Annotated in this window: 44 protein-coding genes; 17 read left to right on the top strand and 27 right to left on the bottom strand. The window is 58.1% G+C overall.

Annotated elements, in window-relative coordinates; translation table 11 throughout:
* Window positions 1–166: helix-turn-helix domain-containing protein (locus KP699_RS11630; RefSeq protein ID WP_215762733.1), on the bottom strand; the 166-nt coding region annotated here is incomplete at its 3' end.
* A 23-nt stretch (window positions 167–189) separates the two neighbouring features.
* Between KP699_RS11630 and KP699_RS11625 the strand changes: the two genes are divergently transcribed.
* On the top strand, window positions 190–771 hold the full coding sequence (locus tag KP699_RS11625) for a hypothetical protein (protein ID WP_252347006.1): 582 nt from the start codon (window positions 190–192) through the stop codon (window positions 769–771).
* A 91-nt stretch (window positions 772–862) separates the two neighbouring features.
* Here KP699_RS11625 and KP699_RS11620 read toward each other — a convergent pair whose 3' ends face one another.
* From KP699_RS11620 to budA, 6 genes are all read right to left on the bottom strand, one after another.
* Window positions 863–1,450 carry an LUD domain-containing protein gene (locus KP699_RS11620; RefSeq protein WP_077930459.1) on the bottom strand — a complete coding sequence of 196 codons (588 nt, stop codon included), beginning with the start codon at window positions 1,448–1,450 and terminating at the stop codon, window positions 863–865.
* Window positions 1,450–2,859: a lactate utilization protein B gene (locus KP699_RS11615; protein WP_077930460.1), complete on the bottom strand. Its 1,410-nt coding sequence runs from the start codon at window positions 2,857–2,859 to the stop codon at window positions 1,450–1,452. The genes KP699_RS11620 and KP699_RS11615 overlap by 1 nt, the downstream gene beginning before the upstream one ends.
* Window positions 2,856–3,599 (bottom strand): (Fe-S)-binding protein, encoded by a 744-nt coding sequence (locus tag KP699_RS11610; protein ID WP_025828180.1) that lies wholly within the window; start codon window positions 3,597–3,599, stop codon window positions 2,856–2,858. The genes KP699_RS11615 and KP699_RS11610 overlap by 4 nt, the downstream gene beginning before the upstream one ends.
* 27 nt (window positions 3,600–3,626) lie before the next feature.
* Entirely contained in the window at window positions 3,627–5,324 is a 1,698-nt protein-coding gene (locus KP699_RS11605) for a thiamine pyrophosphate-binding protein (RefSeq protein ID WP_215762731.1), read from the bottom strand.
* Between the two features lie 277 nt (window positions 5,325–5,601).
* Complete coding sequence (gene alsS / locus KP699_RS11600; RefSeq protein ID WP_215762730.1) at window positions 5,602–7,290, bottom strand: acetolactate synthase AlsS; 1,689 nt, start codon at window positions 7,288–7,290, stop codon at window positions 5,602–5,604.
* A 24-nt stretch (window positions 7,291–7,314) separates the two neighbouring features.
* Window positions 7,315–8,097, bottom strand: a complete 783-nt coding sequence (budA, locus tag KP699_RS11595) for an acetolactate decarboxylase (protein ID WP_025828175.1) — start codon at window positions 8,095–8,097, stop codon at window positions 7,315–7,317.
* Between the two features lie 116 nt (window positions 8,098–8,213).
* Here budA and KP699_RS11590 point away from each other — a divergent pair, with 116 nt between their 5' ends.
* Complete coding sequence (locus KP699_RS11590) at window positions 8,214–9,149, top strand: LysR family transcriptional regulator (protein ID WP_215762729.1); 936 nt, start codon at window positions 8,214–8,216, stop codon at window positions 9,147–9,149.
* Between the two features lie 65 nt (window positions 9,150–9,214).
* Here the strand turns inward: KP699_RS11590 and KP699_RS11585 are convergent, their stop codons facing one another.
* The 5 genes from KP699_RS11585 to KP699_RS11565 form a co-directional block, all read right to left on the bottom strand.
* Window positions 9,215–11,410 carry a beta-N-acetylhexosaminidase gene (locus KP699_RS11585; RefSeq protein ID WP_252347004.1) on the bottom strand — a complete coding sequence of 732 codons (2,196 nt, stop codon included), beginning with the start codon at window positions 11,408–11,410 and terminating at the stop codon, window positions 9,215–9,217.
* 67 nt (window positions 11,411–11,477) lie between these two features.
* Window positions 11,478–12,272 carry a glucosamine-6-phosphate deaminase gene (gene nagB / locus KP699_RS11580; RefSeq protein ID WP_215762728.1) on the bottom strand — a complete coding sequence of 265 codons (795 nt, stop codon included), beginning with the start codon at window positions 12,270–12,272 and terminating at the stop codon, window positions 11,478–11,480.
* Between the two features lie 6 nt (window positions 12,273–12,278).
* Window positions 12,279–13,580, bottom strand: coding sequence for a glucose/galactose MFS transporter (gene gluP / locus KP699_RS11575; RefSeq protein ID WP_308164917.1), 1,302 nt, complete (start codon window positions 13,578–13,580; stop codon window positions 12,279–12,281).
* 92 nt (window positions 13,581–13,672) lie between these two features.
* Window positions 13,673–16,099, bottom strand: a complete 2,427-nt coding sequence (locus tag KP699_RS11570) for a TonB-dependent receptor (protein WP_215762727.1) — start codon at window positions 16,097–16,099, stop codon at window positions 13,673–13,675.
* 199 nt (window positions 16,100–16,298) lie between these two features.
* Window positions 16,299–17,438: an ROK family transcriptional regulator gene (locus KP699_RS11565; RefSeq protein WP_215762726.1), complete on the bottom strand. Its 1,140-nt coding sequence runs from the start codon at window positions 17,436–17,438 to the stop codon at window positions 16,299–16,301.
* Window positions 17,439–17,620: 182 nt separating this feature from the next.
* Here KP699_RS11565 and KP699_RS11560 point away from each other — a divergent pair, with 182 nt between their 5' ends.
* From KP699_RS11560 to KP699_RS11540, 5 genes are read left to right on the top strand one after another with little or no spacing between them, the layout of a single operon-like run.
* Complete coding sequence (locus KP699_RS11560; RefSeq protein WP_215762725.1) at window positions 17,621–18,547, top strand: ROK family protein; 927 nt, start codon at window positions 17,621–17,623, stop codon at window positions 18,545–18,547.
* A complete protein-coding gene (locus KP699_RS11555) occupies window positions 18,534–19,262 on the top strand; it encodes a copper homeostasis protein CutC (RefSeq protein WP_215762724.1) in 729 nt (242 codons plus the stop codon). The genes KP699_RS11560 and KP699_RS11555 overlap by 14 nt, the downstream gene beginning before the upstream one ends.
* Window positions 19,259–20,746: a sodium:solute symporter gene (locus KP699_RS11550; RefSeq protein ID WP_215762723.1), complete on the top strand. Its 1,488-nt coding sequence runs from the start codon at window positions 19,259–19,261 to the stop codon at window positions 20,744–20,746. Before KP699_RS11555 ends, KP699_RS11550 begins: the two co-directional genes overlap by 4 nt.
* Entirely contained in the window at window positions 20,743–22,056 is a 1,314-nt protein-coding gene (locus KP699_RS11545; RefSeq protein ID WP_215762722.1) for an exo-beta-N-acetylmuramidase NamZ domain-containing protein, read from the top strand. The genes KP699_RS11550 and KP699_RS11545 overlap by 4 nt, the downstream gene beginning before the upstream one ends.
* Window positions 22,057–22,074: 18 nt before the next feature.
* Complete coding sequence (locus KP699_RS11540; protein ID WP_215762721.1) at window positions 22,075–22,989, top strand: N-acetylmuramic acid 6-phosphate etherase; 915 nt, start codon at window positions 22,075–22,077, stop codon at window positions 22,987–22,989.
* A gap of 19 nt (window positions 22,990–23,008) precedes the next feature.
* Here KP699_RS11540 and KP699_RS11535 read toward each other — a convergent pair whose 3' ends face one another.
* The 7 genes from KP699_RS11535 to KP699_RS11505 form a co-directional block, all read right to left on the bottom strand.
* Window positions 23,009–23,464 (bottom strand): 23S rRNA (pseudouridine(1915)-N(3))-methyltransferase RlmH, encoded by a 456-nt coding sequence (locus KP699_RS11535; protein ID WP_215762720.1) that lies wholly within the window; start codon window positions 23,462–23,464, stop codon window positions 23,009–23,011.
* 117 nt (window positions 23,465–23,581) lie between these two features.
* Window positions 23,582–24,034, bottom strand: a complete 453-nt coding sequence (gene rsfS, locus KP699_RS11530) for a ribosome silencing factor (protein ID WP_237388808.1) — start codon at window positions 24,032–24,034, stop codon at window positions 23,582–23,584.
* An 89-nt stretch (window positions 24,035–24,123) separates the two neighbouring features.
* On the bottom strand, window positions 24,124–24,786 hold the full coding sequence (locus KP699_RS11525) for a nicotinate-nucleotide adenylyltransferase (RefSeq protein ID WP_215762719.1): 663 nt from the start codon (window positions 24,784–24,786) through the stop codon (window positions 24,124–24,126).
* An 8-nt stretch (window positions 24,787–24,794) separates the two neighbouring features.
* Complete coding sequence (locus tag KP699_RS11520; protein ID WP_051552139.1) at window positions 24,795–26,024, bottom strand: glutamate-5-semialdehyde dehydrogenase; 1,230 nt, start codon at window positions 26,022–26,024, stop codon at window positions 24,795–24,797.
* Between the two features lie 128 nt (window positions 26,025–26,152).
* Complete coding sequence (gene ychF / locus KP699_RS11515) at window positions 26,153–27,247, bottom strand: redox-regulated ATPase YchF (RefSeq protein WP_077930472.1); 1,095 nt, start codon at window positions 27,245–27,247, stop codon at window positions 26,153–26,155.
* On the bottom strand, window positions 27,247–27,828 hold the full coding sequence (gene pth / locus KP699_RS11510) for an aminoacyl-tRNA hydrolase (protein WP_086655919.1): 582 nt from the start codon (window positions 27,826–27,828) through the stop codon (window positions 27,247–27,249). The genes ychF and pth overlap by 1 nt, the downstream gene beginning before the upstream one ends.
* Window positions 27,829–27,915: 87 nt before the next feature.
* Entirely contained in the window at window positions 27,916–28,530 is a 615-nt protein-coding gene (locus KP699_RS11505; RefSeq protein WP_077931690.1) for a 50S ribosomal protein L25/general stress protein Ctc, read from the bottom strand.
* Between the two features lie 197 nt (window positions 28,531–28,727).
* Between KP699_RS11505 and KP699_RS11500 the strand changes: the two genes are divergently transcribed.
* From KP699_RS11500 to shc, 5 genes are all read left to right on the top strand, one after another.
* On the top strand, window positions 28,728–29,786 hold the full coding sequence (locus tag KP699_RS11500; protein ID WP_215762718.1) for a low specificity L-threonine aldolase: 1,059 nt from the start codon (window positions 28,728–28,730) through the stop codon (window positions 29,784–29,786).
* Window positions 29,787–29,871: 85 nt separating this feature from the next.
* On the top strand, window positions 29,872–31,668 hold the full coding sequence (aspS, locus tag KP699_RS11495) for an aspartate--tRNA ligase (protein WP_086655920.1): 1,797 nt from the start codon (window positions 29,872–29,874) through the stop codon (window positions 31,666–31,668).
* Between the two features lie 64 nt (window positions 31,669–31,732).
* Complete coding sequence (locus KP699_RS11490; protein ID WP_215762717.1) at window positions 31,733–32,749, top strand: EipB family protein; 1,017 nt, start codon at window positions 31,733–31,735, stop codon at window positions 32,747–32,749.
* A 152-nt stretch (window positions 32,750–32,901) separates the two neighbouring features.
* Window positions 32,902–33,468, top strand: coding sequence for a TetR/AcrR family transcriptional regulator (locus KP699_RS11485; RefSeq protein WP_215762716.1), 567 nt, complete (start codon window positions 32,902–32,904; stop codon window positions 33,466–33,468).
* A 40-nt stretch (window positions 33,469–33,508) separates the two neighbouring features.
* Window positions 33,509–35,590, top strand: coding sequence for a squalene--hopene cyclase (shc, locus tag KP699_RS11480; RefSeq protein WP_215762715.1), 2,082 nt, complete (start codon window positions 33,509–33,511; stop codon window positions 35,588–35,590).
* Window positions 35,591–35,686: 96 nt separating this feature from the next.
* On the opposite strand, the gene KP699_RS11475 is transcribed toward shc, so the two are convergent.
* The 3 genes from KP699_RS11475 to KP699_RS11465 all read right to left on the bottom strand — a co-directional run bounded on the left by KP699_RS11475 (window position 35,687) and on the right by KP699_RS11465 (window position 38,272).
* On the bottom strand, window positions 35,687–36,247 hold the full coding sequence (locus KP699_RS11475) for a hypothetical protein (protein WP_215762714.1): 561 nt from the start codon (window positions 36,245–36,247) through the stop codon (window positions 35,687–35,689).
* A 43-nt stretch (window positions 36,248–36,290) separates the two neighbouring features.
* Window positions 36,291–37,568: an aminopeptidase gene (locus tag KP699_RS11470; protein ID WP_215762713.1), complete on the bottom strand. Its 1,278-nt coding sequence runs from the start codon at window positions 37,566–37,568 to the stop codon at window positions 36,291–36,293.
* Window positions 37,569–37,717: 149 nt separating this feature from the next.
* Entirely contained in the window at window positions 37,718–38,272 is a 555-nt protein-coding gene (locus KP699_RS11465) for a DUF1643 domain-containing protein (RefSeq protein ID WP_086655924.1), read from the bottom strand.
* Window positions 38,273–38,365: 93 nt separating this feature from the next.
* Between KP699_RS11465 and KP699_RS11460 the strand changes: the two genes are divergently transcribed.
* Window positions 38,366–38,509: a hypothetical protein gene (locus KP699_RS11460; protein ID WP_215762712.1), complete on the top strand. Its 144-nt coding sequence runs from the start codon at window positions 38,366–38,368 to the stop codon at window positions 38,507–38,509.
* Window positions 38,510–38,524: 15 nt separating this feature from the next.
* Here KP699_RS11460 and KP699_RS16640 read toward each other — a convergent pair whose 3' ends face one another.
* Window positions 38,525–38,656: a hypothetical protein gene (locus KP699_RS16640; RefSeq protein ID WP_255031206.1), complete on the bottom strand. Its 132-nt coding sequence runs from the start codon at window positions 38,654–38,656 to the stop codon at window positions 38,525–38,527.
* Between the two features lie 478 nt (window positions 38,657–39,134).
* Here KP699_RS16640 and KP699_RS11455 point away from each other — a divergent pair, with 478 nt between their 5' ends.
* A complete protein-coding gene (locus tag KP699_RS11455) occupies window positions 39,135–40,070 on the top strand; it encodes a LysR substrate-binding domain-containing protein (protein WP_215762711.1) in 936 nt (311 codons plus the stop codon).
* Window positions 40,071–40,216: 146 nt separating this feature from the next.
* Window positions 40,217–41,503: a 4-aminobutyrate--2-oxoglutarate transaminase gene (gene gabT / locus KP699_RS11450; RefSeq protein ID WP_215762710.1), complete on the top strand. Its 1,287-nt coding sequence runs from the start codon at window positions 40,217–40,219 to the stop codon at window positions 41,501–41,503.
* Window positions 41,504–41,633: 130 nt separating this feature from the next.
* Here gabT and KP699_RS11445 read toward each other — a convergent pair whose 3' ends face one another.
* Entirely contained in the window at window positions 41,634–42,140 is a 507-nt protein-coding gene (locus KP699_RS11445; protein ID WP_077930479.1) for an RcnB family protein, read from the bottom strand.
* A 188-nt stretch (window positions 42,141–42,328) separates the two neighbouring features.
* On the opposite strand from KP699_RS11445, the gene KP699_RS11440 reads away from it, so the two are divergent.
* Window positions 42,329–42,730 (top strand): hypothetical protein, encoded by a 402-nt coding sequence (locus KP699_RS11440; protein ID WP_215762709.1) that lies wholly within the window; start codon window positions 42,329–42,331, stop codon window positions 42,728–42,730.
* Window positions 42,731–42,780: 50 nt separating this feature from the next.
* Here the strand turns inward: KP699_RS11440 and KP699_RS11435 are convergent, their stop codons facing one another.
* The 3 genes from KP699_RS11435 to KP699_RS11425 all read right to left on the bottom strand — a co-directional run bounded on the left by KP699_RS11435 (window position 42,781) and on the right by KP699_RS11425 (window position 44,717).
* Window positions 42,781–43,104, bottom strand: a complete 324-nt coding sequence (locus tag KP699_RS11435; RefSeq protein ID WP_215762708.1) for a hypothetical protein — start codon at window positions 43,102–43,104, stop codon at window positions 42,781–42,783.
* Window positions 43,105–43,359: 255 nt separating this feature from the next.
* The gene (locus KP699_RS11430; protein WP_215762707.1) at window positions 43,360–44,040 is read right to left on the bottom strand and encodes a DUF2290 domain-containing protein; all 681 of its coding nucleotides are present in this window, start codon (window positions 44,038–44,040) and stop codon (window positions 43,360–43,362) included.
* Window positions 44,041–44,042: 2 nt separating this feature from the next.
* A complete protein-coding gene (locus KP699_RS11425; protein ID WP_215762706.1) occupies window positions 44,043–44,717 on the bottom strand; it encodes an ATP-binding domain-containing protein in 675 nt (224 codons plus the stop codon).
* Window positions 44,718–44,829: 112 nt separating this feature from the next.
* On the opposite strand from KP699_RS11425, the gene KP699_RS11420 reads away from it, so the two are divergent.
* The coding region (locus KP699_RS11420) for a transposase (protein ID WP_215761524.1) at window positions 44,830–44,977 on the top strand (148 nt) is incomplete at its 3' end.

Below are 44,977 nucleotides of genomic sequence, written 5' to 3'. Positions count from 1 at the left end.
CCTGACGACGGGGCGTCCGCTCGCCGCTCTCACGTTCCCGACGCAACCAGCGGATCGCCGTCGAAATCCCAACACCAAACCGCGCCGCAATCGAGCGGGCCGATGCTCCCGCAGCTCCAGCCTCCAGAACCCGCTTCCGAAGATCATCACTCAATGCTCGTGCCATCACCCTCTCCATCAGGAAAAACGGTGAATCACAAGACGCCTTCACTGTCACCTCTCGATTCAGGATTCAGTGGAACTGCTCTAGGCATCCAGCTTGAGCATAGCGCGGAAGTCCCTGGTAAAACCCCGTCTTTTGACCGTGTTTTTCTGACAGTTTCCTCCACCGACAATCCTGTTCTGGCCGAAACCGTTTATGAAACCCGCCGCTTTTTTCAGATGAAGCCGCATGATGAACGGGTTGAGGCCGTCTACGGCGCGGGCCAGCCCCGGCCGGGGCAAATCCGTATTCTGACCCGCACCATGCTGGGGGCGCTGGGGCAGATTGCGTATCAGATTGACGTGCCACAGGATGATATTACGTCCGGGCGCACCCAGCCCCGTATTCTGCTGATCGGGCGTGAGACAAAGCCCATTGTAGTGGTGCATGTTGGCAATACGTTGCCGGAAAACACGTTTTCTTCAGTCCGCTACAACAAGCGTTATTATTATATTTCTGAAAATGATTTTGACAGCAAACTTGCGTTTACCATGCTGCAAATTCTGCTTGAGCTTTCAAAAACCACAAAAAATCCTGGGACTATCGTGACTATTCCTGTCAACGGATAGACCGGAAAGCGCATCACCCCTGTCAGAATGACATAAAAAAGCCGGATCAGGATTTCTCCCGATCCGGCTTTTTCGAAGGTTCAGACTGGTCTTATTCCCACCAGACCGACAGGGAGCGCACACCCTGCGCACCCCGGATCAGCACGCCCTGAATATCCGCGGTCGCGGACGGGCCAGTCATCAGCACACCATATTTTGCGGTGTGGAATTCAGGCCGTTCGACATAGGCTGTGTGCATATTGGCTGTCAGGTTCTTCTCTGACAAAATCACCACAATATGCTGCGTCAGATGCGCTGCGGAATTCAGGCTGTTCAGTTGCGCTTCGCTCAGAAAGATAGAGCCCATTTCTGAAATACCGAACGGGCTGCGTACCACCAGAACATCTGTCGCCGCGGCCTGCTGCGGGGAGACCACATCTTCCAGACGGATGGTGCCTTCAAAATCCGGCACAGCGGAACAGATGATTTTGGCATCCGGAAAACGGCGTGCAATAGCCGTTGCCAGTGTATCCCCTTCCTGCGGAAGCAGGATCTGCCCCCCCAGAAGTTGCAGAGCATCTTCAAAGCGGGCCTTGCCTGCATCCATATCCCCCAGAACAGCAACGGGGGGCAGTTCATGAGCGGCAGGGTCCGGGCGGTTCGCGCGGAGTGTTGCCAGAATGCTATCGCGGGAACTCATCAGGCTTTCCCTCCTTTTGACTCTTTTTTGTCTTTAAGGCGGTTTTTCTTATACCAGCTATGGAAGGTCTGCTTGACCGGATGCGGCAACTCACGGTGTTTGCCCCATGGGTTCAGCCAGTTATACAGCACAAAGCGCGGCAGAGAGCTCAGCGCGACTTCCGTGCCGTTAATGGCCGTACGGTACAGGGTGGGCTGGCCCATCAGCTTTCCGGCCATATGCATGATTTCACGTTTTACAAATGGCAGTTCATGATGTTCAGCCAGAACACGGCGCCATTTATAAAGCTGTTCATGAATGTTGATTTTGACCGGGCAGACGTTTGTACAACTTCCGTTCATGGTCGAGGCAAACGGCAGCGTGCTGTATTTCCGCTCGTTAAAGGTCGGGTCAATAATCGCGCCAATCGGGCCGGAATAGACTGCCCCGTAGGACAGACCGCCAGACCGCCGGTAAACCGGGCAGGTGTTCATGCACGCGCCGCAACGGATACATTTGAGAGACGTCCAGAACTCTTCCATGCCCAGACGGGCAGAACGGCCATTATCCACCAGCACAATATGCATCTCCCCGCCCTTCTGCGGGCCACGGAAATGCGTGGTGTACTGCGTGATGGGAGACCCCAGCGCACTGCGGGACAGCAGGCGGATAAACACCCCCATATCCGCCATGCGGGGCACAATACGTTCAATCCCCAGTGTGGCGATATGCAGGTTTGGCACGGTTGCGCTCAGGTCGGCATTGCCTTCATTGGTGCAGACCACAAAGGTGCCGGTTTCCGCCACAAGAAAGTTGCCGCCCGTCATCCCGGCATCCGCCGTCAGGATTACCGGACGCGCCGCCATCCGCTGGGATTCCGCCAGAGACTGCGGGCTGTTATCGTTGGGGTCGGTATTGTAATTCTTGGCGAAAATCTTTGCCACATCCGGCACCAGCTTATGCACGGCCGGCACCACAATATGGCTGGGCATCTGGCCATCAAGCTGCTGAATCCGCTCACCCAGATCTGTTTCCGTCACGGTCACGCCGCGCGGTTCCAGATAAGGGCGCATGTCACATTCTTCCGTGACCATGGACTTGCTTTTGATCAGCGATTTTGCGCCATGCTTTTCCAGAATCTCGCCAACAATGCGGTTATGTTCCGCACCATCCGCCGCCCAGTGCACATGGATGCCGTTCTTTTTGGCATTGGCTTCAAACTGCTCCAGATATTCGGGCAGATTGGCAAGCGTATGCTCTTTAATGGCAGACGCCCGGCTGCGCAGTTCCTGCCATTCGGGCAGGAGGTGCATCTGCTGGTCACGCTTCTGGCGCATGTCCCACAGGCGTTCATCATGGAAGGTCAGATGCGGGGCATCTTCCAGAAATTCTTCTGCCGCCTTGGCGTGATTGACGGGTTTGACCTTCATGACCGCGCTCCGTTCAGAATTTCAGCGATATGAATAAAGCGGATGGGCACACCGCCACGTTCCGCACAGCCCTGCTGGTGCATCATGCAGGACGTATCTGCGGAGACGATATATTCTGCACCCGCCTGATGGTGATCCTTGACCTTATCCAGCCCCATACGGGCAGAAACGGCCTCTTCCGTCACAGAGAACGTGCCGCCAAACCCGCAACATTCATCAGGGCGCTTGGGCGTTGCGAAGGAGATGCCTTTCACCTTGTTGAGCAGATCCATCGGTTTGGAGAAAAACGGCTCGCCAAGCTCAGACATGCTGGCGGTCCGCAGGGAACGCAGGGTGCCGCAGCTATTATGCAGCCCGACCTTGTGCGGGAATTCCGCCCACGGGAAGTCCTCTACCTTCAGGATATCGTGCAGAAATTCGACCAGTTCAAACGTGTTTTTCCGAACATGTTGAACCTCTTCCGTCTGCGGGATTGCATCAAAATTATCCCGCACATGATGCGTGCAACTGCCGGACGGCATGACGATGGCGTCATATTTGGCAAAATTACGCACAAAGAGAGCTTCTGCCGCTGCGGCATCTGAATTGCAGCCGGAGTTTGCCATAGGCTGGCCACAGCAGGTCTGGTCCAGCGGGTAGTCCACATCCTGACCCAGCTTTTCCAGCAGTTCCAGTGTGGCAATCCCTGCGTTTGGGTAAAACGCATCAATATAACACGGTATAAAAAGACCTATTTTCATGCAAACCTCCGGCGGTAAAACAGGTTTTCAGCCTGTTGTGATCATGATCTCAACAAGAGAGGGACCATCGGAAGCCAGAGAAGCCTCAATGGCGGGTGCGATATCAGACGCGCGTGTCACCCGGCAGGACGGCACACCCATGGATTTCGCCATGGCCTGATAATCAATACTCGGATTAACAATATCCATCGCAGGATACGTTCCCTCACGTGCGGAAAGGTAATCTTTCTGTTGTCTCATAAAGTTTTTGAGAACGTTATATTCCTGATTGTTCATGACGATGAACGTGACAGGAAGTTTTTCATGCGCGGCGGTCCAGATGGCCTGCGGAGAATAGAGCGCTGCCCCATCCCCCACCAGCGAGACCACACGGTCGCGCCCCAGCCCCAGAGACGCCCCGACAGCGGCAGGCATTCCCCACCCCAGAGCACCGCCACGCAAAAAGGAATACTGGCCCGGCCATGTGCTTTCCAGAAACAGCCGGACGTCGGACGACGTCGCAATGGCCTCATCCACAATCGCTACGTCCGGCCCGATGGCCCGCACAGCCTCCCATGCCGCAACGCGCGGCGGGATGGCATCCTCATTCCGCCGGGCCTTTGCTTCCGCAATCGCTTCGGCCCGCTGGGCGCGCCGCGCAGCAGCCACCTGTTCGGCCTGAGCGGCATAGTCCGCCTGATGCGGGTTTGCTGCCTTGCTGAGCAGCGGCAGCAACGCCTGAAGAGAAGCCTTGATATCCCCCACAATGGACAGCGGCGTGTTAAATGTACGGCCTAGATCCCGCACATCAGAAGACATCTGATAGACCGCACAGCCCGGCGGCAGCGCAGGGCCTTCCGTGTAGAGAATGGTAATCAGCGATTTGCCACCCAAGGCAAAAATCGCATCATATGCACTCAGACGCTCGGCAATAGCCGTCGCCTGCGTCGGCAGATTGCCGCACCAGAGCGGATGCGCTGTCGAAAACGGCACGCGGGATGGCCATGAGGACCCATAGACCGGCGCCCCAAGGCACTCCGCTACAGCCGCGACTTCGGCCGCGGCATCGGACGCATAAACTTCATCCCCGGCAATCAGCGCAATCCGGCCCGGCGCAATGCGTGTAAGAGCCTTTGCCAGATCCTCCAGCCCGCCCGCCACGGCAGCCCGGTTGATCACGGACGGCGTGCCGATATCAACCCCGCTCATTTCCTCCATCACATCCATGGGCAGAGAGAGAAAGACGGGGCCAGCCGGAGCCGCCATGGAATCGTGAAAGGCGCGGCGCAGCAGAACAGGCAACTGGTCCGCATGGGCCACTTCCTGCGCCCATTTGACGGCAGGGCGGGCAATCTGCACCAGATCTCCAAACAGGAGCGGGTCAGAAATGGTGTGCCGGGAATCCTGCTGGCCTGCCGTAACAACCAGCGGCGTCTGGGAAACACTGGCATTGAGCAGATTGCCCATACCATGCCCCAGCCCCCCGGCTGTATGCAGGTTCAGGAAGCCCGGCCTGCGGGCCGCCTGAGCATAACCATCAGCCATGGCCACCACGCTGGCTTCCTGCAGGCCGAGAATATAGGAGACGTTTGGCACTTCCAGCAGGGCATCCATCAAAGGCAACTCGGTTGTGCCGGGGTTGCCAAAAATATAGTCCACCCCTTCACTGCGCAGAATTTCAAGCAGCACAGCCGCACCACGCCGCATGCCCTTCTGCCCGGCTGCATCAAGCGATGAAATCTGCATTCCGATTATCCTTCTGTTGTGCCCTGCACAGACCTGCCCGCCTGAATGTCAGGCGGCTGCGCCCTTTATGGCACTCCGTCTGCCCGCTGGTAACTGCTCCCACACACTGTGTAACGCAGCACGGGTGCAGAAAGCCCACGGGCATACTGGCCCGGCAGTCCGGCAAAGATGATAATCGTCCTGCATAATCAGCCCTTAATCCGCATGTGGCGCCTCCTGTTATAACAGGAAACGCCACATGAAAACACCCGAAAACAGATTTCTGCCCTGACTCTGCTCAGGCGGCTGCGGACGTTTCCCCAAGCTGGGCCAGCGGCTTCATCAGCAGGTGGTTCTGGGAATAATCAACCGGCACGGCAATAACCACCGGGCCTTCAATATCCATGGCGGCCCTGAGAGCCTTGCCCACACCGTCAGCCGATGTCACGGTGATGCCCTTTGCCCCACAGGCTTCCGCGTATTTGGCGAAGTCGATCGGCCCGAACTCCACCCCGGACCCACGGCCGTATTTCTTCTTCTCCTGCATTTCCACCATGTTATAGGCCTGATCAATCCAGACCATATGGATCAGGTTACATTTGAGGCGCACGGCGGTTTCCAGTTCCATGCTGGACATCATGAACCCGCCATCCCCGGAGATGGAAATAACCTTTTGCGCCGGGTTGAGCAGGCTTGCGGCAATCCCCCACGGCAGACCAACCCCCATTGTCTGCTGCCCATTGCTGATCAGCACCTGACGTGCGCGGAAGGAGAGCAGATAGCGGGCCAGCCAGATATGGAACGTGCCCATATCCAGACAAAGCGTGACATCCGGAGTAACAATCTGCTCCAGTTCCCGGACAATCTGTAACGGATGCACGGCCGTATTGCTTGTGCTGCGCGCATCCCGCAGCGCCCCGGCACGGGCAATTTTGTACCCCTCAAGAATAGATTCCAGTTCTGGCGCACGGGCCAGCTTACCCGCCTCCCGTGCCAGTGCCTTCACCGTCGGGGCAATGTCACCAACCAGTTCAACAACCGGGACAAACGCGTTATCCAGTTCCGCCGCAACAATATCAATATTGATAATCTTGCGGGCGTCATTCACGTTCCATAGCCAGGGGTCATATTCCACCGGATTATACCCGATGGTCACCACCACATCCGCTTCATGCAGAAGCTGGTCCCCATGCTGGTTGCGGAACAGACCAACACGCCCGCCAAAACGGTCCACCAGTTCATGCGAGACCGCACCGGCTGCCTGATACGTCCCGACAACCGGCACACCCGTGGTTGCCACAAACGCCCGCACGGCTTCCGCCACATCCGGGCGGCTGGCCAGCAGGCCAAGCAGCACGACCGGGCGTCTGGCATTTTTCAGCAGCTTTGTGGCGTCAGCAATGGTCTCGGCAGAGGCGGGGCCGGTTTTTGGCACGGCACGATCTGCCAGAACAGGCGCCTGCGCGGGCATGGACAGCACATCCATCGGCGTGCTGACAAAAGAAGCGCCCGGACGCCCACTTTCCGCAAACCGGAAAGCGTTGGCCATAACTTCGGAAATCGCCAGAGGATTGGTAATTTCCACACTATATTTGGTAATGGGTTTGAACAGGCTGACCGTATCCATGGTCTGATGCGTCAGCTTGAGCCGGTCAGCCAGCTTGACGGCACCCCCAATTGCCAGAACCGGGTCCCCTTCAGAATTAGCGGTTGCCAGTCCTGTTACAAAGTTTGAAGCCCCGGGGCCGGATGTTGCAATTGCCACACCCGCCTTACCCGTCAGGCGACCAAGGCCACCGGCAATAAACGCCGCATTCTGTTCGTGCCGGGTCACTACCGTTTCAATCGGGGAATCAACCAGCGCGTCAAACAGGCGGTCCACCTTGGCGCCCGGAATACCAAAGACATGCGTGACACCATGCGCCACCAGATTTTTGACAATAAGCTCCGCGCCGCATTGTGCGGCGTGATCAGAAGGCTCGGTCATTGTTTTAAGTCCTGTTAAAAAGCTTCAGCCGCCTTCGGCAATCCGAATAGCTTCACTCAGATGTTCAGGATTGAGGTTTGCTTTTGCAAACTGCTCTGTGCGTGGCAACTGTATTTCAAGATCAGAGATCACGGCGACTTCAAGCTGGCCGCGCACCAGCCGGTATTCCGTCACATGGCCACCGCGTTTCTGATCTTCCGTCAGAAAATGCAGGTGATACCCGGCAACATTGACGCCCTGCATATAAACCGGTGTGCGGAAACCAATCATGGTACCCGTGACAGACTCCATCGTCAGGGTCGGCTGTTTTTTCACAACATCCAGCATGTGCGGATACGGTTTGCACTGGCAGAACACCGTGCGGGTATCCACCCGCTCAAACTGCCCGGTAAAGCGCACCGCCCCAAACAGGTTGGGGTTCCCCAGAAGCTGGTCAACCAGTGCCTCAAACGTCTCTTTTGTCTGCGGCTTATCAATATTGAGCGTCTTTTCCGGCTCAAAATACGTCACGCAGGCAAAAGGGGTTTTCAGAGAACCGGGAACTTCCGCCGCCTGCCCTTCCGCCCGGAACTGGCGGACAACGCCGTCAGTCACAATCATCTCGCCGTCCAGCGCGTTGAACGTGCCCAGACCAAAGTTCCCGTGATGCAGCACTTCATCCAGCGTGGTTTCTCCGTCATACACCGCATCCAGCAGAGCGGCCATGGTAGAGGTCTGATAAAGGCGGTTGGCGACGGGCTTCTTCCCGATACCATTTCCGAGAGCAGAAGACCGAACGTCCATGTCTGCCACCGGGCTGTTCTTCATGCTGCGCACTGTTCAAACTCATTGTTGCTGATCTCAGTGACACAGACGTTATTACAGCGCGATCTAGTCTTCCAATATATATTGAATGCTTTTTTCATATGATATAAATATGCCAGATGGATGTCAGACACCTGCGCTATTTTGTCACTGTGGCGGACCACGGCAGCATTACCCGTGCCGCAGAAGAGCTAGGGATGGAACAACCACCCCTCAGCCAGCAGATCAAGCAACTGGAGCAGAAACTGGGCGTGGCCCTGTTTGAGCGCCAGACCCGCGGGGTAAAGCTGACGGAAATCGGGGCGACCCTCCTGCCCCGCGCCCGCACCATTCTGGACCTTCAGGCCCAGTTTCTGGTGACGGCCCACGGGCTGGCGCGGGGCGAGTTAGGGCATATCCGGCTCGGGCTGGCGGGGGCTGTGCCGCTTTTGCCGGTGATCCCGCTTGCCATCCGGCGCTTTAGAGAAAGCGCGCCAGATGTCACTCTCTCACTGGAAGAAAGCAATACGCCAGCACTCTGCGCGGCGCTGCATGACCACAGTACAGACCTTGCCATTATCCGGCCGCCCGTGCCGGACCCGGCGCGCCTCTCTGTTTCTCATCTGCTGGATGAACCGACTGTTATCGCCCTGCCACGCGGGCACCGGCTGGCCCACCATCCGGTGATCAGTCTGGACATGGTTGCTAAAGATCCGCTGATCATCTTCCCGCGTGAACTGGGTCCTGGCTTTCACGACGCTATTTTATCAGCCTACCAACTGGCAGGTGTTACCCCCCCCATGGGGCAGCAGGCACCGCAGATTGCCGGGACTGTGCCGCTGGTGGCCGCAGGGCTTGGGGTGTCCGTCGTGCCGCGCTCACTCAGCCAGATTCATGCGGGCGGCGTGACCTTCCACACCCTGAGCGAACCAGCCCCACGCGCAACATTAGCCGTTGCCATCCGCTCCGGCCAGAATATGCCTCTGGTCTCGCGTTTTGTGAAAATTCTTCGCACCGCCTGCCGGAAATGGGAAAATATGAGCCTTGAAGACCAGTTTCCCGCAGCAGACCCGTAAAAGTCTTTTTGTCAGACTTCTAAAAAATTCGGGGCTCCCTTTCCAGAAGCCCCGGTAACACTGTTTTACAGACCAACCAGTTTCCGGATGGCCGGTTCAGCAATAATCATCAACCCACCCGGCGGGAAGGTTGTGCCGGAGAATGATCCGGTCACATCAGCCGAGCTGTTGATCAGCTCTTCTTCCTGATCAAAAATCTTCTTTTCAGCAGAAGAGATTTTTTTCTTGTGGCTATTCAGGGCATTCAGTCCCGCTGCGGCCATAACCGCAAGATTGTGGGACGTCGGGACCGCCTCGGACAAACCGCGCACTCTCGCCACCTGCTGGAATGCGGCATCGTTATCCCGCCAGATCTGCATCTGGGCCTTCAATGCCGGAACAACAGACCTGTCACCCGCAACATACTGGTCCACCAGCATGCTGAAGCGCACGGCAGGGAACGGATCTGGAGACGTAACTTCCCCAATTTCATCAAGCGCATCACCATGATGGCTGACATAACGGTTCATGACGTAATTGCGCAGCGGCACCGTGGCACTGGCCAGACGCTCCACCGGGTCAGCATTGGCAGGGGAGAGGCGCAGCGCCATCCGGTGTGTGTTGGCCTGTACGCCCGTCAGTTGCAATTCCGTATTCACCACGGCCAGACGCCGATACATGTCATTCACATCGCGCACGGATGCGGGAGACCAGAAGCGTTCCGCAATGGCCGCAGCGCGTGGCCAGTAGCGGGCGTCCAGCATTTCATCAGTCACCAGTTCGGACCAGAGCGGCGCTTCACCCCCCAGAATATACTGCTTCTGCTCATCCGTCAGCGGAGCGGGGGCCGGTTCTTTCACAAAGGCATTGACCAGATCAGGCCGCCCGCCTTTTGCCAGAAGTTTATCGGCCTGTGCGCGGGTAATGCCGTTTGCCGCCGGGTCATACGGGTCCACCAGATAATGCTGGGAAGCGGGCTGAAGCAGATCAAGATAATACCCGGCAGACACGATAACCGGATGATGATCCGCTGACGCAGAGGCCAGAAACTTTGAACTTCTCCAGACATCCACAACAACTTCTTTGGGAATTGGCGCTTCGCTCACCTCATCCCAGCCCACCATGACCTTACCCTGATCCGCGAGAATTTTCTGAACCTCAGCCGTAAAGTGCGCCTGCAGGGCCTGCGGCGTGGCAAACCCGTTATCCTTCATATAGGCAACAATTTTCGGATTTTTCATCCACTCACGGGGGTCCACTTCATCACCGCCGGAATGGAAATACGCATCCGGGAACAGTTTCCCCATTTCCGCGTAGAGTTTGCGGACAAAGCGGAGTGTTTCCGGAATGGTCGGGTCCAGTGCGGCGTTATTCTTGTTTTTCGGCTCCGGATTGACAGGGCTCTGCGCGGCCAGTTCCGGGTGCGCCAGCAAGAGCGCCAGTGCGTGCCCCGGCACATCAAACTCCGGCACAATCCGAATGCCACGATCAGCAGCATACGCTACAAGATCTTTCAGTTCCCGCTGCGTGTAATACTGGCCGTGGGACCCTTTTTCCGTTAGTTCCGGCATGCGTTTGCTTTCAACGCGGAAGCCGGTGCCATCGCTCAGATGCAGGTGCAGCACATTCATTTTGAGCAGTTCCATCGCGTCAAGCTGCCGCTGGAGCGTTTCAACCGCCATGAAATGCCGGGACGTATCAATCATGATCCCGCGCCAGGGGAAGCGCGGGCTGTCCGTAATGGTGGCAAACGCCAGTTGCGGCCCGTTTTCACCCCGCGTGACAAGCTGGGCCAGCGTTGCCAGACCATGCAGAACGCCGTCCGGGCCGTCGGCTGTCAGCGTTACGCCAGACGCATTGACCTGAAGGCTGTAATTTTCCTTTGCGTGGACTGTCAGCGCGTCCCGGTCTTCACCCACCTGAATATGCACGGGCACACTTGTCACCTGCCCTGCCTGCGCAGTGTCCACCTGCTCAGGGAGCACCCGGCCCGCCAGCATGTTGATGCGCTTTGTAAAACGTTCCCCAGCACGGGTGAGCAGAGGAGAGGGTTGCTGGTCCCACTGGATCGTCACGCCCCCACTCAGCGGCAGCGCACCGGCGGGCAGGGACACCGAAGCCGGCACAGGCATAAGCGCCGGTGCTGCCGGTGCAACGCCCGTGGAAACTGCCACAGGCTCTATCCCCTGCGGCGCTGCCAGCGCGGGAGCGGCAGAGAGCGTCAGAACAGCAGCGCTGCCCAAAAGTGCGCGACGAAGTTTTGAGAAAGTCTGGTGAGTCATTCTGCGTCCTATTCTTTTGAAGCAACGGCTGTCAGGCGATCTGCCGTGTCTGTCTGTGGTAGCGTGTTTATGCAGAAAGAAAGGCCTGCAATTCGGGATCATGCTGCATTTGCCAGAAAATGGCCTCGCGCTGTGTCAGGCGTGAGGCCGCAGCCTCATCCAGCAGCACAAGACAATGCGGATGGAATTGCAGGGCGGACCCCGGCACCAGCGCGCTGACCGGCCCTTCAATAACCCGTGCCACAATATCAGCCTTTGCAGCACCCGTGACAACAAGCAGGGCCTCGCGCGAGTCCAGAATGGTGCCTGTTCCCATGGTCAGAGCGCGGGCCGGGACCTGTGCCATGTCATTATCAAACATGACCGCATTCTGCTGGAGCGTGGCCTGCGCCAGTGTCACGACATGGGTGCGGCCATTGAGCGCGGAAAGGGGTTCATTAAACCCGATATGCCCGTTCTCCCCCAGCCCGAGTAACTGGAGGTCAATACCGCCTGCCTGAGCAATCCGGCTTTCGTAAGAACGGGCTTCTGCTTCAGCGTCCTCTGCGGCGCCATCCGGAACGTGCGTGTTGTGCTCGGGGATGTTGATCAGCCGGAAGAGATGCGTCTGCATATAGTAGCGGTAAGACTGCGGGTGCTGCGCCGTCAGGCCGATATATTCATCCAGATTAAACGTCGTCACGCCGCTGAAATCTATAGACTGCTCCTCAGCCCTTTCCGCAAGCTGCGCGTAGATGGCTTCCATCGTGCGGCCGGTGGCAAGCCCCAGCACGGACTCAGGCTTTGTCTGGACCTGTTGTGCAAGCACCTGTGCCGCCAGACGTCTTGTCTGGGCGGCATCGGAACATATGACGACTTTCATAAAAAATCAGTCTCCAGCGGAAATAATCAGGGATTCAGGAGCAGGGCCGCCTGTTTTGGCACGCAGAGCAAGGCTCCAGCCAGCAATAAAAATATAAGCCGGGATAACCAGCGCCATAAAAGCGTGCAAATTCCCCAGCATAGGGGCGATGTGAACAAAAATCTGCGGCAGCACGGCCCCGCCGGAATAGGCCATGACCAGAAACGCCGTTGCCTTCGCGCCATCAGACCCGGCTTCTGCCAGCACAATCGGGAACAGCGCAGGCAGGATCATGGCATTGGCAAACCCAAGCAATGCCACACAGAAAACCGGAATAAGGCCGGGCGCCACCAGAGCAACCAGACAGATGACAATACCCAGCAGGCAGCAGGTGAGCATATAGCCATCCTGACTGATAAAACGCGGGACAATAATCATCCCGACCAGATAGCCCAGCATCATGGAGGCCAGCGTCAGGGCTGTCAGGTATTTGGTAATATCCAGAGAAAGGCCAAAGGAATGTCCAAACAGCCCGATGGCATCGCCCGCCATAACCTCCACGCCGACATACAGGAACATGGCAAAAACGCCTGTCAGCAGCCAGACGGGCTGAGCTTTACGGGCTGGAGCCCCCTGCGGTTCTGCGGCATCAAGGGTAATTTCCGGTAAGGGCGCACGGGCAACGAGAATGGCCAGCAGCACGAGCAGTCCGGCCATCACCTGATACGGCACATGCACAGCATGCGTAAACTGCGTCAGCACCGCGTCCCGCACGGGTCCAGCCGGAGTATGGCTGATATTGGCAACAACCTGCCCGACATCCGGCATGACAATCAGTGCAAAAAGCACCGGGGCCACAATACCTGCAAATTTGTTGGCAATCCCCATAATGGCAATACGCTGCGCCGCGCGATCATGATCACCCAGCAGGCTGACATAGGGGTTAACCGTAATTTGCAGGAGGGAAAGCCCGGCGCCGATCACACTCAGGCCGCTGAGTGCGCCCGCGTACCACCGCCCGTTGACACATTCCCCAAACAGCAGCGTACCTGCCGCCATGATGGCAAGAGCGACAACAAGGCCACGCCGCAGGCCGATCCGCCGGGCCAGCAGCGTGGCAGGCAGCGGGAAGACAAGATAGGCCAGATAAAAACAGACAGGCACCAGAAAGGACGCCACATCGCTCAGATTAAAGGCAATCTGAACAAAGGTGATCAGCGGTCCGTTAAGCCAGGTCACAAAACCGATACTGAAAAACAGGGCCGCCATAATCAGCACAGGCCGCCAGCCATACGCACCGGCCGGACTTGCAATCGGAAACCTGAGCACGCTGCACTCCTTCAGCAAAGGGCCGGAGAAAGCCTCCGGCGCCTTATCTCACTCTTTATACCGTAGCAGGGCTGAGAGCCTGCTGCACGCTCTCAGAACCCGGAAGAGATGGACACCATAGCGGCAAACACGCCGCCAACATAATAAACCGGAGCGCTCCCCGCAGCGACAGCGCCGGTAGAGGTCACGTGCGGATGCGCGTTGGCCGTATAGCTGGACCCGGAGCGATAATGATTATCCCCGATATTGGTCAGGTTAAGCTGGATCTGCGGGTGCTTCAGGTAGCTGAAGGACTTCATGCGGTAACCCAGCGTGATGTTTGAGGTCACGTAGGCTGGCATCTGCTCATCATTCATGAACGTGGTGTACTGTGTATCCACGTAGCGCAGGTCAAAGTTGCCGAAGAACCGGCCATCATCATAGTTCAGGCCGATTGCGCCGGTAAATTTGGGAGCCTGAACAGCAATTTTCCCGGCTGTTGGCAGATAACCGCTGCCCGTATTGAAGTTATTGTCAAACGTGGAATGCAGAAATTGCCCGGACAGATAAGGGCTGAAATGGTGCCAGCGGGCCAGACCAAATTCCGCCTGCACCCCGCGGGATGTCTGCCCGCCGATATTGATGGGAGACGCCACCATCATGTTGGTGTTGGGGATGTAGCCGGTGGATGTCACCTGATGGTTTGTCAGGTTGATATTAAACAGCGACATGGAGAAATTATAGAAATTCCCCTGATGACGATAGCCGATTTCCTCACTGATGGAATATTCCGGCTTCAGGCTCTGCGGCTGCATGGTAGCGTGGGACGCATTGGGATCAAAAATCTGGGAATAGGCTTCCACAGATTCCGGCGCACGGAAGGACGTGGTGCCGTTGATGTAAATCTGATCCTTGGGCGTGATCATGTAGCTGGCGGAAAACTGCGGCAGCGGTTCAAAATAGTTGCCCTGCATTTTGTACGGGTCCGCGCCCGGCACAAGGTTTGTGCCCTGACGGGAGACCATGGCAACGCGGAAACCGGCACTCAGGGTCAGTTTATCATTCAGCAACTTCTGCGTATCCGCAATAAACAGCGTGTTGACCTGCTGCATGAAGTTCAGGTCATACCCGGTCAGGATCTTACCGCCTACGCGGATCACATCCCCGGACCAGCCGCTGCCATCCGCATAAACGGGGCGGAAATCGGACAGCTCTTCATGCGTGGTATAGGCATACCACCAGCCGAAGGAGAACGTGTTACTTCTGGACAGGCGCCAGTCCGCAGAGACATTGAGACCACCAGTCTTCTGGTTCCACGGATCACGGCTGGAAGTCAGGATGGAGCCGTTTACCGGCGTCCCCACATTCAGGTCACCATATTGCTGTGTGCCAAAATACCCGCCTGAGGCAGGAATGTTCTCACCGCCCAGAGAGGGGCCAAACTGGTGCACATAATAGGGCGAGACATGCAGATGCAGGTTGTCCGCCAACGTGAAGTGCATCGGCAGAACAACAAGCTGCTGATTGAGGTTTTGCTGATTCAGCTTGTAATATCTGGAATCGCCGGGCGTGAAGTGTTTATCATAGGAGAAGCCCACCCCATACTGGTCCCACTGCGCTTTGGTGGGGGAGCGCCATGATGTTGCGGACTGCTTGTTGTACGAGAAAATTGCGGAAATGCTGTTCCCGTCACCCCATTCTTTAACGAATTTTGAGTCCAGATGATAGCGGAGCAGGCCGCCCGGCCCACGCGCCCCGTTATCATAACTGGTGTGGGAGAAAGACACATATCCACGCACGCCGGAATTACCGATATCCCCGGTATCCAGACGGATAAATTCCTTATTGTAGCTGTAAGACCCGCCACCAAGATCCAGAAAGCCGCCTGCTTTATGGGACGGGTTGAGTGCTGTCGCGGTAATCTGACCACCCACCGCGTTATAGAACGGCGCGTTCAGATCAGGGGACCCCTGTGAGACCGTCACGGACCCCAGGTTTTCAGAGTCAATCAGCGTAGATGTGTAAGGCGCATAGTTGATCGGATCAGCCAGAGGCGCGCCTTCAAACAGGTAGCCCATCTGTGTTTCGTTCAGGCCACGTACCTGAAGATGGTCTCCTGTCATCCCGAACGGGTCCTGACTGGAAACGGTCACACCCGGCAAATCTGCTACCAGAGACGTGATGTTTGAAGAGGGTGCCTGTTTGGCGATAAAATCACGCGTGATGCCGCTTTGTGAGCGCGGGGCTGTCTGATGCGGCATCAGGCCGCCACCCGGTGTCCGGTTGGTCACACCTGTAGAAGAGACGGAGTGACTGGTGACGGAAATTTCTTCCGTGCCACCGGTAAACTGGCCCAGAACGGAAGAGCTCAGCCCGTTTCCGGCGGAAGACTTCTTCCGGACAGGAGCAGAAGATTTGGAAAGCTTCTTTACCTGACTTCCGGATGATGAAGCAGGCGCTGACTGCGCATGCGCGGACACGGCCAGAAGACCCGTCAGCGCAACACAGGAGACTGAAAGCTGACGCAGTGAAAGACGCATGATGAACAACCCCCTTGCCCGATCGTGGAAATGCCTCACATCATTCCCAAATAGAAACGTAACCCTGCAAATTCCGTTGTTAGTATGCAATGGGGGTTTAAAGAGAACGATTTAATTCACACCACAAACAAAGATTTTGCCGCATGTTCTCGCTTATCGTTGCACAAAAGACACATTTCGGAAGCGGTCCGAGATGATTTCAGACCCCGCCGTGCCCAAAAATGAAATACCGCGCCGCGAGACTTGCCGCCCCCCTGGCAAAACTTTCCGGCTCAAAATCACGAAAATTGATCATGGTACAGGCGTTTGTGCGGTGCAGGATATGGGATTCGGCCTCATATTGCAGGGCGTGGCCGTACACGCTTTCTTTCAGGGCCGGGTCAAGCATCACCACAACATGGCTGGGATCGAGCATCTGAATAAGCTGCGCTGTCGCAATCCCCATGGCGGAGCCCGCCCTGTGCAGGGTACTGACGGCATCCGCATGACCCTCCGCCGCCAGACGCGCCAGATCCCGCGTGCTGGTTGATAACCCCGCCTGTCTGGCCGCATTCCCGATGGCAAGAAGGGACGCCACAGTTTCCAGACACCCGCGATTGCCGCAGCGGCACGGCAACGCCTGCTGCGGATCTAACGTGACAGGCGCATGCGAGATTTCCCCCGCGCCGCCAGTATTACCCCATAGCAAACGCCCATTGACGATGTGGGCGCAGCCGATGCCGTGGCTGACAAAAATCATGCTGAAATCCGGGCTGCCTCTGAGCGGACCGAAGAGCTGCTCACCCAGAATCAGCGCCTTGGCATCATTCTCCACCCACACAGGCAACCCCGTCCGCTCAGCCAGCGTCGCCCCTATGTTGATATTCCGCCACCCAAGGGCTGTACAGGCCAGACAGGTTTGCCTGTCTCTGGCCACAAAACCGGGCAGAGCGAGGCCAATCCCGGAGAGTTTTGCCCGCTCCTTCCCCAGAGACGCCCGCAGGGTTTTGACCGTTTTAACCAGAAGCGTGACGCACTCCTCCGGGTCCGCCAGACGGGGCACTTCGATTCTGCTCAGAGTTGTCCCGTGCAGATCAGTCAGCACCACAACCGCCGGATCATCCTGAAGGGAAATACCGATAAACCATGCGGCATTCGCCCGCACCACCAGCGGTACAGAAGGCCGGCCCGCCCCGTAAACAGGGTCCTGTTCAGACAAGATATCGCGATCCAGCAGGTCCCGCACCAGTGCGGAAATAGCGGCTTTACTCAGCCCCAGTTCCTGCGCGAGTTCCGTCCGGCTCTGTGCGCCATGGCGGCTCAGAGTGCTGAGAATCTGATAATGGCCTGAAGACAGCATGGGCCGTCCTTTCCCTGCAAAACCGATACGGAAAGATAATTTATGGCATGAAACAAGTCAGGCAAACAGGTGGAATGTTATTTACAAACTCCCTTTGAAATACTAACCCGGAAGGGAAGAGAGTTAGCGGGTCGTATTTTTGCGTACCGTGTTGTCCAGCGCGTTTAATCACGGATGTCCTTATGCTTCTTTGTGCAGACATCGGCGGGTCGTTTATCGATTTTGCTCTCGTCCATCCGGATGGCAGACTGGAACAGCGTCATGCCGTGCCCACACCGGTTGACGATGCCGAAAGCTTTATCACCGCGTTAGAAACACTGTGCGCCCCCTATCCTGCCCTGCCGCTGCATATTGCGATTGCCGGGGTTGAAAACCCGCAGACAGGCCATGTTCACGCCGCTAATATTCCCGGGATTCTGACCGTACCGCTTAGAGAAAAACTGAGTCTGCGCACGCAGCGTGTGGTCCATATCGGCAATGATGCTGACTGTTTTGCGCTGGCAGAAGCGCGGTTTGGTGCGGCCAGAGGGCACCGCAATGTTTTCGGCCTTATTCTGGGCACGGGCATTGGCGGGGGGCTGGTTCTGGACGGGCAGATTGTACCTGGTCTGGGCGGTGTTACTGGGGAGTTGGGGCATGCGCCCGTTGTCATTGCGCCGCCGTTTCTGACAGACCCGGATGAAGTTGCCGCCACGGTGCCCCTGTTCCGCTGTGGATGCGGGCAGTCAGGCTGTCTTGATACTATTGCGGGTGCCAGATCTCTCGAACGGCTGCATCTCTGGGCAGGCGGAACACATGAAACAAGCCATGCCATTCTCAGACTTTGGGAAGAGGGAGACAGGCAGGCCACCAGAACACTATCTGTCTGGATGACATACACCAGTGCGGCTCTGGCTCATGTTCTGAACGTCACGGGGAGCACCGTTGTCCCTGTTGCTGGCGGATTAAGTAATTCTGATCTCCTTGTTCAGACGCTGGACCGTGCGGTGCGGGACCGTATTCTCTCTCCTACATCTCAGCCCCTCCTCCGGCGCGCCATTCTGGGTAAAGATGCCGGAATTCTTGGTGCCGCCTGCCTCGGGCCGGAGCTTTGCTATGATCCGTGTTGAAATCTGCATAGAAACCCCGCAGGGCATTCAGGCGGCAGAGGCCGCGGGAGCCGACAGGCTGGAGCTTTGTGCCTCACTGGACGCCGGTGGCCTGACCCCCAGCGCGGGCCTAATGGCGTATGCGGCCCAGCGCCCTCTGCCTACCCTTGCGATGATCCGCCCCCGGGCCGGTTCCTTCATTTTTGACGCAGAGGAAGCCGCCGTGATGCAGAACGATATTCGTGCTGCCCGGGCGGCGGGACTGACCGGGGTGGTGCTGGGCGCGCTCCGGCCAGACCGGCATCTGGACCATGAACTGCTCCTGCGCCAGTGCGATGCCTGTGGCCCTCTGGAACGCACGCTGCACCGCGCATTTGACCTGACGCAAGATCCGTTTGCAGAGCTGGAATTTGCTATTTCCGCAGGCTTTACACGCATTCTGACTTCCGGCCAGAAGCCCACCGCGCCGGAGGGTGCCGACTGCCTCGCCCGGTTGCAGAAACAGGCGGCAGGACGGCTTGTCATTCTGGCGGGAAGCGACGTGAAAGCCGGAAATGTTGCGACTCTGATCCGCCAGACCGGCGTGACAGAAGTCCATGCCTCCTGCCGCAAACCCTCTGTTGCGGACCCGGAGGATGCGGCTTTGGGCTTTGGCTCCCAACCTGTCGTGACAGATGCTGACGCTATCCGCGCCCTGATAGCCGCCACACGACAGACCGGAAGCCAGCCCGCATGAACCTGCTCGATCTGAGCGTCATGCTGGCCTATCTGGCTGGCATGCCTCTGCTGGCCGTCCTGCTCTCAGGCAAACAATCCTCCACAAGCGCCTATCTGGAAGGCGGCCATGATCTGCCCTGGTGGGCGCTGTGCCTGTCTATGGTCGCGACGGAAACATCCACGCTGACCGTTATCAGTGTGCCCGGCGTGGCGTTTGGCAACGGGATGGTTTTTGTCGGGCTGGCGCTGGGGTATCTGCTGGGCCGTGCGATTGTCGCGTGGAAATTCCTGCCACTTTACAGTTCAGGCCGTATGCTGAGCGCGTATGACTATCTGGGCCAGCGCTTTGGCGCACGGATGCAGCGCATTGCCTCCGCAACCTTTCTGGGCACGCGCGTTCTGGCCGAGGCCGTCCGGCTGTTTGCAGGCATGCTGCCTCTGACAGCCATGCTCGCGGCAACGCATATGGCTGTTCCCCATATGGTTCTTCTGACAACTGTTGTCGGGATCACGCTTTTTTATACGTTATGCGGCGGCTTACGCGCGGTTGTGTGGTCAGACGCTATTCAGTTCTGCCTCTATCTGGGTGGTTCGGCCATCTGCGCCGCGCTGCTGATGCACGGTCTGCCCGCAGGCAGCTTCAGTACGTTACAGCATGCCGGGAAGTTCGCTCTGTTCGCGCATGCCAGCACGCCTTTCAGCAGTGCATTTACCCCCATTGCAGCCATTGGGGGCGGAACACTGATGACGCTGGCCTCCCACGGCACAGACCAGCTTATGGTGCAGCGCGTGCTGGCCGCCCGCAGCCTGAAGGAAGCCCGTATGGCTCTGATGGGCAGCGCCGTGGGCGTCACCGCGCTATTTTTCCTGCTGTCTGGCGTTGGGATTTTGCTGTGGCTGTATCACGGGCAGGTTCCGTTGCAGGAGACAGGGCTATCCTCACCCGATGCGATTTTCCCGGACTATATTGTGCATGGTCTGCCCGCTGGCCTGCGCGGCCTGATGGTGGCGGCCATTCTGGCGGCGACAATGGGTTCTCTGTCCTCCACCCTCTCCGCCATGACCGCGGCCACAGTGGGAGATTTTTCTGCACTCTGCACAAAACTGGGCCGCATCCTGTCCCTCAGCCCGCTGGGGCTTGCACGGGCTTTTACAGTCTTCTGGAGCGTGATTCTTGTAGGCTGCTCACTGCTGTTTGCGCAGGGGAGCCAGTCTGCGGTGCTGCTGGGCTTTTCCATTGCAGCCTGCGGATATGGTCCCATGCTGGGGACGTTTCTGGCGGGTATGACCATCCCCTCGGCCCGTGCAACGGAGCTGATTCCGGCCTTCTGCCTGACCGTGCCGCTCGTTTTGCTGGCGATGGCGACAGTCCGGCCCGCCGGGCACCCGCTTGCCTTCCCCTGGCTAATTCTGACAGGCATCCTGCTGCTATTTTTCTTTGCGACCAGCCTGCGGCTGGCGCGCGGCCTTTTCTCACGCTCTGCACGGAACTCTGACGCATGACCAACCTTCCCCGCCGCGCCCTCGCACGCCAGAGCGGCAAGGCTCTTCTCGGGCTGGGGGGAGCCTTAGTCGCGTCCCGGCTGGCATCCGGCGTCCCGGCGCAGGCCGCAACACCTGCGCACGCCGCCCCTTGCCAGAAAACGCCTGCGGGCCGCGTGAAAATCGGGTTTGAAAAACTGCGGGAGCAAGGCTACGCACCGCTGCGGGGGCACAAGGTTGGCGTGATTGCCAATGTCGCCAGCGTGGATAATTCCCTCACCTCTATTGTAGACTGCCTGCATCAGGCAGAGGGCGTGCAGCTCCAGGCCATTTTCGGGCCGGAGCATGGCTTTCGCGGGTCCATGCGGGAAGGCTTTTCAGAACCGGAAATGCAGGACCCGGAAACAGGCTGCACCGTGTATGATATTTACACAAAAACCGGAGATGCGCTGAAAAATATCCTGAAAAAATCAGGTATCACACTTCTTGTTTTTGATATTCAGGATACGGGCTCCCGGTTCTACACCTATATCTGGACGCTCTATGACTGCATGATGGCCTGCGCCGAGCTTGGGCTCCCCATACTGGTGCTGGACCGCCCCAACCCGATTTCCGGACTGGACGCCTCCGGCCCGGTGCTGGACCCGCGACTGGCCTCTTTTGTTGGCCGCGCACCCATTGCCCTGCGCCATGGCATGACGGTTGCGGAACTTGCCCGGCTGTTCAATGCCGTTTTCGTTTCTGCACAGACAGGCAAAAAAGCCACGCTGGATATTCTCCCGATGGAAGGCTGGCAGCGTGGCATGTTTTTTGAAGATACGGGCCTGACATGGTGCCCGCCCAGCCCCAACATGCCCACTCCGTTAACAGCACTGGTTTATCCGGGCACCTGCCTGTTTGAAGGCACCAGTTTTTCCGTCGGGCGCGGCACAACCATGCCGTTTTTGTATCTGGGGAGCGCCGCTGTCGATGGCCGCGTCTGGGCGGCGGCCACAAAAGCCGGATGTGCCGGCACGGCCTTCCGGGATGTGTGGTTCACATCCCTTGTAGACCCTTTCAAGAATACGCTGCTGCACGGCCTGCACTGCGCCGTGACGGACCGTAACAGCTTTGCCCCTATTGCCACCGGCATGACGCTGCTCAGCACCGGGCGGCATCTGGCTGGCCCGTCTTTCTGGCAGGGAAATGGAAAAACTTTTGACCAGCTTTGCGGAAACGCGCAGATCCGGCCCATGCTGGATAAAGGGGCTGATGCTCAGGCTCTGGCCGCCATATGGGAGAAAGACCTCGCGTCCTTCCGTGCCCTGCGCCAGTCCTTTCTTTTGTACTAACAACAGGATTTTTGTTGCATGACCCAGCAGGCTCCCTCCTCCCTTACTGGTCCGGCCAAAACCGAAACATATGATTCCCGGTATGAGGCGCTGGACCTCTGGCCAACCGGCACCCTGCTGGATGTACTACTGGAAAGTCAGCTTGGGGCGGTTGCCTCTGTCAAAGCCGCACTTCCCGACATGGAAGAGGCCATTACGGCCGCCCTGCCGCGCCTGCAACGGGGTGGCCGCCTGTTTTACGTAGGGGCTGGCACCTCTGGCCGGATTGGCTTGCAGGATGGTGTGGAACTGATCCCCACCTATGGCTGGCCGGAAGAGCGCCTTGTTCTGCTGCTGGCCGGGGGCGATGCCGCCCTGTTCCAGCCGGTAGAAGGGGCTGAGGATGATGAAGAGGCCGCCCGCGCCGCTATCACAACCCATAAGGCTGGCCCGGATGATGTTGTGATTGGCGTGGCCGCCAGCGGAGGCACCCCGTATACCTGCGCAGCGCTCACCTGCGCCCGCGCGGCGGGCAGCCTGACCATTGGCCTGTCCTGTAGCCCAGAGACTCGTCTGCTGCGCGAGGCGGAACTGGGACTGCTGATTGAAACCGGGCCGGAAGTCGTGGCCGGGTCCACGCGCATGAAGGCCGGGACCGCGCAGAAAGTGGCACTCAACATGCTTTCCACCGCGCTGATGATCCGGCTGGGTCATACATGGCGCGGGCAGATGGTCGATATGAAGATCGTCAACGCCAAACTGGTGCGGCGTGCCCACCGCATGGTGCAGCAGCTCACAGACTGCACGGAAGCCGAGGCGAAAGAGGCGCTGGAGAAAGCCGGAGGCAGCATCAAGCTGGCCGTGCTGGTATGTTTTGGCTTTTCCCCGGAGGAAGGCCGTGCGGTACTGGAGCAAAATGCGGGCAATCTGCGCTCGGTTCTGAAAAACCGCTGACCACGCCTAAAAAAGCCGCTTAAGGCCGCCCGGACCGATGGTACGGGTGGCCAGCGGCAATTGCCTGTGCCCGGTAAATCTGTTCAACCAGCATGATACGCACCAGCATGTGCGGCCATGTGAGGGTGCCTAACGTCAGTTTGGCATCAGCGCGCTGAATGACTGAGGCGTCCAGCCCCTCCGCGCCGCCAATAACAAAGCAGAGCGTCCGACCCAGTGCGGACCAGTCTGCCACAGCGTCAGAAAACGCCACGCTGTCAAAAGCACGTCCGGCTTCATCAAGCGCCACCAGAAAAGCCTGATCTGGACAGGCGGCCAGAATGGCCTGTGCTTCCCGCCGTTTGATTTCATCCGGGCTGCCCCGGCCATCGGCCAGTTCCACAATATCAAGCTTAGGGCGCAGGCGTTTGAGATAGCGGGCGACAAGCGCCTGCTCGGACTTACCCTTCATGCGCCCGACGGCAATCAGCTTCATGCTGCGCTCTTCCCTTGCTGCAAAAAGATCATTCTGATCCGAGGCCGTTTAAAAAAATTGGGGAAGCAAGACTGCTTCCCCTTTTTGTAAGCGCAGACTGTTAGGACGCACAGAGGGTCAAACAGGGGTGACAGCCTCTTCGTTCCCGTCATCCAGTTCCGCGCCCCACATTTTTTCCAGACCATACAGCTCACGCGCTTCCGGCTTAAATAGATGAACCACGATATCGCCCGTATCCAGCAACACCCAGTCGGACCCATTTGTGCCTTCAACCAGCACACGCTTGATGCCGATATCTTTCAGCTTGCGTTCAATATGCTGCGCCATGGCGGAGATCTGACGGTCCGCCACACCGGTGGCGATCACCATCCGGTCTGCAAAGGACGCACGACCCGTCAGGTCGATAACGACAATATTCTCGCCCTTATCATCTTCCAGACTGTTGACGATAAGTTCGAGCGACTGGGCAATAACGTCCGGAGAGGCCGCCTCACGCTTGACCTTGCCCTTCGGCCCGGCAGCGGCGGCTTTTTTACGCACAGACCCGGCCACCTTGGCGGCACCGGCCAGAGCGGGTTTTGCGGTTGCGGCTTTTTTCTTAGTGGCCGTGGAGGACCTGCTGCGCGCAGATGCTTCGGCGGGTGGCTTGCTGGTGATGGTCATTCTCCTGAATTTAACATATCGGGCGCGCTGGCATGGCCCGCACCATCCCCAAAGCCGCCCCGCTGACGAATTGATGTTGCAGATATACCGTTTTGTCGCCCCGGAAGAAAAGCCCACACTGGGGGGGAAAGATCAGGCAGCACGCGTACCTGCCGCGCTGGCAGGCGGCAATGCACCAGATACTGCGCCGCAGCGCCCCGCAAAGCCCGCATATTCTGCCCCGGACGCGGCATGACTGCTACCGGAACACGGTGCAGCAGACGTTTCCAGCCTTTCCATTTTGGCAGGGTGGCAAACCCGTCTGCCCCGGTCAGCCAGACAAAATGGACGTTCGGGAAGCGTATCTGCAACTTTCCCAGCGTATCAAACGTGTAACGGGTACCGAGTCGGGCCTCAATATCTGTAGCGATCAGCCTGCGTCCATCCGCCAGAGACGCTGCTGACGCCAGACGCCTGCCAAACGGCGCCATGCCCTCCGCAGATTTAAGCGGGTTCCCCGGTGAGACCATAAGCCAGACCTGATCCAGCCCCAGAGCCACCAGAGCACGGCGGGCAATGGTCTGATGGCCCGGATGCGCAGGATTGAAAGACCCACCCAGCAGACCAATCCGCGCGATGCGATGGTCCCCCCATGTGGGAATCGTATCCCGCCAGACCATACCGGGCGTCAGGTCCGCACCTGCCCTGTGCCGATCACTTCGTAACGGAAGGTCGTCAGCTGTTCGACCCCGACCGGCCCGCGCGCATGGAAGCGGCCTGTTGCAATGCCGATTTCCGCGCCAAATCCAAATTCGCCCCCGTCACAGAACTGCGTGGAAGCGTTCCACATCACCACGGCACTGTCCGTCCCGTTGAGGAAGCGCGTCGCCACGGCTTCATCAGACGTCACAATCGCTTCGGTGTGGGAGGAACCATAATGCTGGATATGATCAAGGGCTTCATCCACCCCGTCCACCACAGCAATATTCAGCACGGCATCCAGCCATTCCGTGGAAAAATCCTGCTCCGTGGCCGCAGGAAGGTCTGGCATAATGGCCCGTGCTTCCGCATCCGCGCGGAAGGTGCAGCCAAACTCGGCCAGATCGCCCACAATCTGCGGCAGCAGAGAAGGCGCAATGGCGGCGTCAATCAGTAGCGTTTCCGTTGCGCCGCAAATGCCCACACGCCGCATTTTGGCGTTGAGCACAATCCGCCGCGCCATGCCGGGGTCCGCTGCGGAATGGACATAGGTGTGGCAAAGCCCATCCGCATGCGCCAGCACTGGCACACGGGCTTCCTTCTGCACACGCTCCACCAGAGAGCGGCCACCACGCGGAATCAGCAGATCCACCAGTCCGGCAGCGCCGAGCATATCCGCCACATGAGCGCGGTCTGCATCCGGGGCAATCAGCACGGCATCTTCCGGCAGATCGGCCGCGCGCAGGCCCGCCTGAATCGCGGCGTGGATGGCCCGCGCACTGTGCAGGCTTTCTGACCCGCCGCGCAGCAGCACCGCGTTCCCGGATTTGATGCACAGGCCAGCAGCATCCGCGCCCACATTGGGACGGCTTTCATAAATCACGCCAATCACGCCGACGGGCGTTGCCACCCGGCGGAAGCGCAGGCCGTTGGGCCGTGTCCATTCTTCCAGCACACGGCCAACGGGGTCCGGCAGATCCGCCATTTCCTCAAGCCCGACAGCCATGGCTTCCACCCGCTCCGGGGTGAGTGTCAGGCGGTCACGGAACGCATCCCGCGCTGTGGAGGCTTCCAGATCCTTCGCGTTGGCTTCCAGAATCGCGGGGCTGGCGTCACGGACCGCAGCAGCCGCAGCCCACAAAGCCCGGTCCCGCGCGGAGGACGGGCTTTGCGCCAGAGTGCGGGACGCCAGTCTGGCCCGACGCGCCAGGGCCACCATCGGGCCTGGCACAGCTCCGGAAACCGTCTGCTGTTGTGCCACACCCTGTTGCCCGTCTTCCTGCGCCTTCATGATGGCGTCCTTCATCCCCGTTTCTCTGTTGTCCAAACTGTCTGTGCGGTCTGTGCTCAGACGTTAAAGCGGAACAGCAGGACGTCTCCGTCCTTCACCACGTAATCCCGCCCTTCAATCCGCAGGCGGCCAGCTTCTTTCGCCCCGGCCTCACCACCGTACTGAATATAATCATCATATGCGACTGTTTCACATGCAATGAAGCCACGTTCAAAATCATTGTGAATAACAGCGGCGGCCTGCGGTGCCTTGGTGCCTTCTGTAATGGTCCAGGCGCGGGTTTCCTTCGGGCCAACCGTAAAGTAGGTGCGCAGGCCCAGCAGGCCGTACCCTGCGGCAATCACACGGTCCAGCCCGCTGTCACTCAGGCCGAGGCCCTCCAGAAACTCGCGGCGTTCTTCATCCGCAAGCTGGCTGACTTCAGCTTCAATCGCAGCGGAGACGATCACCACAGCAGCGCCTTCAGCTTCCGCCTTGGCCTGCACTTTTTTGGAGAAATCATTTCCGGTCGCCGCTGAATCTTCATCCACATTGCAGACGTAGAGAACGGGCTTAGTCGTCATCAACTGGAGGCGGCGGACCGCTTCTTCCGCGCCCGCCGGGATGGCGGTGCGGGCCGGGTGGCCTTCCTTCAGCGCTTCAATCAGCGGTTCAACCACCTCGACCTGCGCCATGGCTTCGGCATCACGGTTTTTGGCGCGCTTCTGCAAAGCCGGCAGACGTTTTTCCAGCGAATCGAGATCCGCCAGCATCAGCTCTGTTTCAATAATTTCCGCGTCACGCACGGGGTCCACGCCGCCTTCAACATGCGTGATGTCATCATCTTCAAAGCAGCGCAGCACGTGGATAATGGCGTCCACTTCACGGATGTTGGCCAGAAACTGGTTCCCCAGTCCTTCCCCGCGGGACGCGCCACGCACGAGGCCTGCGATATCCACAAACTCAAGGCTGGTCGGCACAACCTTCTGGGATTTGCCAACAGTTGCCAGCTTTTCCAGCCGGGGGTCGGGCACAGCCACGCGGCCCACGTTGGGTTCAATCGTGCAGAACGGATAGTTTGCCGCCTGCGCCGTGGCCGTCGCCGTCAGCGCATTGAACAGTGTGGACTTACCCACATTGGGAAGACCGACAATACCGCAATTAAACCCCATCAGCCCTTACTCCCCTCTGGCAACGCAACCTGCGTCATGAATTTATCCGAACGGCCTTCAGCCAGAAGTGGGGCTGCGTCTGCCATCTTATCCAGCAGAGGCTCAAGCCAGGTCTGTCTGTCGGTCTCTGTAAAATTTCCAAGCACCCAGCCATGCACGCGCTCCTTGACACCGGGATGCCCGATACCAATCCGCACACGCCAGTAGTCCGGGGTGCCAAGCATCTTGTCCATGGACCGCAGGCCATTATGCCCTGCCGCCCCGCCACCGCGCTTGACCCGCACCTTACCCGGCGCAAGATCCAGCTCGTCATGAAAAGCGGTAATATGGTCCGGCGTAATTTTGTAAAACGCCGCGGCTTCCTGCACGCTTTCACCAGACAGGTTCATATAGGTCATGGGGCGGAGCAGAAGCACGCGCTGCGTGCCGATCCGGCCTTCTGAAACATGTCCTTTGAAGCGGAGCCGCCAGGGTGAAAACCCATACCGGCTGGCAATGGCGTCCACCGCCATGAAACCGACATTGTGCCTGTGTCGGCTCATTGAAGACTCGGGGTTACCGAGTCCGGCCCAGAGCAACATCACTGGTCCTGTATCTTGACCGAGGCTGGAGGCACATGCCCGGCATGTGCCTCCATACCCCTGAGTTTCAGACCATCAGCCCGGTGTTCAGGCAGACGGAGCTTCCGCTTCAGCGGCTTCATCAGCTTCGTCAACGCTCGGTGCAGCGATCGTGGCGATCACGAAGTTGGGGATATGCACCAGCGGGGTCACGTTTTCCGTGCCCTTCAGGTCTTCCCAGCGCACGTTGTCGTTGATGTCCAGAGCGGACAGGTCAACCGTGAAGAATTCAGGGATGTGTTCTGCATCCGCTTCAACTTCAACCGTGTGACGCACGATGTTCAGAACGCCACCGCGCTTGATGCCCGGAGCTTTTTCTTCACCAGAGAAATGAACGGAGACTTCAACAGTCACTTTCTGACCAGCGGCCAGACGCAGGAAGTCAACATGCTCCGGGCTGTCTTTAACCGGGTGCAGCTGAATGTCACGAATCAGGGCGCGCTCGGTCACACCGCCTTCAACCTTGATTTCGTAAACGCGTGAGCGCCAGCCAGAGGCCTGAATCCCCTTGATGACAATGCGGGGGTCAAGAGCGATCAGAGTGGGTTCTTTCTTGCCACCGTAAATAACGGCAGGAACCAGACCAGCACGTCTCGTTGCACGCGCTGCCCCCTTACCTGCTTTCGCGCGCGCCGAAGCGTCGATAGATGTAATCTTGGACACGTTGAATTCTCCTAAAAACCAGAACATGCAGGCCTCCAGGGGTGCCTGCACGATGCGGTCGCCATACCGGAAAGGGGGAACAAACGCAATGCTTACCACCCTTTTGCGGCAGAAAACCCGGCAGGAAGGCCATGACGCCCCGCGCGGGACGGGGTATAAAACCGCCTCATGCCCACCCCTGCGCCCGGACCAGACTGATGCAAGACAAGCCCCAGCACTTTGCCAGTGACAACTATGCAGGCATCTGCCCGGAAGCACTGGAGGCCATAACCCGTGCCTCCGCCACCGGGTCCGCCCCGGCCTATGGGGATGACCCGTGGACACGGCTTACCGCGGACGCCATCTGCACCCTGTTTGAGACACAGGCCGCCGTCTTTTTTGTGCTGACCGGCACCGCCGCCAATGCTCTGGCTCTGGCCACCCTCTGCCCGCCTTATTGCAGCGTGATTGCCTCAGACATTGCCCATATCGAAACGTCCGAGCGCGGCGCGCCTGAGTTCTTTTCCGGCGGCAGCAAGCTGCTCACGCCGCCCTGCCCGGACGGTAAACTGACGCCCGAGGCCATCCGCCTGTGCCGCCGCAAGGCCAGCAGCCCCCATGCCTCGGAACCTGCCGTGGTGAGCATTACGCAGCCGACGGAAAATGGTCTGGTTTACACGCTGGACGAAATCCGGGCGCTGGCGGAAGTCTGCAAGGATTACGGGCTGAAACTGCATATGGACGGCGCACGCTTTGCCTGCGCCATTGCCGCGCTGGGCTGCACCCCGGCGGCCATGACGTGGGAAGCGGGCGTGGAGGCCCTGAGCTTTGGCGGCACCAAAAACGGCATGGCAGTAGGGGATGCTGTGGTGTTTTTTGACCGCTCTCTGGCCCGTGGCTTTGCGGAACGCGCCAAGCAGGCCGGGCAGCTTGCTTCCAAAATGCGTTTTATCACCGCCCCCTGGCTGACCATGCTGAAAAGCGGGGCGTGGCTGCGCAATGCCGAGCACGCCAATGCAAGCGCCCGGCAGTTTGCGCAGGCCGTGGAGGCCATTCCCGGTGTACAGATTGCCTGGCCCGTGCAGTCCAACGCAGTGTTTCTGCTGATGCCCGAGCAGGCCATGAACAGCCTGCGCGCCAGAGGCTGGCGATTCTATACCTTTTTTGGTGCGGCAGCCCGCTTCCTGTTTGCATGGGATGCGCAAAGTGCCGCGATTGAGGCGCTGGCAGCCGACATCCGGGCTTGCATGGCACAACTGCCCGCACCTTCCCCATAACATCTGCCCCTTGACATCTCCCCGGCTCCCCGGCTTCCTCCGGCGCAGTATCGAAAAAACCGGCCCTCAATTTCAGGACGAGAGAATGCACCCTTACCGTACCCATAGCTGTTCGGCCCTTCGCGCACAGGATGCCGGCACCACAGCGCGCCTGTCCGGCTGGGTCCATAGCAAACGGGACCACGGCGGCCTGCTGTTTATCGACCTGCGGGATGAAACCGGCATCACCCAGATTGTTATCCCGGCGGGTGACCCGGTGCTGGAACAGGCGGAAAGCATCCGCGTGGAAAGCGTGATTACGGTCACGGGTGACGTTGTGCGCCGTGAGGAAGCCACCCGCAATCCTGATCTTGCGACCGGCGATATTGAAGTGCGCGCGCGTGAATTTGTGGTGCAGTCCGCCGCCGCTGTGCTGCCCCTGCAGGTGGCAGGGCATGAAAACTACCCGGAAGATCTGCGCCTGCGCTATCGCTACATCGACCTGCGCCGCGAGAGCGTACACAGCAACATGCTGCTGCGCGCCCGCGTGATCCAGAGCATGCGCAAGCGCATGACGGCCCTGAACTTTATTGAGCTTCAGACCCCCATCCTGACGGCGTCCTCTCCGGAAGGCGCGCGGGACTTCCTTGTTCCGGCGCGTATGCACCCCGGCAAGTTCTACGCCCTGCCGCAGGCCCCGCAGCAGTTCAAACAGCTGGCCATGGTGGCCGGGTTTGACCGTTACTTCCAGATTGCGCCCTGCTTCCGGGATGAAGCCTCCCGCGCGGACCGCTCTCCGGGTGAGTTCTACCAGCTCGACTTTGAAATGGCGTTTGCCACGCAGGACGAAGTATTCGCCACGCTGGAAGATGTCATGTCCGGTCTGTTCACGGAGTTCGGGAACGGCCGCACTGTCAGTCAGGCTCCGTTTGAGCGGATTCCCTACGCCCGCGCCATGAAGGTCTACGGCTCCGACAAGCCTGACCTGCGGAACCCGCTGCTGATTTCTGATGTGACGGACGAGTTCGCCGGTTCAGGCTTTGGTCTGTTTGCCCGCATTGCCGCCGATGGTGGTGAAATCCGTGCCATTCCGGCCCCCGGTGCCGGTGACAAGCCGCGTGCCTTCTTTGACAAGCTGAACACCTGGGCCCGCGAGTCTGGTGCCGGTGGTCTGGGCTACATCATTTTTGCGGAAGACGGCGGCAAAGGCCCGATTGCCAAAAATCTGGAAGCCGACCGCGTTGAGGCCATTCGCACCAAGCTGGGCCTGAACGCCGGGGATGCTGTGTTCTTTGCCGCAGGCAAGGGGGATGACGTTGCCAAATTCTCTGGTCAGGTCCGGACCCGCATTGCGGAAGAGCTGGACCTGATTGAGAAGAACGCCTTCCGCTTCTGCTGGATTACCGACTTCCCGATGTATGAGCTGAACGAGGAAACGGGACGCATCGACTTCTCGCACAACCCGTTCTCCATGCCGCAGGGTGGTCTGGAAGCCCTGAACACCAAAAACCCGCTGGAAATCAACGCCTACCAGTATGACATTGTGTGTAACGGTATTGAGCTGTCCTCCGGCGCAATCCGTAACCATCTGCCGGACGTCATGATCCGCGCCTTCGAGATTGCCGGGTATCCGGAAAGCGAAGTGGAGGCCCGGTTTGGCGGCATGCTGAATGCCTTCCGCTACGGAGCGCCGCCGCATGGTGGCTCTGCTCCGGGTGTGGACCGTATTGTCATGCTGCTGGCGGATGAGCCGAACATCCGTGAAGTGATCCTGTTCCCGCTGAACCAGCAGGGCGAGGACCTGATGATGGGCGCTCCGGCCACGGTGCCGCCGGAACGCCTGAAAGAACTCTCTCTGGCTCTGGACCTGCCCAAGCCGAAACCAACGATCAAAAAAGACTGACGCACGTCAGATGCCGCATCCGGGGTGGTTGCACTCCCGCCCCGGATGCTCTTTTCTGACAGCTATGACTGCATTCCTCCGCCGCCATGCCCGCCGGGTGCTCTGCCACCCTGCCCTGACCTTCCGCCCGGAAAAGGGCAGCCCCTCCGCTGCGGCAGCAGGATCTAAGGCGCTGATCTCTGAGGCACTGACACCCGGAGCACTGTTCCTCCAGGGTCTAGCACACCGGCCATGGACTCTCCGGGCACGGGCTCCCCGGACAGTGGCAGCCGCTCTTCTTCTGGTCGCCCTGCCATCCGCCTGCCTTGCCGCAGCCTCTGGCAGCCCCACACCCCCTTCCGCAGCCCGGACCACCACCAGCGCACTGGTGGGCCAGCGGGCACTGTATGATCTCAGTCTAGCGGAATCCGGCGGCAACACGCTCTCCGCCTCAGGCAACATGACCTATGTGGTGCGAGACACCTGCTCGGCGTGGTCTACCCAGCAGCATCTGGATATCCAGAGCGCCACCCGCAACGGCGGTGCGGTGAACATGGTGTCTGACTACACCACGCTGGAAAGCAAGGACGGGCGGCATCTGGTCTTTCGTACCGTGCAGAAGTCCAACAACGCCGTGCTGCAGGTTGTCAGCGGGGAAGCCAGTATAGATGCGCTGGGGCATGGCGTGGTGGAGTATGAAAAACCCATAAAGAAAACTCTGAAACTGCCTAACGGCACGCTGTTCCCCATGGCGCACACCGCCGCCATTCTGGCCGCAGCCCAGCGGGGCACCCCCAGTATTGCTCCGCTGCTGTTTGACGGTACCGGCCCGGATGGCGCGCAGGAAACCTACATTACCCTTCTGGGCTGGGGGCCGCTGAAAGACCCGGCTCCCTCCCCCGCCCTCGCGGGCCAGCCTGCCGGACGTGTGCATGTCGCCTTTTTTGGCCGCACACCGGACAGCATCCTGCCAGATTACGAGATTGGCATGCGCTATTTTGCAAATGGCGTTTCTGACATGCTGGATATGGACTTTGGAGATTTCCGGATGCGCGGCACCCTGCACAGCCTGACGCTGCCCCCCCGCGCGGCCCGCTGTTAAGCCGGATCGTCCGGGAAGCTGGCAAAGGCGGTATCCCCCATAGCCGGGCCTCACCTGTGGCATGGCTGCGTGCTCAAAACGGACTTGTAACGACGAAGCATCTCGTTTAATTCCGTCTGGACGGAAACAACGGGTATAGAGATTTCAGGGTTATGGCGCGCCCCAGAACCATCAATCGTGAACGGGTCATGGAATGTGCGGAACAGCTCGTCCAGCGTGATGGTGCGCTTGCCCTGACACTGGACGCCGTTGCGCGCGAAGCGGGTATTACAAAAGGCGGCCTGCAATACTGCTTTGGCAGTAAGGATGACCTGATTACGGCCCTGATTGACCGCTGGATTGCCGCCTTCGACGCAGAAGTGCAGACCCATACCCCGCCAGACGCCACCCCGGCCGATAAAGCCCGTGCTTATGTGCAGGTCTGCGCGCAGATGGATGATGCCACCCGCACGCGCATTGCCGGAACGCTGATTACCCTTCTGCAATCTCCTGATCATCTCAAAAAGATACGGGACTGGTATGCGGGCTGGCTGACCAGCGAAGTCTGTCATTCCGATGAAGCACGGCAGATGCGCACCATGATTTTTGCTGCCGAAGGTGCTTTTTTTCTAAGAAGTTTTGGTTTTATCACCATGCAGGACGTGGAGTGGCAGGCCGCTTTTGCGGATATCCAGACCCTGATGGTGCCTGCCGGTCCGGCTGAACCGGCAAAAGCGTAAAATCTCCGGACGATGATCTTGGTGCAGAGGTGTTTATAAAATGACGATGCCACTCTTTAAAGGAATGGGAAACAGCCTGACCCATACTGTCTCTTCCGCCTGTGAGTGGTTGATCGGGCAGCAGAAAGCCGATGGCCACTGGGTTGGCCCGGTAGGCTCAAACGCCTCGATGGAAGCGGAATGGTGTCTGGCTCTGTGGTTCCTTGGTCTGGAAGACCACCCGCTGCGCCCGCGCCTTGGCAACGCTCTGCTGCAAACGCAGCGGCAGGACGGGTCATGGGGGATTTATCCGGACGCCGGCAATGGGGATATTAATGCAACGGTGGAAGCCTATGCCGCCCTGCGCTCACTGGGATATCCGGAAAACACCCCCGCCCTGCACAAGGCCAGCACATGGATTGCGCAGAAAGGCGGCCTGAAAAATATCCGGGTTTTCACCCGCTACTGGCTGGCGCTGATTGGGGAATGGCCGTGGGAGAAAACCCCCAACCTGCCCCCGGAAATTATCTGGTTCCCGAACAAATTTGTTTTCTCCATCTATAATTTTGCCCAGTGGGCACGGGCCACACTGGTTCCGCTGGCCGTGCTCTCCGCCCGCCGCCCCAGCCGCCCGCTGCGGCCGCAGGACCGCCTGAACGCGCTGTTTCCTGAAGGGCGGGGGAATTTTGACTATACGCTCCCTAAAAAGGAAGGCGTGGATCTGTGGTCAGACTTCTTCCGGGCAACGGATAAAGGCCTGCACTGGCTCCAGTCCCGGTTTCTTAAACGCAACACAATGCGGGAAGCCGCTATCCGCCATATGCTGGAATGGATTATCCGGCATCAGGATGCCGATGGCGGATGGGGCGGGATTCAGCCGCCATGGGTCTACGGCCTGATGGCGCTGCATGGAGAAGGGTTTCAGTTCCATCATCCGGTTATGGCCAAAGGTCTTGATGCGCTGAATGACCCCGGCTGGCGGCACGATAAAGGGGATGCCTCTTTTATTCAGGCAACAAACAGCCCGGTGTGGGACACCATGCTGGCCATTATGGCACTGCATGACGCCAAAGCCGAAGACCGCTTTACCCCGCAAATGGATAAAGCGCTGGGCTGGCTGCTGGACCGGCAGGTGCGGGTTAAAGGCGACTGGTCCATTAAGCTGCCGGATGTGGAACCCGGTGGCTGGGCCTTTGAATATGCCAATGACTTCTATCCGGACACGGACGATACCGCCGTCGCGCTGATCGCCCTTTCCTCCTGCCGCCACCGGCCGGAATGGAAAGAGCGCGGTGTTGAAGAGGCCATTGCCCGCGCCGTGCGCTGGCTGGTGGGGATGCAAAGCGCCTGCGGGGGCTGGGGCGCTTTTGATAAAGACAATAACAAGGCCCTTCTTTCCAAAATCCCGTTCTGTGATTTTGGTGAGGCTCTGGACCCACCCTCTGTGGATGTTACGGCGCATATTCTGGAAGCGTTTGGAATTCTGGGCCTTCCGCGGGATCTGCCCTGCATCCAGCGTGCGCTTGATTACGTCCGGGCAGAGCAGGACCCGCAGGGCCCGTGGTTTGGCCGCTGGGGTGTAAATTACATCTATGGCACCGGGGCCGTTCTGCCCGCACTGGCCGCCATTGGTGAGGATATGACGCAACCCTACATTGCCAGAGCCTGTGACTGGCTCGTGGCCCACCAGCAGGACGATGGCGGGTGGGGTGAAAGCTGCGCATCCTATATGGACATTTCTTCCATTGGCCGGGGCAACACCACGGCGTCCCAGACGGCATGGGCGCTGATGGGGCTTATTGCGGCGGCGCGCCCGCAGGATTATCCCTCTATTGAAAAAGGCTGCCGTTATCTGATTGAACGTCAGGAAGCGGACGGAAGCTGGACTGAGGAAGACTATACCGGCACGGGCTTCCCCGGTTACGGGGTGGGCCAGACCATCCGGCTGGATGACCCGGCTTTGTCAAAACGCCTGCAACAGGGCGCAGAACTCTCAAGAGCGTTCATGCTCCGATATGACCTGTACCGGCAGTTCTTCCCCATTATGGCGCTCAGCCGCGCAAGCCGCCTGATCACACCGGATGCAGAGGCGGAAAACGCTCTTAGTGCCGCCAGAAAAAATCTGGCAGACGCCTCTCTGTAAAATCCATAAAAAACGGGCGGTATTTCAAAAATACCGCCCGCCTGAAAAGGTCTTTCTCAAATTACTTCCTGAGAAAGACTTTAATTTCCTTACACTTTACTGCGCATCCGGCTGATGCTCTGCACGCAGGACGGCAATCAGATCCTGCAATTGCTGCGGGTTACTTTTCAGGATTGCGACGTTTGCTGCATCGGGTGTCGGGATCGTGCTGCTTGCCTGCCCCGGCGGGACATTCATCAGGCTACCTGTCAGACCGACACAGGTCAGGCTCATGACAAATTCACGCGGCGTAAAACCGTTTGTTTTCAAAATCGGTTCCAGACCAGGCACTTTCCCGACCATATCAATCTGCTCTTCCAGTGACATGCCCAGACGCCCCGGCGGCTGAATATGGGCTGCCTGAATGGATTTCAGCGCGGATGTCAGGCGCGGCACAACATTGGCGGCAAGCTTGTAATGCAGAGCCGTGTTCATATCCCGCTGCAAGGTTGTCACCTGTTCCGGGGTCAGATTTGGGCGGGAGGTGCCCTGTGCCTGCGTCGGGGCCTGAGCAGGCGTCTGCGCCGGAGCCGCCGTCTGTGCGCCCGCCGGCTGCACCATGATGCCGCCTGACAGCAGAGCCGTCGCCAGAGCGATCTTTTTCATTCCGTTCATCATATAAGATCCTTCTTTACAGCAGAACTGTTTTTCACAAGCCTGATTACGTTGAAATAGTCCATTCACCTTTGCGCATCAGCGGCACCGCAGTTCCGTTTGCGTCAATACCGTCCACATCAATCTCGCCAGAACCGATCATCCAATCGATATGGATCATGCTGCTATTGGCACCCCGCGCGGCCAGAGCGGCTTCATCCTGCCCAGCCGTATCCAGCATGCATTTGGTATAGGCCTGCCCGAGAGCAATGTGGCTGGCGGCATTTTCATCAAACAGGGTGTTCTGGAACAGGATACCACTCTGCGAGATCGGGGAGGAGTGCGGCACAAGGGCAACTTCCCCCAGCCTGCGGGCCCCTTCATCCGTATCCAGCACACGGGACAGGACGTCTTCCCCTTTTGACGCATGCATTTCAACAATTTTGCCGCCTTCAAACCGCACGCAGATATCATCAATCAGCGTGCCCTGATGCGAAAGCGGCTTGGTGCTGGCTACATAGCCCTCTACCTTCAGGCGATGCGGCGTGGTGAACACTTCCTCCGTGGGGATATTGGGGTTGCAGACAATGCCATTGCCCGCTTTTTCAGACCCGCCAGCCCAGTCATGCCCATCCGCCAGACCAACCGTGAGATCGGTCCCCGGCCCGGTAAAATGCAGGGCCGCATAACGGGCATCATTCAGGAATACCGCCCGGCGGTGCAAGGTTGCATTATGCGCCGCCCAGTCTGTCACCGGGTCCGCCCCGGTCAGGCGGGAGGCCGCAAAAATCGCGTCCCACAGGCGCAGCACTGCCTGATCTTCCGGCAGATCAGGAAACACCACTTTCGCCCATGCCGGAGTGGCTGTGGCGACGATGTTCCAGTTCACATCAAAATTGGTGATGATTTCCATTGCAGGGCGGTTCACGCGGGAGGCCGCACGGCTGGCGCGGGAAATATGCTCCGGATTCTGCCCGGCCAGCAAAGCCGGGTTGCTGCCGGTAATCGCCAGACGGGCCGCACCCGCCCGGAAGCCCTCCGCCATGCCACGGGCCATCCAGTCGGCTGCGGTATCAAACGTCTCTTCATGCCCGAAGCGGTAACGCGCCAGAGTCGTTTCCTCATCCGCGTAGAAGGTCGTGACCAGCGCGGCCCCGGCCTTATAGGCGTGTTCCGTCACCCGCCGCACCAGCGGCACAGCCTCCAGCGGGGCCGTAATAATCACCTGCTGCCCCGGCGCGACGTTCAGGCCGGTGCGCACCGCCACTTCCCCCAGCCGGTCCAGCATGCTGGCCAGTTTTGTCTCTTCCGGTGTGGCGTTCTGCGCCTGTGACGAGCCTGTCATTCCAATCCTTCCCATGCAGGAGCGGGGTGCAAACCCCCGTCTGGTTGCGGTCAGGCCGCAGGGACTGCGCTGTGGCCTGACACTGTTCCTGCTGATCGGATACTGAAGGCGGCCATCCGTCAACCATCAGGGCCGCCACGCAACCCTGATCAGGACGCAGGCAACAGGACCGGCCGGAGGGCTGCGGGCAGATAAAGAGGATGGCAGGGGCGACCATTCACCCCCACTTTCATGGCATATACGGCAATCCCGTGCTGCTGGAGCGTGCGCACAACAGCAGGCCCGCGCTCACGCAGGGCCTTGTGCTGCGGAGAGCCATAGGCGGCTATCACCAGATCCGCCTCCTGCGCCATGCGCAGAAGAGCGGCATCATTCTCCGGCCCGACCGGGTCCGGTGTTTCCAGCAGGCGTGTCTGATCCGTGCAGCGATAGGCAAAGGTGTTACCCACCAGAATACCGCCATAGCCCCATGCGCGTGCATAACGCTGGCATTTGGCGACAGTGCGGTCATCCCCGACTTCGGTTGCGACGGACGGGTTCATCATCAGCCACATGACGACAGGCCGGGAGGCATCCCACACCCGCTTCAAGCTGTAACGGTAGCACTGGTCCGGGCCGCCGTAGGTGGCTGTGCTGACAACATCATCAGACAGACCCAGCGGACGGGAATTCCCGACATGATGCGCGTTAAAAAGATCCTGCATGGGCAGCCCCGAATAGTCCCCGACGGTGATGTACAGCACGCCTCCGCAACAGAGGGTTCACCGGGTTTTAAACAGAAATATCTGTCAGGGAAGATGCAGAAGCAGGAAAACGCTGCTCAGGGCAGCAAAGCCGGGCACGAAGAGGCGGCCCGCCCCGGACTGACGTCATTCCTCAGGAATGACGGTCCGGACACCTGTATCGCCTTACATCAGGCGGACACAGGGAAAACAGACTGAAACGCTTAAAAACGCTCAGGCTGTGCGGTCAGAAAACACGGTCGCAAGCATCAGCATGGCAACAACCGGCAGAAAGACGAGCATCGGGGCCATCGGGGCAACCTGCATGGTGGCGGAGATGGCGTCATTAACAACGTGAATAAGCATTATTTGTTTTCCTAAGAATTTAGCGTGTGGAGGGCTAAAACCACACCTCCCTCCCCTGACGCAACAGGAAAATAAAAGCCCCCAGATATCGAGAAAGCGCATAGTGAAGCAGGGTTTCAGGAACTGATATCCAAGTAATCATCCTGAAGAATCCCCGTATTTTATCTGAATACCCCGATAATATTTGTAGTATAAAAAACAGGCATCGTGTGACGCGATACCGCACCGCAACCCGAGAAAAGATAATTTTCCGGGCATTTGATCAAATTTTAGGCCAAACGGTTTCGTGATAAAAAATTGCCAGTTTTCTGGGATTTTCTGCTGATTTCCCTCAAAAAACTGCTGCCCACGACTCATACGCCACAGTCTTCCGCCAGAAAACCGGGGAGTCGCGCCGCGTATTCTCTCCGGGCTGCCGCCTTGCACACCCGACTTTTTGCGCCCAAGTAGCAAGATCCCTTCTCTGCTTGCGCCCCCAATGGACCCGCGATACCGCATTCCCCCTCTGGCCGCCCTGAACGCCTTTGCCGCCTTTGCCCGCACCGGGGGCATACGGCGCGCTGCGGCGGAACTGCGCGTGGACCACGCCGCCATCAGCCGCCATGTACGGGATCTGGAGCAGTTTCTGGGCACACCGCTGCGGGACCGTTCCACAGGCGCGCTCACACTGGCCGGGCAGACCTATTACACGCAGATTCTCCCGCATCTGGATGGTCTGGCTCAGGCAACTGCAAATATCCGCCAGCAAACCCCCAGCCTGACTGTGACGTGCGTACATGGCTTTGCCTATCACTGGCTGCTGCCGCGCCTCGCGGCCTTTCGCCGCGCGCATCCGCGGATGGATTTCATGCTCCGCCCGATTGATGCCAATACCGCCTTCCACGCCACCGGCATCGCGGCCGAAACCCACGCCGATATTTGCTATGTGCGGGACACAAATGCCGCCCTCACCCTGCGCGGCCTGTGCAGTGTTGATATTGCACGCCCCCCGGTGTTTCCGGTGATCTCTCCGGAAGGACTGGCGGCGCTGGGCGGTCAGCCGGAAACATTGGCGGACCTGCTGCATGCGCCGTTGCTGCATGAAGAAGATGATTCAGAATGGCAGCTCTGGTTTCAGGCGCAGCATGTGCCTGCCAGAACCATCCCCTGCGCGGGCCGCCTCTGGCAGGCCCATCTGACGCTGGCCGCCGCCCGTGCCGGAGAAGGCATTGCGCTGAGCAACCCCTTCCTGCTGGGGGATGATCTGGTGACAGGCCGGCTGATCCGCATCCAGCCAAAACAAACGCCTGTGCAGACCACGCCGCTTGGCTCCTACGTGCTGCGCACCACAGACGGGGGGTGGGAAAACCACGGGCTGAGCCTGTTCCGGAACTGGCTGCTGGAGCAGATTGCCGCGGAAAGACTGGCGGGCTGACACGCTGCGACAGTGCGGTGACAATTTATCACCACATCTGCAAGAAAAAATCGCCTCCCCTCCTGCCTGAAAACCACTTACGAGATTGAAACAATTTCGTCGGGCTGCGCCTCCCCGCAGTCCTCTTTTTTCAGGAGCCAGACGGCATGAGCACAACAAACAAGGATCTTCTGACCCGCCGGGCCAACGCCGTGCCCCGTGGCGTGGCCTCCTCCACCCCCATTTTTGCCGACCGCGCGGAAAATGCAGAACTGTGGGACGTGGAAGGCCGCCGTTATATTGATTTTGGCGGCGGTATTGCTGTGCTGAATGTGGGGCACCGTCACCCCAAGGTTATGGCCGCGGTCAAAGCCCAGCTTGAACGCTTTACCCACACAGCGTTTCAGGTCTCCCCCTATGAATCCTATATTGAGCTGGCGGAAAAGCTGAACGCGCGCGCGCCCTTCTCCGGTCCTGCCAAAACTATTTTCTTCTCCACCGGCGGGGAAGCGACAGAAAACGCTGTTAAAATTGCCCGTGCAGCCACTGGCCGGAACGCCGTCATTGCCTTCTGCGGTGGCTTCCATGGCCGCACCCTGCTGGCCTCCGCCATGACCGGCAAGGTCCTGCCTTACAAAGCACCCTTCGGCACCCTGCCGGGGCAGGTCTATCACGTGCCGTTCCCGGATAGTGACGTCACGGTGGAAGACAGCCTGAAAATGCTGCACTTCCTGTTTGCGGCGGATATTGCCCCCACGCAGGTTGCCGCCATTATTATTGAGCCTGTGCAGGGTGAAGGCGGCTTCCGCGTTGCGCCGACCGCATTGCTGAAAGAGCTGCGCCGGATTTGTGATGAACACGGCATCAAACTGATTGCTGATGAAGTGCAGAGCGGTTTTGCCCGCACCGGCAAGATGTTCGGTATTGAACATTCCGGCGTTGAGCCCGATCTGGTCTCGGTGGCGAAATCTCTTGGTGGTGGCCTGCCCATTTCCGGCGTCATTGGCCGTGCCGACCTGATGGACGCCGTCCCGCCGGGCGGCCTTGGCGGCACCTATGCCGGTGCGCCTCTGGCCTGCGCCGCAGCCCTTGCCGTGCTGGATGTGATTGAAGAAGACAACCTGCTGGACCGCGCCAACGCGATGGGTGACCGCCTGCGCGCCCGGATTGAAGGCTGGCATAAGCGCACGGACCTGCTGCCCGTCAGCATGCCGCGCGGACTGGGGGCCATGATTGCTTTTGATATTCTGGAAAGCCACGGCAGCACAGAACAGCGCGCCGGAGCAGCGGGCAAGCTTTGCGCTCTGGCCTGTGAGAAAGGGCTGATCCTGCTGGCCTGTGGTGTGAAGGGAGCAACCATCCGTATCCTCACACCTCTGACCGCCTCTGACGCCCTGCTGGATGAAGGTCTGGATCTGATTGAGCAGATTCTGAGTGAGGCCGCCAAAGCGTAAGGCCCGACAAACTCAAAAATTTACAAAAAAGGGGATGCGCCGGATAAGGCTGCATCCTCTTTTTTACAGAAACGCACTCAAGGCGGGAAAGAGCGATACCTCTGTCTTTCCTGCCTCAAAACTGCACCGATCAATACGGTGTCGCATAGCCCCCGGCTGCGGGATAGCCCTGCGTTGCAGGATAACCCGGAGCAACGGGCACCATGGGGGTAACCGGCACAACCGGTGTAACGGCCCCCACCCCTGCATTCACAACACCTGCAATAATGCCGGTCGCCAGAGCTGTCAGCAGAAACTGGTTGCCATAGCGCATCCAGGAATATCCGCTTGGGGGCGCCCACAGGCCGGGCTGGCGGCGCCAGTCATTCACCATCCAGCGCGGCTCACGCGGGCCGTCATAGCGTTCACCCCGGGCCCATCGGCGGTTCATGTCATAAGACGGCTGCGGGCCACCCCGGCCGTTGCCCATGTTCGGGCCATGGTTGCCGCGAGGGCCTCCGCCACCGGGGCCGCCCGGACCACCGCCGGGCCCACCATGAGCACCCGGACCACCCTGACCGCGCGGATCGGCATAGGACTGGGGTGCCGCGAGGGCAAAACACCCGAGAGCCAGAGCAAGCATCACTTTTGTCTTCATCAGAGACCTCATTTTCAACATGACGACTGTTCTGCCGGAGGTGTGGCAAAAATTTGTCCTGCGTTCATTCTTTTCATTTTTGAAATAATGAAAAACACCTCTTCACAAGCCAGAAATCATGATCTTTATGAAACAGGTTTACAGCAATCCTGTCTGTATAAAACCGCCCTGGTGACAAAGGTTCCACCATGTCCATACAGCTCCGCACAGGCCTGTCCTTACTGTGTCTGTGGATGGCTGGCTGCGCCTCCCATAAAGACAAAACTGCTGAAACAGCCTGCCAGAATACCATGCCCGCACAGCATGGTCCGTTCCACGGGCATATAGAATTCGGGCAGGCCATGCAGAAGGTAATGCCCGCAGCGCTCGGTGCCATTCCCGGTGCAGGCGGCATGGCCGGAGGGCTGGCCGGAATGGGTATGCGGCAGGCCATGAACGGCTTTGGGCCAAACCCGCACCGGCCCCCTGCCGACAAAACCGATCAGGAAGACCAGCCAGCCTCAACGCCCCGCTCTTTTCCGTGCCAGCCAGAAAAAGAAACGGTTCCGGACCTGAAAGCAGACGATATTAAAATGGAAGAAGCCCGTTAACCGGGAAAACAGCAGACAGATCCGTTGAGTTCTGCACGCACTTCCCGTTTTTACAAACGCGGCAAGCCCATCCAGTGCGGGCGCTTTACCTCAACCCACGCCAGCGCTTTATTGGTTACACGCTGTAAAGGCGGCACGTCGTCAGACAACAATAAAACGCCAAGTGGCAGCATCCAGATGCCAAAAACCGGCAGGATGGCCAGACATCCCCCCAGAATGAAGAAGACACCCGCAGGCATCCGCACCCATCGGGCCTGCGGGCGGCGCAACCAGTGAACAGCCGCCTGAATGCGCGCAGGCAGTTGCCGGACCAGCAATTCTATCCGCCGTTCACGGTCCTCAAGATCCTGAGCGATTTCATGCTCTGTGAGCATCCCCGCATTACCTCCTGCAACAACAGACACAGCTTTGCGCCACTCTCCAGAAAGAGCACAGAACCCCATCGCACCGCAAAGAATGGCATCACAGTGATAGATTTTTATGAATGAAATGTGGCGGAGGATGTCTGCCAGAAATATCAATTAACAAGCTGATATCATAGAATATTTTCATAGATTATACTTTTTATTCCCACATAAAATCAGCCACTAATAAAAGCTTCATATCCGCATTTGTGGATTGAAAAATTTCTACATATCGGCTCTACCGAATGACCAATGCATATCAGCCTGTTCTCGACTTGTAAGAGTATATGGAAAATCTTTTGTTGTTGCCGACCAGCCAGAACAACGTTCGTTAAATGCCGTATTATAAAAAGACCTCAATATAAGATTGACAAATCTAAATGGTGTCAATGCACCCAAAACCGGTATGCGGCAATTTTTATATTGCCCAAATGTACAATGCGAGGTTGGGTGAATATAGTCTACTGAAGCATCCGCGTCGTAATCAAATCTAATTGGAGAAGTAACAATATCCTTAAGTATTATTTCAGAATATAATATATCGTTTTCATAAATTTCAGGTTCATTTTGATATTCAAGGAGATCTGGAGAAGGTAGAAAAGATAAAACGTGTTTTTTTAGTTTTTTTCGAGAAAACAAATATCTCATTTGAATAAGTGCACCGTCAATTAATTTCATATTAAAAGAACGCTCACTTCCGAGTTCATTATAGGTTTCTAAATAAGGCCTATGCCGCAGCGCAGCAGAAATTTCGGATAAACCAGATATAGATATTTCTGTTATCTGTCCCTCTTTAGAAGGCCTCTTTGAAATCTTTGGAAAATTTTGATCGACGCATAATCCAACGCCTATCAAATTAGAGGTCAAATTTCTAATTTCTTGCGCAACAGCATTAATATCGGACATGCTTATTGTCCTAATTGTCTGCGAAGCTCGTTCAGGACAGTTTCAGATAGATCATCTAATTGTATTTGTCCTTTAGATAGCTGTTTAAGCAAAGCGCTTGCGGCTGCATTCCCTTCTTTTACATGCTTCTTCTCTTCGAGGGACATATCCCTATTCACAACACGAAGCTTCGCACGCAAATCAGAATTTGGATAAATGAATTTTAACTGGTAATTATTTTCAACAACACGATCGTATTCAGATTTAAGAAGACGCATATTTTTTCCATGCCCGACTACACGCACCCAAGCCTTACTGCGCGTCATAGCCGTAAATAAACGATTTCGGACCTTTCCTATTTCCCCAAATGAATTGTAACAATCCTGAGCATTTATTACATAGACCATACCAGCCTCGTTACCTTTTGCCCGGAATATTCCTGTAAAAGCAACGGATCCTTCATCTGGTTTGAAAAATACGTCTGAACTGGTGTCCACCCCAGCAAGATGAGATGGTATTCCATTATCAAACAGTATTTTTCGAATAGGACCAACTTGTTTTGGGGTGCTTAGAGGGTCTGGATTTATAACAATAATGTCGTCAGCTTTTAACTCGTCCTCTTTCAGGTTTTGGATGATTTGCGAGGCAATCCATTGTGCTTGCTCATCGGCATCTAAAAATTCTTGAAAGAAAATCAAAGGCGCTACACTAGGGCGTGTCGTCAGTTAAACCCTGAGTGTGGCAGGTGAGGGTTGTACTTTGTGTCTGCGTGTGCTGACTGTTTTCCCGTTTTTTGGGGGAGACAGACAGATGCGACGCTATAGTTTACGCGATGACCAGTGGGAGCGGATACAGGATCTTCTTCCCGGTCGAGAAGGCTATGTCGGCGGCACTGCGGTGGACAACCGTTTGTTCGTGGAGGCGGTGCTGTATCGCTATCGCGCGGGTATTCCATGGC

The organism is Acetobacter sp. P1H12_c (assembly GCF_018811975.1).
Taxonomy (GTDB): Bacteria; Pseudomonadota; Alphaproteobacteria; order Acetobacterales; family Acetobacteraceae; genus Acetobacter; species Acetobacter persici.
This window is presented reverse-complemented; position numbering and strand designations above follow the sequence as displayed.

Coding starts and splice junctions, on each gene's coding strand:
- KP699_RS11485 (WP_215762716.1), top strand. CDS start 32,902: ATGGCGCGCCCCAGAACCATCAATCGTGAACGGGTCATGGAATGTGCG.
- KP699_RS11465 (WP_086655924.1), bottom strand. CDS start 38,272: ATGCAGGATCTTTTTAACGCGCATCATGTCGGGAATTCCCGTCCGCTG.
- KP699_RS11460 (WP_215762712.1), top strand. CDS start 38,366: ATGCAGAAGCAGGAAAACGCTGCTCAGGGCAGCAAAGCCGGGCACGAA.
- aspS (WP_086655920.1), top strand. CDS start 29,872: ATGCACCCTTACCGTACCCATAGCTGTTCGGCCCTTCGCGCACAGGAT.
- KP699_RS11525 (WP_215762719.1), bottom strand. CDS start 24,786: ATGGTCTGGCGGGATACGATTCCCACATGGGGGGACCATCGCATCGCG.
- KP699_RS11435 (WP_215762708.1), bottom strand. CDS start 43,104: ATGCTCACAGAGCATGAAATCGCTCAGGATCTTGAGGACCGTGAACGG.
- KP699_RS11535 (WP_215762720.1), bottom strand. CDS start 23,464: ATGAAGCTGATTGCCGTCGGGCGCATGAAGGGTAAGTCCGAGCAGGCG.
- KP699_RS11520 (WP_051552139.1), bottom strand. CDS start 26,024: ATGGTGGCCCTGGCGCGTCGGGCCAGACTGGCGTCCCGCACTCTGGCG.
- KP699_RS11590 (WP_215762729.1), top strand. CDS start 8,214: ATGGATGTCAGACACCTGCGCTATTTTGTCACTGTGGCGGACCACGGC.
- alsS (WP_215762730.1), bottom strand. CDS start 7,290: ATGACCGAGCCTTCTGATCACGCCGCACAATGCGGCGCGGAGCTTATT.
- pth (WP_086655919.1), bottom strand. CDS start 27,828: ATGTTGCTCTGGGCCGGACTCGGTAACCCCGAGTCTTCAATGAGCCGA.
- KP699_RS11605 (WP_215762731.1), bottom strand. CDS start 5,324: ATGCAGATTTCATCGCTTGATGCAGCCGGGCAGAAGGGCATGCGGCGT.
- budA (WP_025828175.1), bottom strand. CDS start 8,097: ATGAAGAACAGCCCGGTGGCAGACATGGACGTTCGGTCTTCTGCTCTC.
- KP699_RS11610 (WP_025828180.1), bottom strand. CDS start 3,599: ATGAAAATAGGTCTTTTTATACCGTGTTATATTGATGCGTTTTACCCA.
- KP699_RS11440 (WP_215762709.1), top strand. CDS start 42,329: ATGTCCATACAGCTCCGCACAGGCCTGTCCTTACTGTGTCTGTGGATG.
- KP699_RS11445 (WP_077930479.1), bottom strand. CDS start 42,140: ATGAAGACAAAAGTGATGCTTGCTCTGGCTCTCGGGTGTTTTGCCCTC.
- KP699_RS11430 (WP_215762707.1), bottom strand. CDS start 44,040: ATGTCCGATATTAATGCTGTTGCGCAAGAAATTAGAAATTTGACCTCT.
- KP699_RS11560 (WP_215762725.1), top strand. CDS start 17,621: ATGCTTCTTTGTGCAGACATCGGCGGGTCGTTTATCGATTTTGCTCTC.
- KP699_RS11500 (WP_215762718.1), top strand. CDS start 28,728: ATGCAAGACAAGCCCCAGCACTTTGCCAGTGACAACTATGCAGGCATC.
- KP699_RS11545 (WP_215762722.1), top strand. CDS start 20,743: ATGACCAACCTTCCCCGCCGCGCCCTCGCACGCCAGAGCGGCAAGGCT.
- KP699_RS11555 (WP_215762724.1), top strand. CDS start 18,534: ATGATCCGTGTTGAAATCTGCATAGAAACCCCGCAGGGCATTCAGGCG.
- KP699_RS11565 (WP_215762726.1), bottom strand. CDS start 17,438: ATGCTGTCTTCAGGCCATTATCAGATTCTCAGCACTCTGAGCCGCCAT.
- gabT (WP_215762710.1), top strand. CDS start 40,217: ATGAGCACAACAAACAAGGATCTTCTGACCCGCCGGGCCAACGCCGTG.
- ychF (WP_077930472.1), bottom strand. CDS start 27,247: ATGGGGTTTAATTGCGGTATTGTCGGTCTTCCCAATGTGGGTAAGTCC.
- KP699_RS11540 (WP_215762721.1), top strand. CDS start 22,075: ATGACCCAGCAGGCTCCCTCCTCCCTTACTGGTCCGGCCAAAACCGAA.
- KP699_RS11550 (WP_215762723.1), top strand. CDS start 19,259: ATGAACCTGCTCGATCTGAGCGTCATGCTGGCCTATCTGGCTGGCATG.
- KP699_RS11475 (WP_215762714.1), bottom strand. CDS start 36,247: ATGATGAACGGAATGAAAAAGATCGCTCTGGCGACGGCTCTGCTGTCA.
- KP699_RS11615 (WP_077930460.1), bottom strand. CDS start 2,859: ATGAAGGTCAAACCCGTCAATCACGCCAAGGCGGCAGAAGAATTTCTG.
- nagB (WP_215762728.1), bottom strand. CDS start 12,272: ATGAAAGTCGTCATATGTTCCGATGCCGCCCAGACAAGACGTCTGGCG.
- KP699_RS11570 (WP_215762727.1), bottom strand. CDS start 16,099: ATGCGTCTTTCACTGCGTCAGCTTTCAGTCTCCTGTGTTGCGCTGACG.
- KP699_RS11585 (WP_252347004.1), bottom strand. CDS start 11,410: ATGACTCACCAGACTTTCTCAAAACTTCGTCGCGCACTTTTGGGCAGC.
- KP699_RS11490 (WP_215762717.1), top strand. CDS start 31,733: ATGACTGCATTCCTCCGCCGCCATGCCCGCCGGGTGCTCTGCCACCCT.
- KP699_RS11470 (WP_215762713.1), bottom strand. CDS start 37,568: ATGACAGGCTCGTCACAGGCGCAGAACGCCACACCGGAAGAGACAAAA.
- shc (WP_215762715.1), top strand. CDS start 33,509: ATGACGATGCCACTCTTTAAAGGAATGGGAAACAGCCTGACCCATACT.
- KP699_RS16640 (WP_255031206.1), bottom strand. CDS start 38,656: ATGCTTATTCACGTTGTTAATGACGCCATCTCCGCCACCATGCAGGTT.
- KP699_RS11455 (WP_215762711.1), top strand. CDS start 39,135: ATGGACCCGCGATACCGCATTCCCCCTCTGGCCGCCCTGAACGCCTTT.
- KP699_RS11620 (WP_077930459.1), bottom strand. CDS start 1,450: ATGAGTTCCCGCGATAGCATTCTGGCAACACTCCGCGCGAACCGCCCG.